Raw genomic sequence first — 56,395 nt, forward strand, 5'->3', positions numbered from 1 at the left:
TGCCGATGCGGCGCTTGATGGTGTTGGCGTCGCCGTAGCCCTCTTCGATCATCTGGGCAAGCAATTTGACGTTGGACTGTAGGTACTCGATCACCGGCTCCTTGTCGAGTCGCACCGTGCAGGCCGCAGCGCTGCGCTCGGCGGAGGCGTCGGAAAGCTCGAACGCCTGCTCGACCTTGAGCTGCGGCAAACCTTCGATTTCAAGCACTTTGCCGGCGAAGATGTTCTTTTTGCCCTTCTTCTCGACGGTCAGCAGCCCCCGCTTGATGGCGACGTACGGAATGGCGTTGACCAGATCGCGCAGGGTGATGCCGGGCTGGAGTTCACCCGTAAAGCGGACGAGCACCGACTCCGGCATGTTGAGCGGCATGGTGCCAGTCACGCCTGCGAAGGCGACGAGGCCGGAGCCTGCCGGGAAGGAACAGCCGATCGGGAAGCGGGTGTGCGAGTCGCCGCCAGTGCCGAGCGTGTCGGGCAGCACCATGCGGTTCAGCCAGGTGTGTATGACGCCGTCGCCCGGCTTGAGTGCCACGCCGCCGCGGCTCATGATAAAATAGGGCAGGCTTCGGTGCAGCTGCACGTCCGAGGGTTTCGGGTAAGCTGCCGTGTGGCAGAAGCTCTGCATGAAAAGATCGGCGCTGAAACTCAGCGCAGCGAGCTCCTTGATTTCGTCGCGGGTCATCGGGCCGGTGGTGTCTTGCGAGCCGACCGTGAGGGTCTCGGCTTCGACGTACATGCCGGGGCGAACGCCAGGGAGGCCGCATGCCTTGCCGACTATCTTCTGCGCCAGGGTGTAGCCCTTGCCGGTATCGGCGGGCTGCTCGGGACGGCTGAAGATCGACTCTTCGCCGAGGCCGAGCGTCTTGCGAGCCTTGCGGGTGAGGTTGCGACCGATGATAAGCGGAATACGGCCGCCAGCGCGAACTTCGTCGGCAAGCGTGTTGGGTTCGAGCGAGAAGGTCGAAATCACTTTGCCGTTCTTTTCGATCACGCCTTTGAACGGATAGAGGTCGATCACGTCGCCCATTTCCATCGAGGTCACATCTGCCTGGATCGGCAGCGCGCCGGAGTCTTCGGCGGTGTTGAAAAAGATCGGGGCGATGATGCCGCCGATCACCACGCCGGCGGTGCGCTTGTTCGGCACGGCGGGAATATCCTCGCCGAGGTGCCACTGCACGGAGTTGATACCCGACTTGCGGCTTGAGCCAGTGCCGACCACGTCGCCGACGTACGCGAGCGGATAGCCCTTCTCCTTGAGCTGGGCGATGGTCGCGATCGGGTCGTCCATCTTCGAGCGGAGCATGCTCAGCGCGTGCATCGGAATATCGCTGCGGGTGAAGGCTTCGCTGGCGGGAGAGAGGTCGTCGGTGTTGGTTTCGCCCGGAACCTTGAAGACCGTGAGGGTCATCTTCTCGGCAAGGGCTGGCTTCGAGGTGAACCATTCTCCATTAGCCCACGATTCGAGCACCTCTTTGGCGTAGCTGTTGGTTTTGGCCAGCTCAACCACCGTGTCAAATGAATCATAGACGAGCAGAGTCTTTTTCAGGGCCAGAGCAGCGGCTTCGGCAACCGCGTTGTCGGCACTGGAGAGCGCATCGATCATTGGCTTGACGTTGTAACCGCCAAGCATCGTACCGAGGATCCTGACCGCCTCGACTGGCGTGATCACCGCGCACGAAGCGTTGCCGCGAATGATGGCATCGAGAAAAGCCGCCTTTTCGAGCGCGGCATCGTCCACGCCGGGGCTGATGTGGTTCACGAACAGATCGAGAAGATACTCCTGCTCCTGCACCGGATTCTGCTTGAGCAGCGCGATCAGCTCGATGGCCTGGGCGGCGGTCAGCGGAAGCGGAGGAATACCGAGTTGAGCGCGCTCCGCAGTATGGGCGCGATACTGGCTGATGAGACTCATATAATGATCTCCAGAGAAATGATTATGAATGATTATTCGATGGTGATTACAGCGAACGGTAACAACCGGAATGGTTTTTGCCTTGAAAAAAGCAAAAAGCTAAAATAAGTCTGCAACAACTGAAATGCAAAATCGTCAGAGCCGCCACACCAGCCCGCACCGTACTTTTTCAGGTATCGTTACCACAGGGACTAAGAATTTGAGAAATAGATGGGATTAGCGAACAAGCAGGGAAAAAATATTGCGCTGATTGAAAACGGAATGTATGGCAAGGCGATGATTTTATAAGGATTCAGGGTAGCCTCAGGAGCCTGTCCCTGTGGGCAATAATTATCAACTGATAAACATACTGTCGCCATAGCTGAGGAAACGGTAGCCGTTGTCGAGGGCTTCGTGGTAGGCTCGCATGAGCAGCTCCTTTTCGGCGAAGGCGGCGGTGAGCATGAGTACCGTAGAGCGGGGGGCGTGGAAGTTGGTGATGAGCGCGTCGATGATTCTGAACTCGTAGCCGGGATAGATGAAGATGTCCGCCTCGCTGCTCACCTCCTGTGTGAAGCCGCTCTCGATGAGCTTCGGCGCGGCGTGTTCGAGCGCGCGGGTTACGGTGGTGCCGGCGGCGACCACACGTCCGCCAGAGGCTTTGGTCTCGCCAATCTTTCGAGCGGCCGTTTGCGGGATGTTGTAGAATTCCCGGTGCATGACGTGCTCTTCGAAGCGCTCCGAACGGATCGGTAGGAAGGTGCCTAGGCCGACGTGCAGCGTCACGTGGGCAATTCCGACACCTTTTGCATTGATTTTATCGAGCAATTCATCGGTGAGATTAAGAGATGCTGTCGGCGCGGCTACCGAACCGGGCAGCTCGGCAAAGACCGTCTGGTAGCGCTCGCGGTCAAGCTCCTCGGCATCGCGCTTGAGATAGGGCGGAATCGGTACGGAGCCGTGCGCGTCGAAAAGATCGGCGAGGTTTCCGGTGGCGCAGGAGAGGCGCGCGATGCCGTCGCTGGGCAGCGCTTCGACTGAGAGTTCGACGCCGTGCGCCAGCAGCCGGTCGCCGATACGGAGGCGTCCCCGGTAGAGCGCGAGGTTCTGCGCTTCCTCATGCTTTTCGAGCAGCATCAGTTCGATGCGGGCGCCGGTTGGCTTGTGGGCGATGAGCCGAGCGCGGATCACGCGGCTGTTGTTCAGTACCAGCAGATCGCCGGGCCGTAGCTCTTCGTGCAGTGAGGCGTAGGCTGAATGGGTGATCGATCCGGTTGCCCGATTGAGCACAATCAGTCTCGTCGAACCGCGTTTTGCGGGAGGATAACAGGCGATGCGCTCTTCGGGAAGGGCGTAATCGAAATCGCTGACCTTCATTGTTACAGGTGTTTCAGTCTGACGCGAACCGCCTCGGCGTGAGCCTGAAGCCCTTCATGGTCGGCGAAGCGGGCGATCTTCTCCCCGGTGCGGGCAAGCTCGCTCTTCGACCAGGCGATGATCGAGGTGTGTTTGACGAAGTCGCGCACCGAGAGCGGCGAGAAGAATCGCGCCGTGCCGTTGGTTGGCAGCGTGTGGTTCGGTCCGGCAAAATAATCGCCGACCGTTTCGCACGACCACTGCCCCATGAAAATCGCTCCGGCATGACGCAGGTCAGGCAGAATCTCCCAGGGATTGTCAACGTGCAGTTCGAGGTGCTCGGGAGCGATCATGTCAGACACCTTGCACGCTTCCTGCATCGAACCGGTTACAACAATCGCGCCGTTATCCGTGAGCGCGCGAGTGATCACCTCGCCACGAAGCATCGTGCCCGCAAGGCGAGCAGCAGTCTCCCGCACGGCGTCGGCCAGCTCGGCGGATGGCGTGATGAGCACCGCTGATGCGTCGGGATCGTGCTCGGCCTGCGCGAACATGTCCATCACGATGAATTCCGGCTCCGCGCCTGCGTCGGCGATAACCACCACTTCTGACGGCCCGGCGATACTGTCGATGGCGACGTGGCCGAACACCTGCTTCTTGGCGAGTGCGACATATTTATTGCCAGGGCCGGTGACGATGTCAACCTTCGGAATGGTCGCCGTGCCGTAGGCGAACGCCGCCACGGCCTGTGCCCCGCCGAGGCGATAGACGCTGGTGATGCCGGCGACTTTCGCGGCAGCGAGGATGTGCGGATTGACCTTGCCCTCAGCGTCGCACGGGGTGGTCATGGAGATTTCATCGACGCCGGCCACCTGCGCAGGCGCGGCATTCATCAGCACCGACGAGGGGTAGGCGGCTTTGCCGCCGGGCACGTAGAGCAGCGCCTTCTCCATCGGCGTGACGCGCTGGCCGAGGATGACGCCACCCTTCTGTTCGTAGAAAAAGCTTTTCTCCGCCTCGTTGCGATGGAACGCCGTGATGTTTGCAAACGCCTCTTCGAGAATGGCGATGAACTCCGGATCAGCCGCCGCGTACGCCGCCTCGATCTCCGCTTCCGGCACCCGCATGTCATAGAGCCGTATCCCCTGGAAGCGCTCGGTATAGTCGAGCACGGCGGCATCGCCCTCCGTTCTGACGCGATACAGAATGTCATCGACCGTCCGCTGGGCATCGGGATCAAACGATACCGTCCGGTTGAGCTGTTCTCTGAGGGCTGCCTCGTCCTGGGGGAAATGGTAGATCGTTAGCACTGCGCTTCTCTGTTTTATAATAATAGTGTGGCTTCGATATGCCGGGTTTTGAACACTTGTCACGTAATGTAAGCATTGGCGCTTTGAAACGAAACTCCGCCCTCAGGAAGAATGCTTGCCAGACAGCTCAAAAAGGGGCATTCCCGCTCACGATTTCATTTGAAATAAAGGTTCCATTAAGTACTTTTAGGCTTCATTCAAAACCTTGGAATCGGGCCTGATTTTGCTACTTCCAAGCCACTATGTACCATACCAAGATACTTACTCACCATGGGCATTTTCAGTGACCTGTTCAGAGACATTGCCATCGATCTCGGAACAGCCAACACCCTCATTTTCATCCGCAACAAGGGCGTCGTGCTTAACGAGCCATCCATCGTCGCCCGCGACCGCAATACTGGCAAAGTCGTCGCCATCGGCCACGACGCCTTGCTGATGCACGAAAAAACGCACCCTGGCATCGTCACCATCAAGCCGCTGGCCAACGGCGTCATCGCCGACTACGAGGCGACCGAAGAGCTGATCCGCGGTCTCATCAATAAAACCAAGAAGCAGTTCTCGCTCGGCATCCGCCGGATGGTGATCGGTATTCCGTCGGGCATTACCGAAGTGGAAAAAAGGGCCGTGCGTGACTCGGCAGAGCATGTTGGCGCCAAAGAGGTCTATCTGGTGGCTGAACCGATGGCCGCCGCAATCGGCATCGGCATCGACGTGAAGGAGCCGATGGGCAACATGATCGTTGACATCGGCGGCGGCACCACGGAAATTGCCGTGATTTCGCTTGGCGGCATCGCCTCCGGCGAATCGCTGCGCGTGGCGGGCACGGACATCACCAGCGCCATCATTCGCCACTTCCGCAAGGCCTACAACCTTGCCATCGGCGAGCGCACCGCCGAAGAGGTCAAGATCAGAATCGCCTCGGCTTATAAGTTGGACAAAGAGCTGACCATGAACGTCCGTGGCCGCAACCTCGTCACCGCCCTGCCGGAGGAGCGTGAAATCAACTCCGCGACTATCCGTGAGGCCATCGCAACACCGATCAGCCAGATCATCACCTCGATCAAGAAGAGCCTCGAAGTCACCAAGCCGGAGCTTTCGGCGGACATTCTCGACCGCGGCCTTTTCCTTGCTGGCGGCGGCGCCTTGATTAAAGGGCTGGACAAGAAGATCAACGAGGAGACCAAGCTGATGGTGCATATCAGCGAAGACCCGCTCACCGCCGTCGCGCGCGGCACCGGAGCAGTGCTCGAAGATCTCGAGAAATACCGCTCGGTGCTGCTTTCGACCAAACGCTACTGAGCTTTGCGCTCGCGAGCCTCGTCGATCAGCCTGCGGTAAAACGCTTCGTATTCTTTGACCTTCAGGGCGGTTTTGAACCGCCCTGCCTGGTTTGCAGCAGCCCCTGAAAAGCGCTGCCAGACTTCGTCGTCCCGTAAAATCGAAAGCGCACTCCGGCTCATTCCCTCGATGTCGCCATGCGGATGGCGGAAGCCGTCCACTCCTTGCCGCACGAATTCCGGAAAACCGCCGGCATCGGTCACCACAACAGGCACGCCGCAGGCCATTGCTTCGAGTGCGGCGAGGCCAAACGATTCGACGTTGCTTGGCATCAGCATCAGGTCGGCGATAGACAGCAGCGGTACGATGTCATCGAGCTTGCCGAGAAAGCGCACCCTGTCTCCGATGCCGTAATTCCGCACCCAGGTCTCCGCCTCGCTGCGATCCGGCCCGTCACCCACCAGCAGCAGGGTGGCCGGAATCTCGCGCCGGATGCTTTCGAACACCGCCAGCACATCCATGATGCGCTTGACCGGCCGGAAGTTCGAGATGTGAATCACTACCTTGCCGCCATCCAGCCCAAGCAAATCCCGCCGTCCGGGCAGGCGCTTGAACACGGCGGTATCGACAAAGTTGTGAATCACCTCGATCTTTTTGCGCGGTGTGAACATGCGAATGGTCTCGTCGCGCAAGTAGCCTGACACCGCCGTTACGCCGTCCGACTTGTTGATGGCGAGTCGCACCGCGTCGCTCATGCTCCGGTCGGCACCAACGATGGTGATGTCGGTACCGTGCAGCGTTGTGACGATGCGGAAACACTCCGCCGCGGGGCACTTCTCTTCGAGCATTTGCCGGGCCAGCATGGCGCTGATGGCGTGGGGAATGGCGTAGTGGGCGTGCACGACGTCGAGCTTTTCATAAAACGCCACCTCGGCAATCTTCGATGCCAGCGCCAGTGAGTGGTACGGCGTTTCGAACAGCGGATAGTTCATCGCCTCGATCTCATGGCAATAGATGTTCCGCGAATAAAGCCCAAGCCTGAACGGAGCCGCCTGGCTGAAAAAATGCACGGTGTGGCCCTTCATTGCCAGCGCTTTCCCCAGCTCGGTAGCCACCGCCCCGCTTCCGCCGTACGTATGATGACAGGAGATTCCGATTTTCATGACCTTGCAAAACAAGTTAGATCAACATGTTATGCTTGAAAAGTACGAAAATCGGCGGAGAGTTGAAGATCAACATCAAGCGGGTACAGAGCTGCTATCATCTCATCTTTCCCGTTCATTAATCAGAAACGCTGCTATGTGCCGGACTGGTTGGTGTTGCAGTTGGGCGGGCCAAAAGTCCTTTTGGCAGAGCGCCACTCGAAAGAAAGACAGGACAAGAGATGAAACGTCTCGATGATGAGCTGTTGGCTACTTACTCTACAAGTACCCCCAAGGTCAACTTTGAAGAAGAGATTATAGGGGCGGGTTAAGCTTAACAGATCAAAGAGAGAGCTGTTCTCGCACAAGATGCAAAAAGCCTTGTAACATTCTCTGCTACAAGGCTTTATAGTGCTGAGGAGCCAGGACTCGAACCTGGAATTGCCTGATCCAGAGTCAGGAGCCTTACCAATTTGGCCACTCCTCAAGAGAGTGGCTTAATATAACAAAAAATGGAAATTCAGCAGATTTTTTTAATCTTTTTGTAAAAAAAATGGTCGAGCCCGAGCCGGGTATGGCTTGCCGTTTGTTGTTGGTTGATTTTCATCCGGTTCTGGTGAGTATTTCGTTGATCATCGAAACCAGGTCGGCAAGTCTGACCGGTTTTTTCAGCATTTTGCAGATGCCGAGCTTGTTCACGCTGCTCGCATTATCGATGTCCTTGCCAAAGCCGGTCATCAGAATAATCGGTATTTCGGGGTTGGGGCGTGCAGTCATTCTCTTTTCAGGCAGATTTCTCTGGCGGTTTTGGCGTGGGCAGGCTTTTTTTTTGAAAACAGAGAATTTTTTGATGGAAATTTCCGGTTTTAGCTTCCAATTGATGGTAGGCGGTAACATGATCGAATGAACGTAATGAAGCCTGTTTCAGGAATTTACAGGGTGGCGCTGAAGCTGCTGATGAACGACAAGAGCAAGTTCACGGCGCTTCTGGTCGGCATCACCTTCGCCGTGTTTCTGATGGTGATGATGATGTCGATGTTCTCCGGCATTCTGGCCCGTTCGTGCGCTCCGGTCTATAACATCGGTGCGAAAATATGGGTGATGGATCCGGCGGTGAACAACACCAACAGCAGCATTCCGATGCCCGATTACATCCTGTCGGCGTCGCGGAGCATTCCGGGCGTGAAGTATGCTGTACCGCTCTATTTCGGCAGCGCGCTGGTCAAGCTCAAGGATGGCACCTACCAGGCGGCGACGGTGGTTGGCCTCGATGATGCCACGCTTTTCGGACGACCCGAGATGCTTGAGGGCAGGATCGAGGATGTTTTCGCCGAGAACGCCTTCGTGGTGGTCAAGGACGCGGAGTACGCCAAGCTCGAAAGCCCGAAAATCGGCACCCAGTTCGAGATCAACGACAACCGGGGCACAGTGGTCGGCCTCGCCAAGGTCGCCTCGTCCGGCCTGTTCGGTATTCCGACGCTCTACACAACCTACAATCGTGCCATCACCTACATTCCCTCGGCGCGCTTTACCATCTCCTATGTGCTGATCGAACCGAAGAGCGAGGCAGACGTGCCCGGCATCCAGAAGGCCATCGCCAAGCTCGGCTACGAAGCGCTTACCCGCGAGCAGTTCGTGCAGAAGGTTTCAAACTTCTACACCTTCAAGACTGGCGTCGGCATAAACATCTTGATGATGACCGGCATCAGCTTCGTGGTCGGCCTCTCCATCTCCGGCCAGACCTTCTACACCTTCATTCTCGAAAACATCGGCAAGTTCGGCGCGATGAAAGCCATCGGCGCGAAGGGTAACGAACTGGTTTCGATGATTCTCGTGCAGGCGGTCGTGACCTCGCTGATCGGTTATGGCCTCGGCGTCGGGGCGGCTTCGACCTTCATGATTGTCGCCAAACTGCGTATGCCTGATTACGCCGCCCAGCTCACCTACCAGACGCTCGGCCTGGCGCTGGTGATGGTGATGATTATCGCGGCGGTATCGAGCTACATCGGCGTGCGCAAGGTGTTGCAGATTCAGCCATTCGATATTTTCAGGGGCTGAGGATGAGCGGATCGGTGATTATCAAAGCCAGCAATCTGGTCAAGTGGTTTGGCGAGGGCGAGGCCAGAACCGTGGCGGTCAAGCAGGCCTCCTTCGAGGCGCAGTACGGCGAAATGCTCTACATCGTCGGCCCGTCGGGCAGCGGCAAGACCACACTCCTCAGCATGATTTCAGGCATTCTGAGGCCGAACGAGGGGAGCGTCGTCGTCGAAAATCAGGACATCTGGACGATGAAAGATGACGATCTGGCCGATCTGCGCCTCAACAAGATCGGCTTCGTCTTTCAGGACTACCACCTCTTTCCGCGCCTGACGACGGTGGAGAATGTGGCCATCCCGCTGATCCTGAAGAAGATGGAGTGGAACGCGGCCATGAAGCTCGCCCGTGACTATCTCGACATCGTCGGGCTGAAAGATCGCGCCGACCTGCAACCGGTCAAACTCAGCGGCGGCGAGCAGCAGCGCGTGGCCATCGCGCGGGCCATAGCGGGTCAGCCGGATATTCTGATCTTCGACGAACCGACCGCCTCGCTCGACGGCGATACCGGGCGGAAGATCGTGGAGTTCGTCAAAACAAACATCCTGAACGAAAAACGGGCCATCATCATCGTGACGCACGACAGCCGTATTTACGAATATGCTGACCGGATCATGAAGATGGAGGATGGCAAAGTCGTCGGGTACGAATCTGGTTACGAAAACAGTCAACGGCATGAGAAATAAACTCCTGATCGGCATCGCGATCTTCGGCATTCTGCTTGGCCTGGGTGCGGCTTTTTTCATGAAGCTTCGTCCGAAGTCGGAGCCGCCCGCCTTTACACCGGCGTCGAATCCCTACCGGAGCGGAATTTACGCCAACGGCATCATCGAGAGCGCACAGAAAAACGGCACGAACGTGAACATCTACCCGGAAGTCTCCGGCACAGTGCTGAAGATTTTTGTTCACGAAGGTCAGCAGGTTAAAGCGGGCGAGCCGCTCTTGGCGCTCGACGACGCGGTGCAGCGCTCGACGACCGAATCGGCGAAGGCAAGCATCGCCGTCGCTGAAGCGACGCTCGCCAACGTGCAAGCGCAGTACGCAAAGCTGAAAGCCTCGTGGAATCTCGATCCTCGTTCGGTGAGCAAGGATGCGCTCGATACTGCCGCCAATGCCGTTCGTGCGGGGAAGGCGAGTCTTGAGCTTGCCCGCAAGCAGTACGATGCAGCCCGAGCGCTGCTTGGCAAATACACCCTCACGGCGCGCGAAGACGGTACGGTTCTGGCGATCAACACCTCGGTTGGGAGCTACATTTCCAGTCAGGGCGGTTACAACTCCTACACAGGAGGCTACGTGCCGGTCATCGTTATGGGGAACGCCGAAAACGCGCTTCAGGTGCGCTGCTACGTTGACGAAATTCTGATCCAGCGACTGCCGAAGCCCGACAGGATGAGCGCCATCATGTCAATCCGCGGTACCACGCTCAAGATTCCTCTGACATTCGAGCGGTTCGAGCCGAATGTCACCCCCAAGATCGAGCTGTCGAGCCAACGCACCGAGCGGGTGGATGTCCGGGTGCTGCCGGTCATCTTCAGCTTCAAGAAGCCAGCAAACCTGACCCTCTATCCCGGTCAGCTGGTCGATATTTACATTGGTGAACAGGCCGCGAAAAACCAGTAACCGGATGAGAACCGTGTCGAAAAAGATCGCTTCACGCGGCGTCGTACTGCTTGCCGTTCCCGCGCTTCTGCTGTCGGGATGCGCGGCAGGACCGGACTTCGTCAAGCCGGAGGCTCCGGCAGTCAAAAGCTACGACCAGCAACCACTTCCGAAGCCGGTCGATGGCGGGCAGCGCTTTGACGAGGGCGTTGGACCTGCTGCATACTGGTGGAAATCGTTCGGTTCCACCCAGATCGACTCCATTGTCGAAGAGGGGCTGGTGGGTAATCCGGGCTTGCAGGCTGCCGAGGCAAGCCTCAAAGCGAGCCGGGAGAATCTCCGCGCCGGGGCTGGGATTTTTTATCCGCAGGCAAGTGCGACCTTTTCGCAGACGCGGGAAACTTCTTCGCCAGCCACGACAGCGGGCTCGGGCGCCATCGTTAACCTCTCGACCCTCTCCGCGTCAGTGAGCTATGCGCTCGACCTCTTCGGCGGGCAGCGGCGCAGCGTCGAGGCGCTCGGAGCGCAGGTGGACGTGCAGCGGGCGCAGACTCTCGGTGTGTACATGACGCTGACTGGCAACATCGTTAACACGAGTATTGCCATTGCCGCCTATCGCGAGGAACTCGACGAGTACGAGCAGCTCATCGCCCTCGAAAAGGATCAGCTTTCGATAGCCACGAAGCAGTACCAGGCGGGTGTAGCACCCTACAGCTCCGTGCTGGCGTTACGGAGCCAGATTGCCTCGCTGGAGGCCTCCGTGCCGCCAGTCAGGCAGAAGTTAAGTCAGGCCGAGCACCTGCTTGCGACGCTTGCAGGAAAGACTCCGGGGGAGTGGGTGAGGCCCGATCTGCGCCTCTCAGGCATTTCCCTGCCAGAGCGTGTGCCGCTCTCGCTGCCATCGGAGCTGGTGCGCCAGCGCCCGGACATCCTCGCCGCCGAAGCGGAGCTGCACGCGGCCAACGCCGAAATCGGCGTTGCCACGGCAGCGCTCTTCCCGAGCTTCACGCTCACTGGCAGTTACGGGCGCACGGCCAGCCAGCCGCATGAGCTTTCCGATCCACTCAACCGATTCTGGTCAATTGGTGGCAACATCGCCGCGCCGATCTTCAACGGCGGCTCGCTCCGGGCCAAACGCCGGGCTGCGATCGCCACGCGAAACCAGGCGCTCGCGTTGTACCGCCAGACCGTGCTTGCCGCCTTCGCCCAGGTTGCCGACCTCATCCGCGCGCTTGAGCACGACGCACAGCAAGCCGAAGCCGAAAAGCAGGCGGTTGAGAGTGCAAAACTTTCGCTCGACCTCGTTCAGGCCAACTACAAGGCGGGCATGGTCAACTACGAGCAGGTGATTCTTGCTGACATTCAGTACCGGCAAGCGAAAATCGGTTACCTGCAAGCCCGCGCTCAGCAACTGCAAGACACCGCCGCCATGTACGTCGCTCTTGGTGGGGGCTGGCCGCATGATGGGGTAGCGAGGGAGAAAGCAGGCTTGTAGGGCTTGAGTGAGAGCCATAAAACAAAAAAGACCTGCAAGTCGAAACTCGCAAGTCATTCTGCTTTATGGTACACCCGAGAGGATTCGAACCCCTAACCTTCTGATCCGTAGTCAGATGCTCTATCCAGTTGAGCTACGGGTGCATAGTGTATAAATCCCGACTTGTGCCGGGATTTATACTTGGTAGCGTGTACGGGATTCGAACCCGTGATCTTCGCCTTGAGAGGGCGATGTCCTGGGCCACTAGACGAACACGCCATATTTTCTTACTCTGAATCAGCTGGTGGGCCCTGTAGGACTTGAACCTACGACCCAGCGATTATGAGTCGCTTGCTCTGACCAACTGAGCTAAGGGCCCTCGCAAGCCTGTTTTTGCTTCAGAGTGGTCTAATATAAGGTATGTGATTAAAATTGCAAACGATATTTGACTCTTTTTTCAGGAAAATTCCTGGTACTTCTCTCTCCTGATGTCGGCTCCGAGTGCTGTGAGTTTCTTCTCGATGGCTTCGTAGCCGCGGTCGAGATGATAGACGCGGAGCACCTCTGTGGTGTCTTTGGCAACCAGTCCGGCAAGCACGAGGCAGGCCGAAGCGCGAAGGTCGGTGGACATCACTTTGGTGCCGGTCAGCTCCTGCGGGCCGTGGACGAGCGCCCAGTTGTCCCTGATTTCGATGTGCGCTCCGAGCCGGTTCAACTCCGGAATGTGGTTGAAGCGTTCGAGGTAGATGCGGTCGATGATGGTGCTGTCGCCGCGGGCCTGCGTCATGAGCGCCATCCACTGCGCCTGCATGTCGGTCGGAAACTCGGGATAGGGACGCGCGGTAATATCGACCGGATTGAGTTCGGCGGGTGCGGTGAGCGTCACCGAATTTCCGTTCGTCGTGACCGTGCAGCCGGACTGGCGGAATGCGTCGAGCACTGAGGCGAGCTGTTCCGGCGCGACGCTCGTAACGGTGACGCTGCCGCCGGTGATCGCGGCGGCGCAGAGGAGCGTGCCCGCTTCGATGCGGTCGAAGATGTTTTCGAACTCAACCGCCTTGAGCTGATCGACTCCGTCAATGACGAGCGTTGTGGTGCCGATACCGTCGATCTTGGCGCCCATTTTCACGAGGAAGTTGCACAGGCATTCGATCTCCGGTTCGAGGGCGGCGTTGTCGAGAATGGTGGTGCCTTTGGCCATGACTGAGGCCATCAAGGCGTTGCCGGTTGCGCCGACTGACGAGATCGGAAAGTCGATGTGCGTGCCGCGCAGGCGTGAGCCGTTGACGCGGGCGTTGATGAAGCCCTTTTCGATGGTGACGGTCGCGCCGAGCTTTTCCATTACCATGATGTGCAGATCGACCGGACGCGGGCCGAAAGCACATCCGCCGGGCAAGGAGACCCTCGTGTGGCCGAACCGGGCGAGCAGCGGGCCAAGCACGTAGATCGAGGCGCGCATCTTCTTGACCAGCTCGTACGGAGCCTCGATGCTCTTCAGCTGACCGGTCGAGACCTTCAGCAGGTTATTTTCGAATGACGTTTCCGCACCGAGATAGTTGAGCAGCTGGATGAAGGTCCGGACATCCTTGAGATCCGGGGTGCGATCAATGGCGAAGGTGCCATCAGGTGTCAACAGTGTTGCTGCGATGATTGGCAGCGCGGAATTTTTCGATCCTGAGGCGGGGATGGTGCCGCAAATCTGTTTTCCGCCCCGGATGACAAGCTTGTCCATTCGATTCAAGGGTTACATGCAAAAAGGCCTATTTAATTATTTCAGGCTCAGAAAAACAAATTTTATTTTAAAGCCACTTTTTATCTGAACCTGCAAACTGGCTCGTCCATTGTGCCGGTTTTTTGATTGCAACCGTGAGTGCCAACCGATCCGATACTATGCGAATGTTTTCCGGCAGCCGTTCCATACCAGTCTTCGTCATAAAGATTTTCTGCACCTGTTTTCTTTTTGTCCTCTCCGTTACCCTTTTGCCCGCGGCAGGCAGCGCTGCGAGTCCTGAAATGATCCGCATTACCCGCGAGCGCAACCGGGTCGAAAGCACGCTCAAAGATCTCAAAAAGCAGCTCTCGGAGTATCAGTCAAAGCTCAACAGCACCAAAAAGAACGAGCGCCGTTCGCTAGCTGAGCTGAACAACATCCGCAAGCAGATCAAGGTTTATGAACGTCTCATTGTCGAAAACCAGTCGCTTCTGAACAATCTCGACAATCAAATCGAGCAGCTTCAGAGCCAGCTTCAGGAAAATCGAAAGACCTATCAGCATGTGTCATCTGACTTCCGGCAAGTGGTTATCGCGGCCTACAAGCATGGCGGAGACCGCGATGCCGAGCTGATGCTCTCTTCGGGGTCGGTCAATAGTGCGATTGTGAGAGCCAGATATTTGGGATTTCTTTCAGGGGCGGTCAGGTAGGTGAACGATTTGCGGTCGAGCGCACAGCAGATGGAGAGCAGCCGGGCGCAGCTTCAGCGGGTCTACCACGAGAAGGAGCTGGCAATGAAGAGCCAGCAGGAGCAGCTTCAGAGCTACTCCGCGAAAAAAAAAGAGAAAGAGGTGGTGCTCAGCGAGATTCAGAAAGACAAGCAAACCTATGCTGCCCGCATCACCGAAGTGCGCAGAAAGCAGCAGATCATGCAGAAAAAGATCGAGTCGCTGATCATGGCCCAGCAGGCGCTGATCCAGAAGGAGCAGGAGCGCGCAAGGCTGGAAGCTCTGCGGCGCCAGCAGCGTCTTGCCGAGGCCAGAAAGCGCAGGGAGGCCGAGCGGCGGCGCAAGGAGGCTGAACGGCAGCGGGTTCTTGCCGAGCGGCGTGGAGAGGCTCCGGCAACAAAAGAACCGCCGCCGGAAAAGACGCTGCCGCCGGAGAAAGAGCCGCTGCCGGTTGTGCCCGACCAGACCGAGTCGGAAATCGACCGTGTTTCGGTTGATTTCGACCAGGGCGAATCACTGCCGTGGCCTGTCAACAATGGCGTCGTGGTGCGTCGCTTCGGTTCTTCGCTTGACAAGGAGCTGAACATCGTGACGGTTAGCAACGGTATCGACATTTCCGTACCGGTTGGTACGCCGGTCAAGTCGGTCTCTGGAGGCAAGGTGGTGCAGGTCGCCTACCTGCCTACCTTCGGGAATGTGGTCATCGTCCGCCATCCGAAATCGTATCTTACCGTGTATGCCAATCTTGGCCGCGTGTCGGTAGCCAAGGGTGAGATCATCCGCTCGCGCCAGTTGCTCGGTTTTTCAGCGGCCATGCCCGAAGGCGGTTCGACGGTGCATTTCGAGGTCTGGAAGGGTAAGGTCAAGCAGAATCCCCAGAAATGGCTCAGATAAAAAGGAACGCATCATGGGTTTGAAATGGATCTTCACGGCGCTCTTTTCCGTCCTGTTCCGCCCGGAGGTTTTCTGGAGCGATGCCCGCGAGCGCTTTCGGGAAGTCAATGCGATGAAGGATTACGCCGCTCCGGTCATTGCAATTGTCCAGTTCGTCAAGCTTCCGTTTATCGGCACGCCGCGAATGGCCATGCTGCTGGCGATCATCAGTTTCACGATCGATGTTGCCGTGCTCTACCTGCTGACCGGGGTGATGGACTCGGTGGCTGAAGCTGAGCGCTCCGCACCTGTGCAGCATGAGATCATGACGGCGCTGAGCTTTTCGCTGACTCCGATCTGGCTTGCTGAGCCGTTTGGCTTTGCTGGAACGTGGCGCTGGCTGTTCATTGCGGCGGCGCTTGCCTATACCGTGTTCATTTCACGCACCGGGTTACAGGCAATGCTCGGCAGCGACGAATCGGGCGTGGAGGCGTTTTCAGGAAAATCGGCTTTTCTGGTAGGCGCGATGGCGATGATCTCATCCCTGCTCCAGAACGGTCTTATCCGTTTTTTTATCTCTATCTGACTGAAAATCCATGAAACCGCAAAACCTCCATTTCGATTACGGCTTGGTTGAAGCCATCCTGGTTCCTTTCATCCGCAACGAAATCAGGAAGTTCGGCTTCGGCTCGGTAGTGCTTGGCCTGTCGGGTGGCATCGATTCGGCGGTGGTGTGCGAGCTCGCCGTCCGGGCACTTGGCGTGGAGAATGTGCTGGCGCTGATGATGCCCTACAAGACGAGCAGTCAGGAAAGTCTCGATCACGCCGAATTGATGGTTGATCGGCTCGGCATACGATACGAGATCATGCCGGTGACAGAGGTGGTTGACGCCTTCTTCGCCACGCGTCCCGACGCCAGCCGTCTGCGGCGGGGCAACGTGATGGCGCGGTCGCGAATGCTCTGTCTCTACGACGTCTCGGCGCGGGATGGCTGCCTGGTGCTCGGCACGAGCAACAAGACCGAGCTGATGCTCGGCTATGGCACCATGTTTGGTGACATGGCCTCTGCGGTCAACCCTATTGGCGACCTTTACAAGACGCAGATTTTCGGCCTCGCAAGGCACCTCGGCATTCCCGCGCCGCTCATCGACAAACCGCCATCCGCCGATCTCTGGGAAGGGCAAAGCGACGAAGCCGATCTTGGTTTTAGCTACGAGGAGGTTGACCAGCTTTTGTATATGATGCTCGAAGAGCGTATGGATCGTGATGCCATTCTCGCCGAAGGCATCGACTCAGCCTTCTACCAGCGAGTGCGCAGCATGGTGGTGCGGAACCAGTACAAGCGTATGATGCCCGTCATTGCCAAACTCTCCAGCCGCACGCCAGGCATCGATTTCCGGTACGCGCGTGACTGGCAGGAGGTGCGGTAGGGGAGCGTTTGCATGGGCCGGTGATGCCTGTGGAGCTTTGGGAAACATTCCCTGATCTTTTTTCCCAAAAGTCCCGAAAATCCCACTTCTCAAAACGACCGGAGCACGGTGTCCGCCAGATAATGCTTGTCGTCCTTCTGCGGGAAATCTGTTGTGTAATGCAGGCCCCGTGATTCGCGGCGCTTGATTGCTCCCTGAATGATGAGGCTTGCAACCTTGATGATATTGCGCAGTTCGATGATCTGTGGCGTGATCTTCGTTTTTTTGTAGTAAGCCTCGGTCTCCTCCTTCAGGAAATCGATGCGCCGTCGGGCGCGGTCGAGGCGCAGGTCGCTCCTCACGATGCCGACGTAGTCGTTCATGATCACCTGCGCCTCTTTTTTGTTGTGCGCCACCAGGATCCACTCCTCCGGGCTGGTTGTGCCGGAGTCGTCCCAGTCGGGGAATTCGTGCTTGAAATGAATCGATTTCAGTTCCGCCCGGATATCTTCGCTGGAGCGCCAGGCGAAAACCAGCGCTTCGAGCAACGAGTTGCTCGCCAGCCGGTTTGCGCCGTGTACGCCAGTGCAGCTTGTCTCGCCGCAGGCATAGAGGTGGTTGATGGTGCTGCGCCCCCAGCTGTCCGTTCTGATGCCGCCGCATGAGTAGTGCGCCGCTGGAACCACTGGAATCATCTCCTTTGTCATGTCGATGCCGAAACCGAGGCAGGTCTCGTAAATGTGCGGGAAGTGCTCCCTGACCTTCTCCGCCTTGATGTGCGTCACGTCGAGAAAGACGCACTCGTCGCCGTTCTTTTTCATCTCCGAGTCGATCGCTCGCGCCACGATGTCGCGCGGGGCGAGATTTTCGCGCCGGTCGTAGCGGTGCATGAACGCCTCGCCCTCCTTGTTGCGCAAAATGCCGCCGAAGCCGCGCACCGCCTCCGAGATCAGGAACGATTTCGCTTTCGGGTGGAAGAGTGAGGTCGGGTGGAACTGGATGAACTCCATGTTGGCGATCTCGGCTCCGGCGCGGTAGGCCATTGCGATGCCGTCGCCCGTGGCGATCTCGGGATTGGTCGTATGCAGATAGACGTGGCCCAGCCCGCCCGAGGCGACCATCGTTACCTTCGCCAGAATCTTTTTTGGCTTGTGGTTGAGCGTGTCGAGTACGTACGCGCCGTAGCAGGTGATGTCGTTGGTCTTGATGCCGAGGTGGTGCTCGGTGATGAGTTCGAGCGCGTAGTGGTGCTCCAGCAGCGTGATGTTGGGGTGCGCGTTGGCCCGCGCGAGGAGCGCCCTCTCCACCTCGCGGCCCGTCAAATCTTTGGCGTGCACGATGCGGTTGCGCGAATGGCCACCTTCCTTGCCGAGGTTGAGCGTATGGTCGGGGTTGGTCGTGAACTCCACGCCAAGCTCGATGAGTCGGCGGATGTGCGCTGGGCCTTCGTGCACCAGGATGCTCACTATTGCCTCGTTGCACAGTCCCGCGCCCGCATCGAGCGTGTCAGCGATGTGCAGCTCCGGGGTGTCGTCACCCGCGATGGCCGCCGCGATGCCGCCCTGTGCCCAGTTGGTATTGGAGGTGGAGCTCTCTTTTTTGGTGATGATCGTGACCGTGGCGTGGTCGGCCATATTGATGGCGAAATACAACCCTCCGATGCCGCTGCCGATAACCAGCACGTCGGTTTTCACTTCCTGTGTCATATAAGTCTGTGTGGCGTGTTTGATGAGTTGCGGGTAGAGTAGCCCAGAGACAGCCCGCTGTTTTCCCGAAACAAAAACGGCGAGGCGTAATATACACAGTCAGAAATCAACTTCCGGCAGTGGCGAGGGCGCAAGCCTTGTTTCTGTTGCGTTTTGCCAGAAAAAAAAGAACCGGGAATCGGTCACGCGACTGATTCCCGGTATCGATACGAATGTCTCGCCGTTCCGTCGTCCTTATGGCAGCAGCACTGCGCAGGAGATCACGGTCGTCCACATGCCGGTTTCGCCCTCGGCAGACTCGGTGATGTTGAAGGAGTTGACGATCTTGCCGCTCATCTTGTAGATGCCCTCGCGCTCGTCCCAGTCCTTGTTGGGATCAAATTCGATGCCGAGCGTGGTGGCTAGCATCGTCGCGGCCAGATCTTCGGCGTATTCGCCCGACTGCTCGGCAGTTTCGCCATACGGATGATGCTCGGAGAGATAGCCGTATTGGCTTTCGTCAGCCGGAAGCGCCACGCCAACCGAAGCGGAGATGAGGCGGTTGTTCTCGTTGGTCGAGTTACGCGCCATGACCGCGAAGGTGATCTGTCCCGGCTTGAGGTGCTTCAGTCCCTCTTCGACGCTGATGCGTTCGCATTTTGGAGGAAAGATACTTGAAACCGTCACCAGATTGCACTTTTCGATCTTGGCGTCGCGCAGGGCAAGCTCGAACGAAGAGAGATACTCTTTGTGTCTTCCGACACCTTTGGTGAAGAATACTTTTGTTGGGACGAATGACAAGGTGGTAGCTCCGGATAGAGGTTAGAGAAAGGCGTCAGTTGGTGCAATTATAGGAAAAAGCAAACGCATTCAAAACGATTTTTTTGCGCGCGCCACCTTGAAAAATTTTCGTTTGCCTGCGCGGATGATGACGGGGTTTTCGGTCAGCTCGATAACGGCATTGATATCAGAAATTTTCTCGTTGCCAGCCTGCACCGCGCCCTGCTGAATCATGCGCCGTGCTTCGTTTTTGGACGGGAATGCCGCAAGCGCCATGAGCAGCTCGACCACCGGCATCGTAGCCTCCTCGAACTCCACGGTCGGCAGGTCTGTGGGCGCCTGTTTGTTGACGATCACCCGGTCAAAGTGCTCCTGTGCCTTGGCCGCCTCCTCCGCCGAATAATATTGCGCGACCAGTTCGCGGGCGAGTTCTCGCTTGGTTTCGCGTGGATCGGCGGCGATTCGTTCGGCGATAGGCTTGTCGTTGCCGCTGTGGTGCGGTACCAGCAGGTTCCAGTAGGTCTCGATCAGGGAGTCGGGAATTGAGAGCGTTCGACCGTACATATCCTCCGGCGTGTCGTTGAAGCAGATGGCGTTGCCGAGTGACTTGGACATCTTCTCGCTGCCGTCGGTGCCCACCAGCAGCGGCATGGTGATGCACACCTGCGGCTCGATGCCGTACTCGCGCTGGAGGTCGCGCCCAACGAGCAGGTTGAACTTCTGGTCGGTGCCGCCAAGCTCCACATCATTTTTGAGGTGCACCGAGTCCATGCCCTGTGCGAGCGGATAGAGAAATTCGTGGATCGAGATCGGGGTCTGCGAGCGGTAGCGCTTTTCGAAATCATCGCGCTCCAGCATCCGCGCCACCGTGTAGTGGCTCGACAAGCGGATGACGTCGGCAAAGTGCATCTGGCTCAGCCAGTCGGCGTTGTAGCAGATGGTGGTCTTTTCCGGATCGAGGATTTTCGACGCCTGCTCGAAGTAGCTTTTGCCGTTCTCGCGGGCCTCTTCGGCGGTGAGCTGCGGGCGGGTCTTGCTCTTGCCTGACGGGTCGCCGATCATGGCTGTGAAGTCGCCGATGATGAGGATCGCTTCGTGTCCCAAATCCTGAAATTCACGCAGCTTGCGGAGCACCACCGAGTGGCCGAGGTGCAGGTCGGGGCGCGACGGGTCAGCACCGAGCTTGATTTTCAGCGGCGTGCCGTTTTTGAGAGATTTGGTGAGTTTGCGTTCGAGTTCGTCGGTGCTGATGACCTCGACGGTGTTGTTGACGATGATATCGAGCTGTTCCTTGACGGATGGAAATATCATGGCAAATTGAAATGTCGTCTGGTTAATACTGTTTCCTGAGTTGCTGCAGCTGACGCTTGGCGTCTCGATTCTTGATTGTCTCGCGCTTGTCGTAGAGCTTTTTGCCTCGCGCGAGGCCGAGTTCGATCTTGAGTACACCGCGCTTGTTGAAGTAAGCTTTGAGCGGAATAAGAGTCAGTCCCTTTTCGCTGATTTTCGATTGCAGTCGCATGATTTCCGCCTTGTGCAAAAGCAGGCGGCGGCTGCGTTTGGGTTCGAGCGTGTCGAGCGTGTTGTGTTCGTAGGGCGTGATCTGCATGTTTTCGAGCCACACCTGGCCGTGGTGGATCATGGCGTAGCTCTCGCTCAGGCTCGCCTTGCCGAGTCGCACCGATTTCACCTCGCTGCCCAGCAGCTCGATGCCCGCCTCGATCGTGTCGAGAATTTCGTACTCGAACCGGGCCTTGCGGTTGCTGATCGCCGTGACGTATTCCGGCTTGCCTTGTTTTTTGGACACCGCGTTCTCTCTCAGGTTTCGGATTCGTAGTATTCTGCCGGAATCATGTTTCCGACATTGAGCACAAGATAAGGGTCGAACGCTTTTTTTACACGCACCATTTCCCTGATGCCTTTGCGGCCGTACATTTGTACCAGATATTCGCTCTTGAGTTTGCCGATGCCGTGCTCTGCCGACAGTGTGCCGCCCATCGCGAGCACTTTCGAGACGAGCTGGCGGTAGAGCGTTTTGGCGCGCACGAACTCTTCGTGATTGTGCGGCAGAATGTTCAGGTGCAGGTGGGCGTTGCCGATGTGGCCGAAGATGATGTAGGTGAATCCCTCGCGGTCGCAGGCGTCGCGGTAGAGCCGGAACAGCTCGGCGAAGCGCTCGTCGGGCAGTGCCATGTCGGTGCTCACCTTGCTCTCCGACTGGCGGCTGAGCCACTCGTTGACCAGTACCGGCAGCTGGTGGCGGAAGTCGCGGAGCTTCTGCAACCCCTCGCTGTCGAGTGCCGCCCAGCTCTTCTCGACTGGCGAGCCGCACTGTTCCATCAGTTCCAGCCACGCTTCGAGGCAGGCCTCCTCGCGCTCGACGGTTGTCTCCTCCTCGAAATAGACCGCGCCCGCCATTTCCTTTGCAATGTCGGGATAGCTTTGCCGGAGAAACTCCAGCGCCCGACGGTCGAAGAGTTCGAGCGCGCGCGGGCTGACGCCGCCGCTTCCGGCGCGGGCCTCGCCGACGAAGCCGAGCAGTTCCTCCTCGCTTCTGAACCAGGCGAGGCAGGCAATCACCCGCTCCGGCGCGGGGCGCAAGAGCAGCGTGGCTTCGACGATGACGCCGAGCGTGCCCTCAGAGCCGATGAAGAGATCGACCAGATCCATGCCCGGCTTCGACCAGTAGCCCGCGTTGTGCTTCGAGGTCTTCGGCATCGTGTAATCCGGAAGCCGGAACGTCACGCGCCCGGCAAGCGGCAGGTCAAGTGTGAAGTTTCCCGCTGCGTCGGCGAGGTGCTGGCCGCGCGTGATCTCCAGCAAATCGCCCTGCGGCAGCGCGATTTGCAGTGCCTGCACGTGATTGCGCGTCGGGCCGTATTTGAGCGAGCGCGAGCCTGTGGAGTTGTTCGAGATGGTGCTGCCGATGAAGCAGGTTTTCTCGGTCGGATCGGGCGGATAGAACCAGCCTGCCGCCGCCGCTTTCGCCTGCACATCCTGCAACAGCGCACCGCCCTGCACGCGCAGCAGCGCTCGTCCGTCGATTGTCGGCTCGACTTCGCCGATGCGGTCGAGCTTCTGCATCGCAATTACGTAGTCGCCGAACGGGATCCGCGCGCCGGTGGTGCCGGTGCCGTTGCCCGCGATGGTGTAGCGGCGTCCGTCGGCGCAAGCTTCGCGCAACAGCGAGGCCACCTCCTCCGGCGTTTCCGGGAAAAAGACGCCCGGCGTCCAGCCGTTTTTCAGGTTGCTCGTGTCTTCGAGAAAGCCCGCAATGGCTGCTGGTTCATTTTTGAAGTTCATCAGTCTCCACCCTCCAGATCGCTCTGCGGCGCAGTGCTGGTAGAGTCGATTGCTGTTTTCGCGGCGGGGCGTTTCGTGTTTAGCGAATCGTTCAGCTTTTTGATTTTGGCGACAGCGGTGCTGTCGGCGCCCTGGGTTTTCGGCTTGTTCTTTTCGACGAGGTAGTAGTTTATCATCTCTCGGGCGATCGGCGCGGAGATGCTGCCGCCGAAACCGGCGTTTTCGACCAGCACCGCGATGGCGATTTTCGGGTGATCGACCGGCGCGAAGCAGATGAACCAGGCGTGATCCTTGCCGTGCGGGTTCTGCGCGGTGCCGGTTTTGCCGGCGACCGTCACGCCCGGCACCTGCGCCAGCGTGCCGGTTCCTTGCTGAACCACGCCCTGCATCGCCTCCTTGATGATTCCGAAGGTCTCTTTCGAGATTGGCAGGGTGCGCGAGGCGTGATCGATCGGCACATAGATGCCGGTGCGCGTGTCGCGGTAGCCCCTGACAATGTGCGGTTGGTGCCAGGTGCCGTTGTTGGCGATGGTCGCTGCGTAGTTGGCCAGTTGCAGGGGAGTGACGCCGAGTTCACCCTGGCCAATGCCAAGGCTTACCAGATAGCCTTTTGTCCAGCGCCCCTCGCCGTAGCGGCGGTTGTAGTACTCAGTTGTCGGCAACAGGCCGCGCCGTTCGCCCGGCAGGTCGATGCCCTCGCGCTGGCCGAATCCGAACATTTTGCCGTATTTGTCCCACGTGTCGAGGCCCACCTTGAGCATGAGCTGGTAGAAGTAGATGTTACAGGACTCGATGATCGCCTTTTTCATATTGACGATGCCGTGGCCGCGCCCGCCGTGGTCGTGGAAGATGCGTCCGCCGTAGTTCCAGCTGCCGGTGGAGATGATGGTGTCTTCGGGTTTGATGACCCCCTCTTCAAGTCCGGCGATGGCCAGCACCAGTTTGTAGGTGGAACCCGGCGGATAGACGGCCTGGATGGCGCGGTTGAAAAGGGGCTTTTCAGGTGAAAGGGCGATTTCAGCCCACTCTTTTTTTCTGGTTTTGCCGTTGAGGATGTCGAGGTCGAAATCGGGTTCGCTGCACAGCGCCAGTACGCCGCCGTCTGAGGGGTCGATGGCCACCACCGCGCCGGGGTGACCGGTCGCCCGGAGCAGGTTTTCGGCAAGCCGTTGCAGGTGGGCGTCGATGGTGAGATAGAGATCGTTGCCTTTGACAGACGGGATGTCGTTCTTGCCCTCATTGTATTTTCCCATGAGCATTCCGAGCGGATTGACCAGCTCGTAGCGCACGCCCTTCTCGCCCCGAAGCTCCTCCTCGTAGATGCGTTCGAGACCGGAAAAACCGATCTTGTCGTCCGGCGTGTACCCCTTTTCAGCCAGCGTGTCGAGCTGCTCCTTGCTGACATTGCGCAGGTAACCGAACAGGTGGGTTCCCCGGAACAAATCGCTGTATTTTCGCTTGTTCTCGATCTCGATGATCACGCCGGGCAATCGCCAGAGGTTCTCGCTGATGCGTGCCACGACGAACTCGTTCAGGTCGCGGTAGATGGTCGAAACGGCAAACGGACTGTAATCTTTCGCTTCGGCGACCTTCTCGTTCAGCTCATCTACCGGAATTTCAAGCAGGTAGGCCAGGTACGGAATGCTCGATGCTCGCAGCTCGTTGGGGATGATCTTGAGGGTGTAGAGTGCCTGGTTTTCGAGGACGGTTATGCCATTCCGGTCGATGAAATGGCCCCTCGGCGCCTGCTCCCAGATTCTGCGGATGCTCCCCGATCTCGAACTGATGTCGTCATGCTGGACAATCTGGAGCCAGGCGAGACGAGCTGTGAAAAACAGGAAGACGGCTGCGATGAGGAGTATGGTCAGCTTGATTCCGCGCAAAAAATCGTCCATAGCTCAATCCTTCAGCAGTTTCTTCAGGGCGAAGTGATAGACGAGCACGGCCAGCATCATGCTCATGAGGGTGCCGAGGATGACCGTCTCCGGTACCCTGACATAGAGGGGGAGCGAGAGCGGGTCAGAAAGAAGCGACTGAAGCAGGTTCCCGGCTATGAGCGCGGTTGCGGACGCAGCATAGAACATACGCTTTTTCTTGACCGAGGTCGCATGGCTCTTCTGGGGTACATGGAAGAAACCTGCCACAAATCCCTGCACGGTGCCCAGAAGGGCCGACAAGCCTAGGTCGCCCGAGAGAATCCCGGCGATGAGGCCGGCCCCGAAACCGAAGTTCGTGCCGGTTCTCTGGCCGGTGGACATGGAGATGAAGGCGATGAAGATGGCCAGAATGTCAGGGGATGCGTGCAGAATGAGCAGCTTCGAAACGAGAAAGCGCTGCACGAAAGCCAGAATGACCAGGGCGATGGTATAGAGAAGATACTTGTTCAAATCAGGGCGGATTGTCGTTTGTAACCGGTGATTGCCATGTTATCGATGCCTTGTTCACTCTCCTTTTCCCGGACTGTCCGGTGACTGCATCAGCTCGATTTTTTCCATCGACGGTTTTGCCAGCGAGACAAGCACCCAGGAAAGTGATGAAAAATCGACTGCAAGGCGCACGTCGACGTTGTAGAAGAGCTTGTCTTTCGATATGCGGATAATCTGGCCGACCGGAATGCCCCGGATGGCAAAGGTGCTGTAACCGGAGGTTGCCACCCCTTCGCCTACGAGCAGTTTGCTGCTGACGGGCACATGCTCCATTTTGGCGAGGCGTTCATTACCGTTTTGCCAGGCGAGCAGGCCGTTGGTGCGGGTGCTGTCGGAAACCACGCTGACCATGAAGTTGCGGTTGATCACAGGCATCACTTTCGCGTAATTCTGTGACACGTCGATCACCCGACCGACAAGCCCGTCAGGTGTCAGGACGGCCATGTCCCGGGCGACGCCCTGGCGCGAACCGGCGTCGATGATGAGCATGTTGTCGGTTGCGCTGAACCGGCGGTCAACCACCCGTGCGACCTTGAAGTGGCCAGCCCATTGCGGTGCATTCGCCTCTATGGCTTTCAGTTCGGCGGCATCGCGGAGCGCCGCCTGCTGGCGCAGGAGCCGGGCGAACAGCCGCGCATTTTGCAGGAACAGGTGCTGGTTGTCGCGCTCCTGTGTAAAAATGGCCGTGGCGTCGGTAAACTGTTTTCCAATGGCTGCGTTAATGGCCAGCCCGCGCTCGCGAATCGCATCGAGCGTCTCCTTGCGCTGAAGCTGCATGAGCATGATGGAGAGAGTGCAATACAGCAGAAAATAGAGATATGCGGTATGCTTGGCGATAAAACGGAAAAAACTCGACACGTCCGTTGTCTTCCTTGTTAACACATTGGCGCACTCCCTGCCACCTGTTTTTCCGGGGGGAAACCGAAACAGGGGTTGTCAGGGCGATCTTGTTTGCTTTAGTCTCGATTCGATAGCCTCGGTCCGGAGCATTGGCCGGAACATAAAGGTTACGAATCGAAAATATAACAGATATGCAATCTTTTCTTCGATGAATTTTTCCGGCGCTCATTTGTCTCAAACCCGCCGGGCAGGAATCCGTTTTTTGCTTTTTAGGCTGAAATGACGATTTTGAGCTTCATGACCGCCGGTTGCGGAAAAACGCGCGAAACCCGGCGGTGATTACCGTTTGACCCGATCCGGTCTTCCGGCCTACGGGAATCCTCGCCAAGATATTGCAACAGCGCATGTTATTTGACAAACGCAAAAATGTCACGGATAAATTTATCGTTGTCGGAGACCGGGTACTGATCAAGCCGAAATCCCTCGATGAGACAACCAAATCAGGTATCTACCTTCCTCCGGGCGTTCAGGAAAAAGCTAAAATCCAGAGCGGCTACGTGCTCAAAACAGGGCCCGGCTATCCGGTCGGCCCGCCAAATGATACCGACGAACCCTGGAAAGAGCGGGCCGAAAGCCCCCAGTATATTCCGCTTCAGGCCAAAACCGGCGATCTGGCTATCTTCGTCCAGAGCAGTGCCTGGGAGATCGAGTACGAAGAGGAGCGCTATCTGATCGTGCCCAATTCAGCCATTCTTTTGCTGATCAGGGAAGACGATGACCTGGAAGACTCTCTGAGTTGAATCGTCGGAGGGAGTCGGATTTGTTTCCGGCTTTCACTCCGGCCTACGCTCCTCTTCAACCGTCGAGGAGTTTTTTTATTTCATTATTTTGACAGATCGATATGACCATAGCGACCGATATGCACAAAGAGGCGGCGGGCCTTTCGACCGAAGCGCTGCTCCGGCGGGTGCAGGCTCTCAAGAAGGAGATGAACGCGATTATCCTTGCCCACTACTACACCCTGCCGGAAATCCAGCAGGCGGCGGACATCGTGGGCGACAGCCTCGCCCTGGCGCGGGCGGCGGAGAAGACGTCGGCGGACGTGATCGTTTTCGCCGGGGTGTACTTCATGGCCGAGACCGCCAAGATTCTCAATCCTGGCAAGATGGTGCTCATGCCCGATCCGGGCGCGGGCTGCCCGCTGGCCGACAGTTGCCCGGAGGAGGAGTTCCGCGCCTTCCGCCAGGCGCATCCCGACGCCATTGCCATTACCTACGTCAACTCGTCGGCGGCGATCAAGAAGCTTTCGGACATCATCTGCACCTCGTCGAACGCCGAGCATATCGTGCGGCAGATTCCGCCGGAGCAGCAGATCATCTTCGGTCCTGACCGCAACCTCGGCGCATGGGTGATGAAGCGCACCGGGCGCGACATGCTGCTCTGGCAGGGCTTCTGCTATGTGCACGACGCCTACTCCGAGGTTTACATGATCCAAGCCAAGGCGATGTATCCGGATGCGGAATTGATCGCTCATCCCGAGTGCCGCGAGGAGGTGCTGCGTCAGGCTTCGTTCGTTGGCTCGACCTCGGCCCTGCTCGATTACACCGAAAAGAGTCCGCGCAAAAGCTTCATCGTGGCAACCGAGCCGGGCATTCTTTACGAAATGGAGAAACGCTCGCCGGGCAAGGTTTTCATTCCTGCGCCCAAAGACCCGGCCAATCCGCGCAGCGTCTGCAAGCAGATGAAGCAGAACACGCTTGACAAGCTCTATCTCTGCATGGTGAACCGCTCGCCCGAGATCACCGTTGACGAGAGCCTGCGCGAAGGGGCGCTGAAGTCGATCAAAAGAATGCTCGAAATGTCCGCCTGACCTGCCGTCGCCGGGCGCCACTCCGCTCACCGGAAGTCGCGGCCCGGCAAAATCTCTGACCGTTCAGCCCTCCGCTGTTGCCGCTCATCCCCGTTTCTGCGTATCTTGTTTGCGCAAGAGCTGTTTCGCTTTCCAACCCTTTCAGCAGGAACCATCATGCGCTCGCCGCTCCTTCGTATCGTCGCCATCTCGGCGCTCTTCTGCGCCCAGCCGTTCCAGCCCGAAGCCAACGCCTGGCACGACAAAACCCATCTCACCATCGCCGAGGCCGCCGGGTTCGACCTCTGGTACAGCGCCGCCGCGCCCGATGTGGCCAAGTCGAAAGAGATGTTCAGTCCGGTCGAAAGCCCGAATCACTACTACAATAACAACGCCAACAAGCGGGTCACTCCTGAAATGGTCATGGCGCAGGTTGAACGCTACAACCGGCCCAACGACGACGAAGGGCATCTGTACGGCGCGATCATCGGTTCGGTCAGGGAGTATCAGTCGATGAAAAAGAGCGGCAAATATGCGAAGTATCCGCTGGTCTACTGCGCCCACTATTGCGGCGACCTCTCGATGCCACTGCACAACACCCGCTACGACGACTTCAACAAAGAGCGCCACAGCATCAACGACGGTATCATCGAGAACAGTGTGCGCCACAACATCGGCTACATCCAGCGCATGATGCGGCCTCCCGTCATCGACAGCGAGGCCGACCTGGCGCGCGAGATCGCCGCCGTCGCCGAATCGGCCCGCAAGCTCGGCATGAAGATGCGGAAGGAAAATCGCGACATGACCGTCGATGAAGCTTACACGCAGGTGACGCGGAGCGCCTCGCTCTTCAACGCCATTCTCGCCTGGCTCGAAAGAACGCAGAAGACGGCGGGCGAAAGAACCGTGACCGTAACGAACTGATTTTCAATAAGTTGCATGGCTGAAAAGAAACATCTCGACAGGCTGAAAGCTGGAGTCGCAAGCTGGAACCACTGGCGCAAAGCGCAGCCGGAAGTCCGGCCCGACCTCAGCCAGGCCGATTTCAGCGCCGCCGACCTGAAAGGCATCGATCTTTCGGAGGCCGACCTCGTCGGCGCGACTTTCGCGAAAGCGACGCTCTCCGGCGCGGATTTGCGCGGGGCCGATCTTCGCGGAGCCGACCTGTCGGGCGCGCGGCTCGACGGCGTCAATCTGAGCCGCAGCACCATCGATCTCTCCACGCGCTACGATGGCGTGACCGGATGCCAGATCGGCGTCAACGGCCTCTACTCGCCATCGACCGACTCGGCGGCCCTGATGCGCCTCGATCCGCCCGGCAACTCCATGCAGGGCGCCAACGCCGAGGCGGTCGTCGAAAGTTTGCGCCAAGCGCGCAAGCTGCACACCTTTTCGGTGATTCTTGCCGGAATCGCGATGCTTTTCATCGTCATCAAGCCCAAAACCATCACCCTGCCATATCTGGCCGGATCGTTCAAGTTTGATGACTTCAGCTATGCTTTTCTGGCCACCATTCTCTCGGCGGCGCTCCTGAGCCAGGTGGTTTCATTCATCGACTCGGCGCTGCAAGGCGCGCGCTACCTCAACGACCGCCGCGCGGCGATGCTGGTCGGCCACTTTCCGTGGCTGCTCTCCAAATACGAAAGCGACCCGGCGAACAAGCGTCAGTCAAGGGTCCTGCGCTTTTTTATGATTTTTCATCCGCTGATCTACCTCTACTTTTTCGTCCAGTGGAGTGCGCTCGCCATCGGCGACTGGGATTCGGTCATCCGGCACTACCAGCAGATGCCGATTATTTTTGGCGAATACCTCCTGCCGGTCGTCTATGTCATTCTGATCCGCATCTGCCTGCACCTCTTCCGTCTCTCCGAAGGTTTCCAGAAGCCGATCCTTTTCGACGCCGAAACCGAACGCAGCCGCCGCACCGACATGGAACGCCTTACCGAAGCCATCGAGCGCCAGTCCGCCCTTACCGCCGAGCTGGTGGATGTACTGAAAAAGAGGGAGGGGAAGAGTTGAGCGTTGAGCGCGAGAAAATGAAGAACGGCTTTACCGTCTCTAAACTGTTGTGCAGCATGAGCAGATTTGCAGTTGTTCCGATACGCCGCGTGAGTGTTTTGTTCATCTTTTCGATCATCCTGCTGTTTGCGGATGGCGGAAATGCCATGTCCCGCATGCAGCCTCCGGACGGCGTGGTGGCCGGTGTGGTTAACGCCTTCGGTTCGAGAGATGCTGTCCGGTTGAACCGCTTTGTCCATCCAAAACAAGGCGTGGTCGTCATCTACCGCCAAGGCGTTTTCAATGTATTCAAAGCCGTTTCGCGGATCGATTTCAGAAAGCCGGTTCCCGAATACTTCCCTTATCCAAAAATCAGGGGCGGTGCGCCTCTCAGGTACGCGGCGTTGCCGGTGTATGATTGCGGGCGCGAGGCCTGGTCGAAAACCGGCCTGTTTTGCGACCCAAAACACCGGGATGTTTTGTTGAGCACCATGGCGATTAACCTGAAGCGGAGCGGACTGAAGGAGATTTCGCAGGAAACGATCGACCGCTTTCGAGCGCTCGAAGCGAAAAGCGTTCGCGTTGTGCTGGTTGACGTGAATGGAAACGATCTGGTGTTTTACTTGACGAGAATCGGCGAGCGCTGGTATTTGACCATCCTCGACCGTGTCTCCAGCGATTGCAGTGCTTGATTATGGAAAGATGATTTGTGCGGCTGGGTTTTTGAAAAGAAGCGTTCCCGGAGAAATCGATAAAAATTACTGGAGCACCATTCTTTTCTGTCATGCTGAGCGAAGCGAAGCATCCAGCTCTGCAACGGCGTTGCTTCGGGTAGTTTTAATGCCGGAATCACGTTTTTTGCTTCGTTAAAGCGTATCTTTTTATGCGTCGTTTGTACTTATAACATTTCACAGGTTTACCCCAACCCATCTTGCCACTATCATCACTTGCGGCCATCAATGAAGTGCATCTTCAGCCTCTTCGAAGGCTGCTAGAAGCCGATCCTTTTCGACGCTGAAACCGAGCGCAACCGCCAGCCGCACCGATCGATATGGAACGCCTCACCGAAGCCTTTGAAAGCCAGGTCATGCTTATCGCCGAGCTGGTCGAGCTGCTGAGAAAGCGGGAGGAGAAGAGGGGAGAGTGAGGAATGATGAGTTATGAATGATGAATTGGGGAAGAGCGAGAGAGCTCACATTGTAGAATCAACATGTTTTGTCAGCCTGTCAGTGAGCGAACAGGCGAATGGTTCCGATACTCGACATTGACAAAATGGTAGCAATAGGCTTCGTGGTTTGCGTTAAATCAATAAAACCAGTTACAAGGAGAATCATATGTCAAAAACCGCATTGCTTCCCACGGTAACAGCTGTGCGCATGGTTTGGGCCATGTCGGGCAAGTTTTCCAATGATGCTCCTTCGCAAACCATGGCTACCTACGTCGAAGATGTGCTGAAGGGTATTGAAGAGCAGGCACCGCAAATTAGCTCTGACGAACGCAGTTATGTGACGAGCGCCGTCGCCACGATGAAAGCCAGTCTGCGCAGCATCGATGTTATTTCCAAGGGGCGTGACCTTAATTTTAAGGAAAACGAGAAGCTGCGTAGCGCTTATCTTGAATCGGTAAAAGAAAGTCTGGATTTTGGAAATAAAGCCCAGGACTTTCTTAAGTCACTGCCTGCGATGACCATTGCGGGCGCGGGAGGGGTGACGGTGGCGCAATATTTTTTTAAAGCATCCACTTTCGAGCTTTGGGGATTCGGTCTTATACTCACAGGCATTGGGTATTTTTTCAATCAGTATATAGTGCTCTGGGTGCGCCGGAAAAAGCAGATGCTTTATGTGACCCAGGATTATGAGCGAGGACTGTACTACGAACAGTACCTTGACCGTGTACGCCTGGTTCTGCTTGCTCTTTTTCTTGATCTTGAGCGGATTCACAAGCGGGTATTCAGAGAGAACTATGAGGCGGACACCACATCGGTTGCAGTTCAATCGATTATCGACGACATTTTGTCCGGGGTTCGCTCAACTTTTTGCCCGTACGCTTACAAACATATGGCTGAGAAAAAAGTGACCCCTGAGTTGTGGACTCTGTGCGAAAGCGGTATTCGCAAGGCAGTGGAGAACTGCCCACTGTGGGAAGGGGGACAGCAGAGTGAAAACCGTATCGACAGTTTGTAATTATGGCCAAAACCGTTCTTGTTACCGGCGCGTCCGGGTTTATCGGGTCGCATCTGGTGGGGCGGTGCTTGGCGGATGGCTGTCGCGTGAAGGCGCTGGTGCGGAAGGGGAATGCATGCATCGATTCGCTGCGGGCTTCCGGTGTGGAGGTCATCGAGGGGGATGTGCGTGATGCCACCGCGGTCGATGCCGCCGTGCGTGAGAGTGACCTCGTGCTGCATGCTGCTGCGCTGACCTCCGACTGGGGGAAGATGCAGGAGTTCATCGACATCAACGTTGGCGGTACGCGCAACGTGTGCGAAGCGTCGCTTCGGCATGGTGTCGGACGGCTGGTGCATGTCAGTTCGTTCGAGTGTTTTGATCACCACTTGCTTGGCCGCATCGACGAGCAGACCCCCTACAAGGCGCGGAAGCAGTCCTATCCCGATACGAAAATCGGCGGCACAAACGAGGTGTGGGCGGCCATAAAGCGGGGGCTTTCAGCAAGCATTCTCTACCCGGTGTGGGTCTATGGCCCCGGTGACCGGACGCTGTTTCCGCTGCTGGCCGACAGCATCCTCCGGCGGCAACTCTTTTTCTGGGCGCGCAACGCGCCGATGAGCATGATTTATATCGACAACCTCGTCGATCTGACGATGCTGGCCGCCTCCCGTCCGGAAGCGGTGGGCGAGGCGTTCATGGCCTGCGACGGCGAGGCGATCACTTTCGAGGAGGTGTGCCGGCGCGTTGCCGTGGCGATTGGCTCGCCGGTGCCATCGCTTCACCTGCCGTTTGGCATGGTTCGGTCCGTTGCCGGGGTGATGGAGTTTGTCTGGCGGATCGCCGGAAGTAAGAAGCGTCCGCTCCTCACCCGGCAGGCGGTTGATGTGCTCGCCTCGCGGGCGCTGGCCGACGTGTCGAAAGCCCGCACGATGCTTGGCTGGCAAAGCCACGTGCCGCAGGAGGAGGGAATCCGTCGCACGCTGGAGTGGCTGGTGACGGTCGATCCGGCGCGGTGGAAGGTGAAATAATGTTTCGCCTCCGCCAGAAAAAAAGTTGTTTCCGGGGCTTCGCCCGTAAAGCGTTTTGGTGTCCGCATCGCGCGGGTTTACCCTCGTTAAGTCACCCGTCTGGCAGCCGGAAAATTACCCTCCGGCGTTGTCTGCCTTCCAAAAAATCGTTACCATTGATGAGTTCTTTCAGCATTACGGTGCCGGATGAAAGATGCCGGATAATAGGGAAGTGCGTGTGAATCGCACACTGTGCCCGCAACTGTAAGATGGTATGTCGCGCGACGACAGGAGCAGCTCTGCTTTTGTGGCCGTTGCGGATCGGGTGTATCCACTCCGCCAACCTCTGATAACCACGGGGAATGCGGGGGAAGGCTGCCCGGAGGAAAACGTCGAAGTAATTTCGCAGCCATCGAAGTCAGGAGACCTGCCGTAGTGGTTGGCGCCGAATGGCTCCGGGAACAGAGCTTGGCGACCCGTTCAACGATCGAAACCTGGTTATTCCTCGATCTTTTTTCGTCAGTTCGCCCAAGCTGTTTCCTCAGTATGGCGGGGTGGTTTATATTGCGTTGAGCAATCTCACCGTCACGATACGCAACGGCATCCTCTGTGTGCTGACGTCAGGTAAGTCTTGGAATAAAAAGGATTTATCTATCAACAACCAATTATCGATTCTGGAGACTCCACATGAAAATCGCCCGCCTGTTCACTTCCCCTGGTGAAAACGTCTATGACCGTTTCGACTACACGCTCAGAACCTCCGTGCTGCGCAATACGGACGGTTCGAAGGTCTTCGAAATGAATAATGTCGAAGTGCCGGTATCATGGTCGCAGGTTGCCGCCGACATTCTGGCGCAGAAATATTTCCGCAAGACCGGTGTGCCACAGCGTGATGCCGAGGGCAATCTTGTCATCGGCGCGGACGGCCTTCCGGTGACTGGCAGCGAGAACTCCATCAAGCAGGTTGCGCACCGCATGGTGGGCTGCTGGCAGGATTGGGGAAAGCGGTACAACTACTTTGACAGCGATGAGGACGCACAGGCATTTTATGACGAGGTAGTCTACATGCTGCTGGCGCAGATGGCCGCGCCGAACTCGCCGCAGTGGTTCAACACCGGTCTCCAGTTTGCCTACGGCATCAATGGCCCGGCGCAGGGACACTTCTACGTCGATCCGGAGACGGGCGAAATCCGCGAGTCGGAAGACGCCTACAGCCGCCCGCAGGCGCACGCCTGTTTCATCCAGTCGGTCAAGGACGATCTGGTCAACGAGGGCGGCATTTTCGACCTGGCCGTGCGCGAGGCTCGCGTCTTTAAGTTCGGCAGTGGTTCCGGCACCAACTACTCCAACCTTCGCGGCTCGGGCGAAAAGCTCAGCGGCGGTGGTAGTTCGTCGGGTTTGATGAGCTTTCTGAAAATCTTCGATTCGGCGGCTGGCGCCATCAAATCGGGCGGCACCACGCGCCGCGCAGCCAAGATGGTCATCGTCGACATCGATCATCCGGATGTTGAAAAGTTCATCGAGTGGAAGGCCAAGGAGGAGGACAAGGTGGCCTCGATGGTGGCTGGTTCCAAAATCTGTTCGCGCTTCCTGAAAGCGATCGTCGATGAGGCGCTCAAGGGCGGCACCGACCGTCAGGAGAACGAGATGCTCAACACCCTCATCAAGAACGCCCTGCATCGCGGCGTACCGATGAGCTACATTTTGCGCGTGCTGGCGCTGGTCGAGCAGGGTTACACGACCCTCGATTTCGAAGAGTACGACACGCATTACGAGTCCGAGGCCTACCAGACCGTCGGCGGTCAGAACTCCAACAATAGCGTCCGCGTGACCAACGAGTTCATGAAGGCAGTGCAGAACGACGAAATGTGGGTGCTTCGCGAGCGCACCACCGGCAAGGAGGCCCGTGCCGTGCGCGCCCGTGACCTTTGGGAGAAGATCGTGATGAGCGCCTGGAAGTGCGCCGACCCCGGCCTTCAGTTCGACTCGACCATCAACGAGTGGCACACCTGTCCGAAGAGTGGCCGTATCAATGCCAGCAACCCGTGCTCGGAGTACATGTTCCTCGACGATACGGCCTGCAACCTCGCCAGTCTGAACCTCGCTCATTTCCTCGACGAAGAGACCGGCAAGATCAAAATCACCGAACTCCAGCATGCTTCGGCACTCTGGACAGTGGTGCTTGAAATTTCGGTACTGATGGCTCACTTCCCGTCTAAAGACATCGCCCGCCTGAGCTACGAGTTCCGCACGCTTGGCCTCGGTTTCGCCAACCTCGGGCGCGTCCTGATGGTGCTCGGCATTCCCTACGACTCGCCGCGCGCCCTCGCCATCGCGGGCGGCATCGCGGCGATCATGACGGGTCAGGCATACGTCACCTCCGCCGACATGGCCAAGGAACTCGGCGCGTTCGCCCGCTACCGCGAGAACAGCGACGACATGCTGCGCGTCATTCGCAACCACAGTCGCGCCGCGCGCAACAGCTCGGAGGAGGAGTACGAAGGGCTGGTCGTCAAACCTCGCGGCATAGACTCCGAGTACTGCCCGAAGGAGCTGTTCGAGGCCGCCGGAAAGGTGTGGGACGAGGCGCTAAAGAAGGGCAAGAAGTACGGTTTCCGCAACGCGCAGGTGAGTGTGATCGCTCCGACCGGCACCATCGGCCTCGTTATGGATTGCGATACCACGGGCATCGAGCCGGAGTTTGCCATCGTCAAGTTCAAGAAGCTCGCGGGCGGCGGCTACTTCAAGATCGTCAACCAGTCGGTGCACAAGGCGCTTGCCCGCCTCGGCTACTCCGACAAGCAGATCGAGGAGATCGAGAAGTATTGCAAAGGCCACGGCACCCTGCGCGGATGCCCCGGCATCAACCATCAGTGGCTCAAAAGCCGCGGCTTTACTGACGAAAAGATCGAAGCGGTCGAAAAGCAGCTTGAAAGCGTTTTCGATATCCGTTTCGCCTTCAACAAGTGGATCATCGGCGAGGAGTTCTGCCACTCCCTCGGCTTCACCGAAGAGCAGCTCAACGAACCTTCGTTCGACATGCTGAGCGAGCTTGGCGCGACGGAGGAGGACATCGAGGCGGCTAACGACTACGTCTGCGGCACCATGATGATCGAGGGCGCGCCGCACCTCAAACCGGAGCACCTGCCGGTTTTCGACTGCGCCAGCACCTGCGGCCGCAAAGGCAAGCGCTACATCAACCACATGGCGCACGTGCGCATGATGTCCGCCGTGCAGCCTTTTATCTCGGGGGCGATCTCCAAAACGGTCAACATGCCCAGCAGCGCTACCACCGCTGAAATTGGTGACGTCTATGAGGCCGCATGGCAGTCGATGGTCAAGGCGATTACCATCTATCGCGACGGCTCCAAGCTCTCGCAGCCGCTCAACATCTCCAATGCCTCGCCGCAGGATGAAGTCATCATGCTCGGTACCGAGGAGGATCTTGACGAGACCAAGGGGCCGAAAGAGGTGCAGGAGCGCATTGTCGAGCGCGTCTATCACCGCTCCGAGCGCCGGATGCTGCCGAAGCGCCGCAAAGGCTACATTCGCGAGGCGTACGTCGGCGGCCACAAGGTGTTCCTCAGAACCGGCGAGTACGAAGATGGTTCGCTGGGCGAGGTGTTCATCGACATGTACAAGGAGGGCGCGTCGTTCAAGGGGCTGCTCAACTGCTTCGCCGTGCTCGCTTCCAAGGCGCTCCAGTACGGTATGCCGCTCGAAGAGCTGGTGGATAGCTTCACCTTCACCCGCTTCGAGCCTGCGGGCGCGGTGCAGGGCCACGAAGTCATCAAGAATTCGACTTCGATTCTCGACTACGTTTTCCGCTCCATCGGCTACGATTATCTCGGGCGCAAGGATTTCGTGCACGTCAAAGCGGTCGATGAGGTGCCGGAGGTGCCTGCCAACGGTAACGGCAATGGAAGCGGCAACGGCCACGCGCCGAAGTCAAAGGCCACGGAGCTGGAACTCGCCGCCCACGCCACCAAACCGCACCACGACGAAAAAAGCGTCCTGAAAAGTCAGGCCGCCCAGGCTAAAATGCAAGGCTACACAGGCGAACAGTGCGAGAATTGCGGATCGGTGAGAGTGAAGCAGAACGGCACTTGCAAAGTGTGCGAGGATTGCGGAATGACGACTGGTTGTTCGTGAGAATGATTTGATTGATTCTGAAAGCGCCGGGTGCCAGCCCGGCGCTTTTTTGTGGGTGGATTTGAGTTTGATATACGGTTTGAGTGCAAGATTGATCCCGATTCATTTGCTTTGTGCTCGGACTGAGGTAGAACACAATAGCAATTTGGATTATTCCTTAGTTATATCTGTTGTGCTGTTAAACTAAAAAATATCCCGTTTTATGTTTGGAGGAAAAACAACGTGGGAATATGGTATGGAATTCGAGATGTGTATGCGTCGCATATTTGGTGATGAGGCGAATCATATCGCTGGGGGTTGTCTTATGGGCAGTTATCGAAAAAATGGGTACAGAAGTTTTTAAAACAACTAATTCGCGATGTGCAGGATCTCGATACGACGCAAGAACATCGTGAGCATGTATCAGAAAATCTTCAAAGTCTTCTTAACAGCAATTGGACTGGTGAAGATGCGTCTTGGCGTGTTGTTTTCAATATTCTTACAATACTCGCAGAACTGATGGGCTATAGCGAGTTTAGTGGGAAACGTGTTTTTATACCGGCATATTGGCAATCTTTAAATACTCATCTTGATATAGGAAATGCAAACGGCAAGTGTGATGAACTTCAAAAAGAGTTTAAGTCAGCCGCCGGGCATCGCGCCGATGTGATTAGGTATTTAAAGGATAAAGGCTTGACTGATTTTGAGGTGGCTATGACCTTGAAAACATCCGAATATGAGGTAAAGAAGCTCAAGAAGGGTATCTGAAAAGTCTCTGGACAGTATATAGTTAAATCGCTCGCCTTTAAGTTGATAATGATATTTTGAAATCTCAGATGAAGATGGATTATCAGAAAATTAAAAAGAGGTTAGGTTACTCTTTTGCATTTGTGTTTGGATTTTTTTTCGGCATAAGCACATGTGTTAATTTTACTATTGATGCAAAGTGGACAGATTTTGTTTCTTTGGCTTTTACTGCCGCAGGTGTTGCATTAGGATATATAACTTTTTTTCGCTGGTGGCGTAATAAGAAAAAAGACGACTCATATCGTGTTTCAAAAGATTACTTGAATGCTTTAAATGAAGTGCAAGAGGTAATAAGAGAAATCGACTTTCAGTATTTTTATTTATGCCCTGCTCCTGGCTTGCTGGTTGAGGGAGATGAGGTTTCTTTCAAGCGTATCAAGCAGGTTGATCAATTAAGTCATCAGCTTTATCTGTGTCGTGTAAATTTGGTTAATGCAAAAAGTGAATTGAATTTTTGGGACGTAAATTTGAGCGCGGCGTTTGAAAAAGAACATGAAGAGTTGTTAAAGTGTCTTGCAAATCTTAAGGTCGTAATGACGGGGTTGAGTAGTCAGCTTTTTCATTATTATAAAAATCATTCTAATGAGTATATGACTGAGATTGATAGACATAAAAAAATGTTTAATGGTTATTTAAAATCTATTCGAGATATTTTAAATAAGCGCAGATCATTAAAATTCGATGGAATTTTTACTTTTAAATGATGGATTAAGACTCTGGGACGTTGATCCGTTGCTGAAAATACAAAAGCTTTTAATGTAGGACAGAATCCCGGTTTTGTTCTTTTTGCAGGAGTTTTTCGTAGAGAGATTCGGGAGCGATATCCGCTCCGTTGGGCCAAGCGATGGTTCCACCTTCGATAAAAGCTTTTCTGAAAAAGCCCGGCTCCTTGAGAGGAGCGAACACAGGCCCTTTCTCCGGGTACTCTGAAAAATCGATCTCTCCACGCAAACCATCATCGAAAGTGACATGGTAAGTGGCTCCGCCGACGTACGTTATCCCGATCTTCCCTGAATTTTGTTCTTTTCCTTATTATGCGCTGAAGAACCATCCGGAGAAATCCCATGCACCTGAGCATTCCATTGAAACAAATGAGCGTCGAAGAGAAGCTGCAAGCGATTGAAGAAATCTGGGCAGACCTCGCCAGTACGCCGGCGAACATTCCCTCACCAGCCTGGCACGCAGACGTCTTGCAGGTTCGGGAAGAGCGCATCGCCGAGGGGCGAGCACAGTTTCTCGATATTGAAGAAGCAAAAAAAGCCGTCCGGGAAAGACTCGGATGAGAGTCCAACTCCTTGACGAAGCGACCGTTGACCTGGCGGACGGGTATCGTTTTTATGAACGTCAAGCCGAGGGGCTGGGCGAGTATTTCCTCGATTCTCTGTGGTCAGATATTTAGTCACTACGCCTTTCCGGCGGCGTTCATGCCATCTTCTTCGGCTACCATCGTCTCCTTTCCCGTCGCTTTCCCTACGCTGTGTACTACCGCGTCGATGGCGGAATTGCTCGTGTCCGGGCTATTCTCGATTGCCGCCGTGATCCAGAATGGATAACAAAACGGCTGGGATAATCGAAGGTTCTCCTCCTAACAAGAGCATACCTGAGCCGATTTGCGTTTTCAGTTGGAAATGCGCTGCAATTCCTTGATTCTCACCCCGGATATTCTGAACTTTGAATAGGCTAAGGAACAGCTGCCCGACTTGGCTGGCAAGGCTTTGCGTTCCTGTTTTTTTGAAGTGTTGGGGGCTTGTAGTTCATGATGTTGCTCAAATAACTTGAAAGGAGGTCTCGCATCTCCAGGTTCATTTCAATTCTGATCTCCGCCGTGCTGGCGCTGTTTCTACTCACGGTTCGCGCGTAGGCGAAAGCGGCTTCGGTGAGGCTGGAGCCGGAGGTTGTCCTTGGCGCGTTCACTGGACTCGTCGAAAAGCATCTCGAAGGTATTTTGTGCACGGAAAAAGCGATTGCTGTTTCAAAAGAGAAGAGGTGATGCCAGCCAAATGGGACGAGGTCAGGCCGCTGCTCGATCGCTTCAGCCGCGATTTGCCAACCAATGCGACGGTATGGTTCATGATGCCCGACGGCAGCTACTACGCCACCGCGAAGGGCGGTTTCACCGATCAGAATCTCAAGGATTGTACCTGTTTCCCAAAACTCATCGGCGGCAAGGAGGTGCTTGGCGAGCTGGTCATCAGCCGTTCGACGGGGCAGCGCTCGATTGTCGTGGCCGCGCCGGTCGTTGCCGATGGCAAGGTGGTTGCGGCGGTTGGCGTTTCGGTCGATGCGGTCAAGCTTATCGAAGTTGTCGAATCCCGTATGACACTGCCGGAAAACGCCTACATCTACGCGCTTGATGCCAAGACCAAAGTCACGCTGCACCGCTATCAGGCCCGGACGTTCAAAACGGTTTTCGAAATCGGCAATGAGAGCCTCGGCGACACTTTCAAAAAGGTGATGCACAGGGAGCAGGGCGTTTTCAACTATTCGCTTGAAGGCAAGAAGATGAACTCGATTTTCCGCAAGTCCCCGGTTCACGGCTGGTACTTCTTCATTGCCCAGCAGTGCAAGTAAGATGAACAGAGACCACGAATTCATGGCGCTGGCCCTCGAACAGGCCCGGAAGAGCTACGATGAGGGCGGCGTACCCGTCGGGGCGGTGATGGTCGAAAATGGTAAGGTGCTTGCCGCCGGGCACAACCAGCGCGTGCAGCAGGGCGACCCGATTGCCCACGGCGAGATGGACTGTATCCGCAAGGCGGGCCGCTGTGCCCGGTACGACACCGTGACGCTCTACACGACGCTCTCTCCTTGCATGATGTGCGCAGGCGCAATCGTCCAGTTCGGCATCGGGCGGGTCGTCGTGGGCGAAGACCGGAATTTCAAGGGCAACGCTGGATTTCTGCGCGAGCACGGTGTCGAAGTCTCGCTTCTCGACGACGAAGGGTGCCGAAGCCTCATGGACGCCTTCATCGCCGAACGCCCCGACCTGTGGGACGAAGACATCGCAGGGAACGGGTGAGAACGCCTCCAGCATTTGGTTAAAGACAGCAATCATTTTATGAATTCAACGAACATGAATTTTGTTATCCGCCTGAAAGATGTGGTCGATGCGATAGACCAGCCTGATGAAGAGCGACGGGCGTTTCTGAATATCAGGACGGGTCGGATTGTGACCTTTAGCCGCGATGCGCTGGATGCGGTGGAGTTGGGTAGCGCTGTCCGGGCGCGCGAGGAGGCGCTTGTGCGGGAAGCCGGGGAGGCGCTGCTTTCCGGCGATTACCGCGAACTGCCGGATCAGTTCGACATCAATGACTGTTCAATTATGCGACGCTTCTGCCAGACGGTTGAAAATGACGAATTGCGTCGCGGCTTGCTGAGAAGCATTCAGGGGCGCGGAGCCTCCATGCGCATCAGGAGCACGGTGGATGCGTTTGGCGTTGTTGAAGCGTGGAGCGCTTTTCGCAACGAGGCGCTGCAAGCCATCGCTATCGACTGGCTGGGGAACCTTGGGATTGCGTACAGCGGAGAGTGAGTGCGAAGGGCAGATACGCAGGTCTGCCCCTACAGAGAGTATCGGTTCCGCGCAACACCCCGTCGATTACGACGCCACAGCTGCCTGCTTCGGAACCGGATGCCAGCAGGTGCCCGAAGGCGCGGGTTCGATGGTGCATTCGACGAGGTTCATGTCTTTGATCATGAGCGTGCGCGATGGGTGGTGACGCACCAGATCGTAGTCGTGGGTGCCAATGATGACGCTGATCCCTTTGGCGTTGATCTTTTTCAGGTATTCGAGGATTTCAATCGAGGTTTCGGGATCGAGGTTGCCCGTCGGTTCGTCGGCGATGATGGCTACCGGATCGCCGACCAGCGCGCGGGCGATCACCACGCGCTGCTGCTCGCCGCCGGAGAGGTTCTGCGGCATCTCCTTGGCGGCCTGTTCGAGACCGACCTCCTTCAGGGCGGTCATCACCTTCTCCTTGATGAGCGAATGCTTGGTGCCCGTCACCTTGAGCACGAAGGCAAGGTTGTCATACACGTTGCGGTCTTCGAGGAGCCGGAAGTCCTGAAAGACGATTCCAAGCTTGCGCCTGAGCACGGCGATTTTGCCTTTCCTGATTTTCCTTGAGCTGAAGCCGTTGACAATCACTTCCCCTTTCACCGGTTTGATCTCCATGTAGAGCGATTTGAGCAGCGTGGTTTTGCCGCTGCCGCTCCGTCCGACGATATACACCAGTTCGCCGGGCTGGATGGTGAAGTTCAGGTTTCTGAAAATGGGCTTTTTTCTGATGTCGAGGTCTGCGTTGACGAAAGCGATCATGGGTTACCCTGTGGTTTGCGTTCTGTTCGTTGCGATGGTTGCGGCGAGTTTGGCGGCTTCGAGAAAGCTGCGTTCGGAGGCTGTACCCTTGCCCGCCTTGTCGAAGCCGGTGCCGTGGTCGGGCGAGGTGCGCACGATGGGCAGGCCGAGCGTGACGTTGATGCCCGTGTCGAAGGCGAGCACCTTGAAGGGAAGCAGCCCCTGGTCGTGGTACATGGCAACGATGAGGTCGTAATTCCGGTAGCGTTTCGCGCCGAAAAAGCCGTCCGCCGGAAACGGCCCGTCGATCTGCATCGACGCCGCCAGCCGCTCGATTGCCGGACGGATGACTGTTGTCTCTTCATTGCCCATGACGCCGCCGTCCGAGGCGTGCGGGTTGAGGCCGAGCACGGCGATTTTTGGCGATTCGAGCCGGAAGTCGCGCTGCATCGATCCGGCGAGCGTGGTGAAAAAGCCGTCCATATCCATCGTTCGCACCAGCTCCGGCACCATCGAGAGCGGTTCGTGGATCGTCGCCAGTGCGACCTTGAGGCCGGAGACGGGATCGACGAAGAGCATGATTTGCGACGAGACGCCGAAAAATCCGGCGAGGAAATCGGTGTGGCCGGTGTTTCGGTACCCGGCGAGCGCAATTGCCTCTTTGTGCAGCGGCGCGGTGACGAGCGCGTCGCAGATGCCGTCACGGCACAACGTGGCGGCGGTTTCGAGCGAGCGCATGGCGATCTCGCCCGCGCTTTTCGAGAGCGAGCCGGGCTGAATGAAGTCCGGCTCGGCGACGCTCAGGACGTGCAGCACGCCCGGCTCCGCCGCGATTTTCGCGATGGCCTCCGGCCCCTCGATTCGCCGCAACTCGACTGGCAAGCCGAGCAGGTCACGGTAGAATTCGAGCGCTTTCAACGATCCGGCAACCATGTAGGTGTCCTCTCCCGAAGGCAGCGCGAGCACGCTTTTCAGGATGATTTCAGGGCCGATGCCGTGAATGTCGCCGGTCGAAAAAACGATGTGCATTTGTCAGAGCCTTTTGTACGCGGTCGCGATTTTTTCGTCCTTCTTGACGCCGAGCAAGGCAAGCCAAAAGAGTACCGGTTCGGGAAGCAGCATAAAGAGACCGCTGCCGGGTGCAAAGCTCACCGATGAGGCTTTCGTTTCGAGATACTGCTTCAGGAAGTGCCCACCCGCGAGACCGGCTAGCAGGTCGGCGGCAAAGAGTACGAAGCAGAGCGTGATGAGCGTCTGCTGGAGTTTGCGGTTCTTGTACAGGAAGATGGTTGCCAGCGCCACGATGCCGGTGAGCGGCGAGAGGATGCCGCCGCCGATGCTTCCGGCGGTGACGATCAATCCTGCGCCCTGCACATCCATGAAGTCGCCGAAAAGAATGACGTGGTCGGTCGTGAAGGTCCAGAACGGGAAGGCCATGCTGCCGAAAGCGAGCAGCGCGGCGATGAAGAGGTAGAGACTTTGGATTCTGCTTAACATGGTTCGCGGTGTTTTGTCAAGTGGTCAGATATGTACGGAATATACGGAAATCACGATTTCGTCCGGCAATGCTGTGCTATATCCCTGGCGATAATCGCGGTGGCTCCGAGCCGGGCGTTGACGAAGCTGCTGGATTTTGCTCCGGTATGCTTCAGATGCCCGGCATCCTCGACCAAAGCGCTCAGGGCTTTGCGGAGTTCCGGTTCATCGGTGATGACCGTGGCCGCTCCGGCTTCGATCAGTCCGGTGGCTTCGGGCGAATTGCCGTATCGCGGGCCGAAGAGCACCGGAATGCCGTGGACTGCGGGTTCGATGGTGTTGTGCACGTTCACGCCGAAGCCCCCGCCAACGTAGGCGATAGCGGCGATGGTGTAGAGTTCGGCGAGGTAGCCGGTCTGGTTAACCACCAGCACCTGCTGTGCGGGGTCGAATTGCTCATCCATCTCCGAAATGGTCACCGCTTTGATGCCCTGTTGCCGCAGGTTGTTTAGCAGGCGCTCGATGTTCGGTCGATCCACCTTGTGCGGCACCAGCACCAGGCTGAGCTTCTGGCGGAGCGAAAGCCACGCGGGGATCAGAATCGCCTCGTCCGGCTCCCAGGTGCTTCCGCCGACAAGCACCATCCTGTCGCGGAACAGCGGCTTGAGCTTCGCCGCCCGCTCGTCGCTTTTTTTCTGCCGTTCGACGACCTGGTCAAATCGCGGATCGCCGGCGGTGAAGACGTTCTTGCAGGCGAACTGGTTCAGGAACATTTCGCGATCTTTGCTGTCGATGGTGTAGATGGCGTCGAACAGCGAAAAGAGGTCCCGGTAAAGTCCCCTGAGCCAGGGCTTGAGATAGGGCGAACCCGGCGGGAGCGCGGCAGCGGCGAGTATCATTCGCGCTCCGCTTTTTCTGATGGCTTCGAGGTGGTTTGGCCAGAAGTCGTAACGCATCAGCATGAAGATGTCCGCGCCGATCATATCGACCAGTCTCCGGGCGTTCTCCGGCGTGTCGAGCGGCAGGTAGAAGACCGCCGCCGCGTCGGGGTAGTGCTTGCGCGCTTCGTAACCGGAGTCGGAAAAAAACGAAACCGCGACGTCCATGTCCGGAATCTGCGCTCGGAGTTCGGCGATGATCGTGCGGGCCTGCTCGAATTCGCCGACCGACGAGGCGTGAATCCACAAACGGCACGATGGTTCCGGCAGCGCATGCAGGCGCGCTTCAAGCTCCTCGAACAGGTTTTCTCGCGCATCCAGAAAGCTCTTCAGTCTCGGCTTGCGCGACGACAAAAGCCGCAGCAGATTCGGCTGAAGCGGGGAGAGCAACCGGTATGCGGCGAGGGCGAGTGAGGCCATGGTTCGTTGAATTGGTCAAGGCTTTGCTCAAGGTAAGAAAAAAGGTCACCTCGAAAAACTTGCTCCCCGTTCGCTCACGACACTTTTTCGAGGTGCCTAAAATGCGACAAGGCGTTGGGTTGCGTATATTGCTTGTGTAAAGGTCTGTCAAACGATCCATTGCGGAGATTCCTGAACATGCCGCATCGCCAGCTTGATCATACCGCCGACCTCTGTTTCGAGGTGACTGCGGGTAGTTATCCGGAACTGTTGGGCGAGGCTTTGTGCGCCATGACGGAGTGGATCGGGCCGGAGTGGAAAAATAGTGCGGTTGAACGCCCGTTCCGGATCGAAGCGCCTGACCGGGTAGCACTGCTGGTCGATCTGCTCAACGAAGCGCTCGCCCTGTCGCAGATTTACCGCGAAGCTTACGGCGCGCTTTCGATCCGCTCGAGCGGCGAGGAGTTCATCGAAGGCGCGTTTCTCGGCAGGGCGATTTCCGGCGCGCGGAATGAAATCAAGGCCGTAACCTGGCATGGCGCGAAGGTCGAGCAGCGGGCTGACGGTTCGTGGTTGGCAATCCTGTTGATGGATATCTGATGGAGGGCAGGCGAGTATTCGCCGGGTTGCCCGTGGGCCGGGAGCTTGCCGAGGCAGTCGGGGAGTTCCGGCAGGGGCACTCCGGGTTGAGAGTGCGCTGGGTGAAGCCGGAGAATCTGCATCTGACGATGGTGCCGCCGTGGCAGTGCCTCAATGTCGATGCGGTCTGCCGGGCGCTGAGCGGGGAAGCCGCGCGGCAAGCGCCGTTCGAGGTCTCGTTCGAACGCGTCTCGTTTGGTCCCGATCCGCGTCGTCCACGCCTCATCTGGGCGACGGGCAAAGCGCCTGCCGGGATGCCGGAGTTTGCCCGCAGTCTGCGTGCTCCAGTCGGAGCACCGGGCGAACCGCGCAAATCATTCCTCCTGCACCTGACCATAGCTCGCTTCAACTCGCACGATTTCAAGGCGATGGGAGCGCACACACTTCGCGAAACAGTGTTGTGGTACGGTACACTCGACACGATCTGCCTTTACGAATCAATTCTCAAACCTGGTGGCGCGCACTACCGCGAACTCTGCCGTTTTGGGCTTGGCGGAAAATCTGTGGTTGGGTCGATGCCGCCGCCGGTATCGGCTTAAAAAATTAATTCGTCTTTGGCCGGATAAAATCGTACTATACAATTCGATTTTTGTTGTGGTGATAATGCCAAGAAAGAGTTGGAAATCCGGATGGCCAGTAGGGCCGCGTTTTTCCGCTGATTGTGATGGATCGATGGCAGACTCAGGGTCTGCTGCATGATTGATGTGAGACTACCCCCTCTTCATTTCTCTTCTTTCCAGCATTGCAACCACTCCTGAGATTGTCTCAGAAGTACAATCTGAACGTGTTTTTGAGGTTGCATTTGCTTGCGTCCATAGTCATTCCGGGTCTGGCGTTGCCGGACCAAGAGTCTGAATAAATCCCTTGACGTATTTTAGATCAGTCGCTTGTTGTGACTTGTCGAGAATGCTGGATTTTCTCCCGATTGGTCGGGATCAGCATTGACCATCGAATGTATCTCGAATTGCCTGTTGTGACTTTCTTTTGATGGCAGCCACTTTTTTATCAATGACCCGGAAGGAGACAATGAACGAACCAACCATGAGCGAACAGCAAGACAATTCCGTGAATTTCCGCAGCCTTGAACTGGCTGAACCCCTGCTTCGGGCCCTCGAAGCGGTCGGTTATGAAAATCCAACCCCCATTCAGGCCAGCACCATTCCGCTGCTTCTTGAAGGTCGTGATGTGCTCGGTCAGGCCCAGACCGGCACCGGCAAAACGGCGGCGTTTGCCTTGCCAGTCCTCTCGAATATCGATCTTTCTGCCACCGATCCGCAGGCGCTTGTGCTCGCTCCGACCCGTGAGCTGGCGATCCAGGTGGCCGAGGCGTTTCACACTTACGCCGAGTTCATGCCGGGCTTTCACGTGCTGCCGATCTATGGCGGTCAGGATTACGGCGTGCAGATCCGCAACCTCAAGCGCGGCGTGCATGTGGTGGTTGGCACTCCGGGCCGCGTGATGGATCACATGCGTAAGGGCACGCTGAACCTCGACAACCTGAAGTGCCTCGTGCTTGACGAGGCCGACGAGATGCTGCGCATGGGCTTTATCGACGATGTCGAGTGGATTCTCGACCAGACGCCTGAAAGCCGTCAGGTGGCGCTCTTTTCGGCCACCATGCCTCAGCCGATTGTACGCATCGCCCGCAAGTATCTCAAGGCTCCGGCCGAAATCACGATTCAGACAAAGACCACCACGGTTGAAACCATCCGCCAGCGCTACTGGATGGTCGGCGGCCACCACAAGCTCGATGCCCTGACCCGAATCCTTGAAGTGGAGCCGTTTGACGGCATCATCATTTTCGTACGTACCAAAACCGAGACCGTGGCACTTGCCGAAAAGCTTCAGGCTCGCGGTTACGCCGCTGCCGCGCTGAATGGCGACATGGTGCAGTCGGCCCGCGAACGCACCATCGAGCAGCTCAAGGACGGCACGCTGAACATCGTTATCGCCACCGACGTTGCCGCTCGCGGCCTCGATGTTGAGCGTATCAGCCACGTTATCAACTATGACATTCCGACCGACACCGAGTCTTACGTGCACCGCATCGGCAGGACCGGACGCGCCGGACGCAGTGGCGAGGCGATCCTGTTTGTCTCTCCGAGAGAGCGCGGGATGCTCTTCGCTATCGAGCGAGCCACGCGCAAGCGCATCGAGCTGATGGAGCTGCCCTCGACCGAGATCGTCAACGACAAGCGCATCGCGAAGTTCAAACAGCGCATCACCGACACAGTTGGAGCCGAAGACCTCGAATTCTACATCGGCCTGATCGGGCAGTACTGCCAGGAGCACGACGTTTCCGAACTCGAAGCCGCCGCTGCGCTGGCCAAGCTGTTGCAGGGCGACGAGCCATTCCTGCTTTCCGCGAAACCTGAGCGCGAACGACCGGTTCGCCGCGAAGAGCGGGAGCCGCGCTACGACCGAGAACATGGACGCGATTCGTTCCGTGACGATTTTCGTAAAGAGCGCGAGCCGCGCAGGCAGAGCAAGGGTGGTTTGTACTCGGACGAGAAGCGGGAAACCTATCGGCTCGAGGTTGGTAAAGTTCACGATGTCAAACCGGGCAACATCGCTGGAGCGATCATCAACGAGATCGGTCTCGATCCCGAAGCGGTTGGCAAGATCGTCATCAACGACCAGTACAGCACGGTTGAACTGCCTGCCGGAATGCCGAACGACGTGTTCCAGGAGCTGAAAAAGGTCCGGGTGTGCGGACGCCAGCTCAGGGTCTCGAAAATGGATGAGCATCAGGGTGGCTACGGCGACCGGCACGACCGTGGATTTGGCGGTGATCGCAGTGGCAATCGCAGCTTTGGAAAAGATCGTAGTGGTGACCGTGGATTCGGCGGCGACAAGAAGAAGAGCTTCGGCAAGCCCTCGGGCGGAGGCAAGCGCAAAAAAGATGATGGTGCGTTCTTCACCGGTTTTACCGGCACCAAAAAGAAGCGCATGAAGGACTGAGCGTTTTCTTCAGCTCACGATTTGAAAGAGCCTGACGCGATGAGTCCTGCCGCGTCGGGCTCTTTTGCTTTTCACCCCACAGCGCATACATTTTAATCATAAGTACTTTTCGCATCCAGTCTGCCGGTGATCCGGTTCACGAAAACAGGGAGTTGCGATATGGAGATCGAGTTTTACGGGGCGACGCGGCGGGTGACGGGTTCCTGCCATATCCTCAGGGCTGCCGGTTACACGGTGCTGCTCGATTGCGGGCTGGTGCAGGGGAGCCGCGAGGTCGAGGCGCTGAACCGCGAGCCGTTTCCGTTCGAGCCGTCCGAAATCGATGCCGTGGTGCTCAGCCACGGCCATATCGATCACTCGGGTCGCCTACCACTGCTCGTCAATCGTGGCTTTCGTGGGCCGATCTACACCCATCACGGCACCATCGAGCTGTGCGAGATTCTGCTTCGGGACTCGGCGACGCTGTCCGAAAACGATGCCCGTTTCATGCGAAAGCACGGTCAGCGCGACGACGAGCCGCTCTACACGGTCGATGACGCCCAGCGCTGCGTCAGGCAGATGGAGGGCGTCAGGTACGGCGAGCGGCGCGAGGTTCTGCCCGGCATCGCCGTGACGCTGCTCGATGCGGGGCACATCCTCGCCTCAGCGTTCGTCAAGCTTGAAATCACGGAGGGCGACGCCACCCGTACACTCGTTTTCAGCGGTGACCTCGGGCAGTACGATTCGCCGATTCTGAACAATCCCGACGCCATCGCCTACGCGGACGTAGTGCTCGTCGAGAGCACCTACGGCGACCGATTGCACCGCAATTTTGACAGCACCGTGAAGGAGATCGGCGAGATCATCGAAACCTCGCGGCGCGACTGCGGCAACATTCTGATTCCCGCCTTTTCGATTGGCCGCAGCCAAGAGCTGCTCTACCTTTTCGGCGAGCACTACCGCGAGTGGGAGCTGGAGCAATGGCAGGTGTTCCTCGATAGCCCGATGGCCATCGAAGCAAGCCGTATCTACTGGCTGCACGAGGAGTTATGGGACGCCGAGGCCCGCCTGTTCCGCCGTCACATGCGCGGTATGCCGCCCGTCGGCAACCTGCACCTGACCCGCAGGGTGGAGGAGTCGATGAAGATCAACGAACTCCGCGAGGGCGCGATCATCATCGCCGGAAGCGGCATGTGCAACGGCGGGCGCATCGTGCACCACCTGAAGCGCAACATCGAGCGGCCCGAGTGCCACATCATCATCACCGGCTTCCAGGCGGAAGGGACGCTTGGTCGGGAGATCGTGGAAGGACGCAAGGAGGTTCGGCTACACGGGCGGAGCTACCGGGTTCGCGCACAACTGCACACCATCGGCGGCCTGTCGGCGCATGGCGACCGCAGCGATCTGTTGCGCTGGTTGAAGAGCCGGGAGGGTTCTCCGCAGGTGATGATTGTGCATGGCGAGGAGGGCGTGAAGGAGTCGTTCAAAGGCTTTCTGCGCGATGAACTTTCGGTCGAAGCGCTCATCCCGAAACCCGGCGACCGGCTCGACCTCGTATCGAACGAACTCTATCGGGTTGAATCTGAATAATGTTCAAAATGCTCATGACGATTACGACCATTAAAGAACTCATTCCTGTCTTGCAAACAGCCATCGGCCCGGTTATTCTCATCTCAGGTATTGGCCTGCTTCTTCTTACCATGACCAACCGCTTGTCGAGAGTCATCGACCGTTCGCGGGAGCTGCTTGACGAGGCCGACAAGCTTTTCGGCGTTGACCGCGCCCGCATCGACCGCGAGATCGACGTGCTCTGGCGACGCGCTCGTTATGTGCGGAGCGCGATCATGCTTGCCGTGGCAAGCTGCCTGGGCGCGGCCACGCTCATTATTTTGCTGTTCCTGACCAGCCTGTTGCAGATCGATGTGCCGCTGCTGGCCTCGATAGTCTTCATCGTCAGCATGGTCAGCCTGATCGGTTCGCTTATCTTTTTCCTTTTTGACGTCAACCTCACGCTTTCAGCGTTGCACATCGAGTTCGAGGGGCACAGGAAGAAGAGTTGAGCATTATAAATGATGAATGGAAGAGGGGGAATATCTCGCTCTTCCATTCATTTTTTTCGTCCACACCGTCACTTGCCCCTCTTTTTGTACGTTCCAATCAGCACGGTTTCGCCGAGAATATGGCCTTGCATGGCAGCTTCCACGTCGGCTTTGAGTGGGGAGAGCAGGTCGTCAATGACGGTGTCGAGCGCGTAGAGCTTGAAGAAGTAGCGGTGTGTGCCGATGGGCGGGCAGGGGCCGCCGTAGCCGCCACGGTTCCAGCTGTTGAATCCTTCCTGCATTTCGGTCTCGGCGGGGTGGTTTCCGGCTCCTTCGGCGAATCCTGTTTTTCCCGGTGGAATGTTGTAGAGCACCCAGTGTACCCAGGTGAATTTCGGGGCTGCCGGGTCTGGTGCGTCGGGATCGTCCACGATGAGCACGAGGCTTTTCGTGCCTTTGGGGATGTTTTTCCAGGTTAGCGGCGGCGAGATGTTTTTGCCTTCGCAGGTGTAGAGCGCCGGGATCGCGCCCATGTTCCGGAATGCCGTTGAGGTCAGTTCAAAAGTCATGGCTTCTCCTTTCTGGCCAGCCCGGAGCATGACGGGCATGAGCATCAGCAGTGCAACAAGCGCAGCCAGAGGGTTTTGGATTGATCGTGACATCATGATAACGAGTGGTTGAGGTGCTTCAGGGATGTTTCGCTGGAACGCTTACCTGCGGCTATTGGTTCTCTGTTTTCCCCGGTGAAAACGATGAATGAAACCAACGGAGGCGAGATGGAGAGGTCGGCAATCAGGCAGATTTCCGGTTGGCTTTGGGAGATTCCGCGTTCGTACCGCAGCGACATGCGGGTGCCCGCGCGTTTTTACGCATCCGAAGCGATGCTGGAGCAGATTCTCGCCGATCGTTCGCTGGAGCAGCTCGTCAACGTCGCCACGCTGCCGGGTATTGTCGGTTTTGCGCTGGCGATGCCTGACATTCACGAGGGTTACGGCTTTCCGATTGGCGGCGTGGCGGCGTTTGACCCCGATGCGGGCATCATTTCGCCCGGCGGTATCGGCTACGACATCAACTGCGGCGTGCGTCTCTTGGCAACCAGCCAGCCTTTCGAGAGTGTTCGCGAGAAGATTCCCGATCTCGTCAAAGAGATCTACCGGCAGGTTCCCTCCGGCGTCGGGCATGGAAACCGGATCACCTTTTCATCGAAACAGCTTGAGCAGATTCTTCGTGATGGTGCGCCCCGCATGGTGGCGTTTGGTTACGGAGAACCGGAAGACCTTGGCCATATCGAGTCCGGAGGCGTGATCGATGTGGCCGATCCGTCGAAGGTTTCACAGTACGCGAAGCAGCGGGGTGGCGATCAGCTCGGCACGCTCGGCACGGGCAACCATTTCGTGGAGATCGATCGGATCGATGCCATTTTCGATCAGGAGGCCGCCGTGCGCATGGGCTTGTTCGAGGGGCAGATCGTCATTCAGCTCCACACCGGTTCGCGCGGTCTCGGCCACCAGATCGCCACCGATTACATCCGTGTCATGAACCGCGCCATGCCGAAATACGGCATCGAGGTGCCCGATCGGGAGCTTGCCTGTGCGCCGTTCTGCTCGCCGGAGGGGCAGGAGTACTTCAGCGCCATGTCGGCGGGCGCGAACTTCGCGTGGGCGAACCGCCAGCTCATCACCTGGGAGATTCGGCAGGCGTGGCGCGCGGTCGTCGGCGACGATCCGTTGCGCGTGGTTTATGACGTGGCGCACAACATCGCCAAGGTCGAGACGCACGAAATCGACGGCCATCGCCGCCAGCTCCTCGTGCACCGCAAGGGCGCGACCCGCGCGTTTGTCGGCCAGCCGGTGATCATTCCCGGCAGCATGGGCACGGCCTCGTTCGTGTTGGAAGGCGGGCTGGCCTCGATGCACGAAAGCTTCGGTTCGTCATGCCATGGTGCAGGCCGCCGCATGTCGCGGACGAAAGCCAAGCACATGGTGCAGGGCAGCCAGCTCAGGCAGGAACTCGAAGCGATCGGCGTCTCCGTGCAGGCCGGTTCGATGCAGGGTCTCGCCGAGGAGGCTTCCGCCGCCTATAAGGATATCGGCGAAGTGGTCAGCACTGTCGTCTCGGCAGGCATCGCCCGAAAAGTGGTGAGGCTCGTACCGGTAGGGGTGATGAAAGGGTGAAGAGAATTAAGAAAGAGGGGGCACTGCTTGCCCTTCCTTTTCTCCGAATTTATTATCCCCGCGGGTGGAATGTTTTGTGCACTTCCTTGATGAACGAGCGGTCGATGTGGGTGTAGATCTGGGTGGCGATGATGGAGCTGTGGCCGAGCATCTCCTGCACAACGCGCAGGTCTGCGCCGCCTTCGAGCAGGTGGGTGGCGAAGGAGTGGCGGAAGGTGTGCGGGCTGATCGGTTTTTCAATACCTGCGATGACTGCGTGCTCACGCACGATGTTCCACGCAGCCATGCGCGAGAGCGGGCCGCCTCGCGAGTTCAGGAAAATAGTGTCGTGCGAGGTTGCGCTCATCATGCCGGGGCGCAGCTCGTCGAGGTAGCGTTTCATCCACGAGATGGCCGTCTGGCCGACGGGTACAAGCCGCTCTTTCGATCCTTTGCCGAAGACCCGCACGAAGCCGTCATCCATGTGCAGATTCAGTCGGCTGAGCCCCAGCAGTTCGCTGACGCGGACTCCCGTGGCGTAGAGAAATTCGAGCATCGCCTTGTCGCGCAGCATGAAAGTGCTAGTCGGATGCCGCTTGAGCGGGGCGTCGAGCAGCGTAGCCATCTCCTCGATGGTCAGCACTGAGGGGAGGTAGCGGGCGAGTTTCGGCTGGTGGATGTTCTCGGCGGGGTTCATCGTCGCGAGCCGCTCAGTCAGCAGGAATTTGTGGAAGGAGCGGATAGCAGAGATGTTCCGGGCGATCGAACTCGCTTCGAGGCCGATCTCATGCAGCTCCTGAATGAATTTCCGGATGTCGCCCGGCGCGGCCTCTTCAGGTTTGACGCCGCACTCGTGCAGCCAGGCAAGGTAGCGGCCAAGGTCGTTCAGGTACGAGGCGCGCGTGTTGCCCGAAAAATTGCGTTCGAGGGTCAGGTAGTTCAGGAAGGTTTCGAGCGTTTTCCGCCACGGCTCCTCGCGTTCTGGCATCTTTACCCCTCCGTTTTGCGGAACCGTGCGGCGAAGCCGCCGTCGAAGCCCTCGTGCGAACCGGGCAGCGTCAGTCGCGACGCTTCGGCGATGAACTCCGGGTGGCGTTTCAGGAACGCTTCGGTCTGAAGCTCGTTCTCCTCTGGCTCGACCGAGCAGGTGGCGTAGAGCAGCACGCCGCCGGGCCGGAGCAGCGAGGCGGCGCGGTCAAGCATCGCAGCTTGCAGCGCGGCAAGCTCCCGCAGCTTTTCGGGCGTCGTCCGCCAGCGAAGTTCGGCGCGGCGGCCCAAGACGCCGGTGCCGGTGCACGGCGCGTCGAGCAGGATGGTGTCCATCGCGCATCCCGGATCGAAAGTGAGCGCGTCGCCTTCGCGCGGTTCGATGATGGTGATGCCGAGTGCCGATGCGTTCGAGGCGATTCGCGCGACTTTTGCGGGGGTACGGTCGAGCGCGATGATGCGCCCGCGATTCTCCATCAGTTCGGCCATGAAGGTCGATTTGCCCCCCGGCGCGGCGCACATGTCGAACACCGTGCTGCCCGGCTCTGGTGCGGCCATGAGGCAGGCCTGCCCTTGCGCCGGATTCTGCACGCTGACGAGTCCCTCCTTGAGCAGCGGTTCGAGCAGGGCGAACTGCTTGGAGAAGAAGAATCGATCGAGTCCATCTGCGTCCGCAACTCGTTTTGCGTCCGAAAGTTCGGGCCTCGCCAGCAGCGTTTCGGGATTGGCCTTGAGCCGGTTGATTCGGTAGCCGGTAGCAGGCGGCAGATTGCCGTGCGCGAGCATCGCGAGCGTCGCGTCGGGGCCGTAGCGCATGAGCCAGCGGGCGGCGAGCCACTCCGGGAAGGAGTAGAGAATCGAGAGGCGTTTCGACTCCGGCATCTCAGCCGTCCATGCGTCAAGATCGATGGTCGCTTTCGAGATGTTGCGCAACAGACCGTTGACCAGCCTGGCCAGATGGTCGCCCTTGAATTTGCGGGCGAGCTTGACCGATTCGTTGACCGCCGCCGATTTTGGCACACGGTCGAGGCGCAGAAGCTGATAGACGCCGAGGCGCAGGATGTGCTTGAGTACGGTGGCGGCTTTGGCGTAGTCGTGCCGGTAGAATCGCGCGATGATGAAATCGCACTGAAGCCGGTACTTCAGCGTTCCAGCCACCAGCTCTTTTGCCAGCGCACGGTCATTCTTGCCGAGGCCGGCGTGTTCGTGCATCCGGTTGAGCAGCTCTTCGGATTTGCGCATACCGTCGAGTTCGAGCAAAACACGAAGGGCGAGTTCACGTGCGGTCATGGATAAGGAGGATGACGACTGTTTTTACTGAAAGCAGGTAGCAGCGTCTTGTAAAATAGTATCATCTGTCGTAGATTCCTGAAACTTGAACGTTCTTTTTCAGATTTCGAGCTATCATCCAGAAAGGCGGAGGGACTGGCCCTGCGAAGCCTTGGCAACCTTCATTCCACATGAGCGGTGCCAAATCCATCCCGGAGGAAATCCGGGAAAGATGATGTATGCATTCCTGCTGATTTCATACCTCACTTGATGCTTCCCGCACATACCTCCTGACCCCGACCGCGCACTACGGATCGAGCGCTTCAACCTTGTACCATTTGCCATGAGTGAGGATAACACCTTCCGGTTCGAGACCTTGCAGGTTCACGCCGGGCAGGAGCCTGATCCGGTGACCGGATCGCGCGCCGTGCCCATTTACCAGACCACCTCCTACGTGTTCGAGAACGCCGAGCACGGCGCTGACCTGTTCGCGCTTCGCAAGGCGGGCAATATCTACACGCGCCTGATGAACCCGACCACCGACGTGCTCGAAAAGCGCATGGCGGCGCTCGAAGGGGGCAAGGCGGCCCTCGGCGTGGCGAGCGGCCACTCGGCGCAGTTCATCGCTATTGCCACCATCTGCCAGGCTGGAGACAACATTGTGTCATCGAGCTATCTCTACGGCGGCACCTACAACCAGTTCAAGGTCGCCTTCAAGCGCCTCGGCATCGAGGTGAGGTTCGTGGATGGCAACGATCAGGAGGCGTTCCGCAAGGCTATCGACGAGAACACGAAAGCGCTCTACATGGAGTCGATCGGCAATCCGGCGTTCCATGTGCCCGATTTCGACGCTATCGCGAAGATTGCCCGTGAGAACGGCATTCCGCTGATCGTCGATAACACCTTTGGCTGCGCGGGCTATCTCTGCCGTCCCATTGATCACGGCGCGTCGATCGTGGTCGAGTCGGCCACCAAGTGGATCGGCGGGCACGGCACCTCGATGGGCGGCATCATCGTCGATGCCGGAACGTTCGACTGGGGCAACGGCAAGTTTCCGCTCTTTACCGAGCCATCGGAAGGCTATCACGGCCTGAAATTCTACGAAGCGGTCGGCGAGCTGGCCTTTATCATCCGGGCGCGGGTCGAGGGACTGCGGGATTTCGGCCCGGCGATCAGCCCGTTCAACTCCTTCATGCTGTTGCAGGGACTTGAAACGCTCTCGCTTCGCGTGCAGCGCCACCTCGACAACACGCTTGAACTGGCCCGCTGGCTCGAAAGGCACGATGCGGTTGCGTGGGTGAACTATCCAGGCCTCGAAAGCCATCCGACACACGCCCTGGCAAAAAAATATCTCACGCATGGCTTCGGCTGCGTGCTGACTTTCGGCGTGAAGGGTGGTTAT

The 56,395-nt window shown here is 57.6% G+C and carries 53 protein-coding genes, 4 tRNA genes, 1 pseudogene and 2 riboswitches (2 of these 60 only partly in view); of the genes and pseudogenes, 32 read left to right on the forward strand and 26 right to left on the reverse strand.

From position 1 onward, the window contains the following. The 3 genes from acnB to hisD form a co-directional block, all read right to left on the reverse strand. Positions 1–1,912, reverse strand: partial view of a bifunctional aconitate hydratase 2/2-methylisocitrate dehydratase gene (gene acnB / locus AYT24_RS02550; RefSeq protein ID WP_010932230.1) — the 5' portion only. It extends 653 nt beyond the left edge of the window; 1,912 of the gene's 2,565 nt are visible here — the first part of the coding sequence; its start codon is at positions 1,910–1,912; its stop codon lies off the left edge, out of view. Positions 1,913–2,245: 333 nt separating this feature from the next. Next, positions 2,246–3,268, reverse strand: coding sequence for a tRNA preQ1(34) S-adenosylmethionine ribosyltransferase-isomerase QueA (gene queA / locus AYT24_RS02555; protein ID WP_010932232.1), 1,023 nt, complete (start codon positions 3,266–3,268; stop codon positions 2,246–2,248). 2 nt (positions 3,269–3,270) lie between these two features. Next, complete coding sequence (gene hisD / locus AYT24_RS02560; protein WP_010932233.1) at positions 3,271–4,557, reverse strand: histidinol dehydrogenase; 1,287 nt, start codon at positions 4,555–4,557, stop codon at positions 3,271–3,273. 270 nt (positions 4,558–4,827) lie between these two features. On the opposite strand from hisD, the gene AYT24_RS02565 reads away from it, so the two are divergent. Further along, the gene (locus tag AYT24_RS02565; RefSeq protein WP_010932234.1) at positions 4,828–5,856 is read left to right on the forward strand and encodes a rod shape-determining protein; all 1,029 of its coding nucleotides are present in this window, start codon (positions 4,828–4,830) and stop codon (positions 5,854–5,856) included. Here the strand turns inward: AYT24_RS02565 and bshA are convergent. The 3 genes from bshA to AYT24_RS02580 all read right to left on the reverse strand — a co-directional run bounded on the left by bshA (position 5,850) and on the right by AYT24_RS02580 (position 7,754). Further along, a complete protein-coding gene (gene bshA, locus AYT24_RS02570; RefSeq protein ID WP_164926877.1) occupies positions 5,850–6,998 on the reverse strand; it encodes an N-acetyl-alpha-D-glucosaminyl L-malate synthase BshA in 1,149 nt (382 codons plus the stop codon). The genes AYT24_RS02565 and bshA overlap by 7 nt on opposite strands. Positions 6,999–7,391: 393 nt before the next feature. Next, positions 7,392–7,464, reverse strand: a tRNA-Gln gene (locus AYT24_RS02575). Between the two features lie 116 nt (positions 7,465–7,580). Continuing rightward, positions 7,581–7,754 (reverse strand): hypothetical protein, encoded by a 174-nt coding sequence (locus AYT24_RS02580; RefSeq protein ID WP_164926878.1) that lies wholly within the window; start codon positions 7,752–7,754, stop codon positions 7,581–7,583. A 126-nt stretch (positions 7,755–7,880) separates the two neighbouring features. Between AYT24_RS02580 and AYT24_RS02585 the strand changes: the two genes are divergently transcribed. From AYT24_RS02585 to AYT24_RS02600, 4 genes are read left to right on the forward strand one after another with little or no spacing between them, the layout of a single operon-like run. Beyond that, positions 7,881–9,035, forward strand: coding sequence for an ABC transporter permease (locus AYT24_RS02585; protein ID WP_010932238.1), 1,155 nt, complete (start codon positions 7,881–7,883; stop codon positions 9,033–9,035). Then, positions 9,032–9,757, forward strand: coding sequence for an ABC transporter ATP-binding protein (locus tag AYT24_RS02590; RefSeq protein ID WP_164927216.1), 726 nt, complete (start codon positions 9,032–9,034; stop codon positions 9,755–9,757). Before AYT24_RS02585 ends, AYT24_RS02590 begins: the two co-directional genes overlap by 4 nt. Then, on the forward strand, positions 9,747–10,691 hold the full coding sequence (locus tag AYT24_RS02595) for an efflux RND transporter periplasmic adaptor subunit (protein ID WP_010932240.1): 945 nt from the start codon (positions 9,747–9,749) through the stop codon (positions 10,689–10,691). The genes AYT24_RS02590 and AYT24_RS02595 overlap by 11 nt, the downstream gene beginning before the upstream one ends. Before the next feature lie 4 nt (positions 10,692–10,695). Further along, positions 10,696–12,165, forward strand: coding sequence for an AdeC/AdeK/OprM family multidrug efflux complex outer membrane factor (locus AYT24_RS02600; protein WP_164926880.1), 1,470 nt, complete (start codon positions 10,696–10,698; stop codon positions 12,163–12,165). A 66-nt stretch (positions 12,166–12,231) separates the two neighbouring features. On the opposite strand, the gene AYT24_RS02605 is transcribed toward AYT24_RS02600, so the two are convergent. The 4 genes from AYT24_RS02605 to murA form a co-directional block, all read right to left on the reverse strand. After that, positions 12,232–12,308 (reverse strand) — tRNA-Arg (locus AYT24_RS02605). Positions 12,309–12,346: 38 nt separating this feature from the next. Further along, positions 12,347–12,423 (reverse strand) — tRNA-Glu (locus AYT24_RS02610). Positions 12,424–12,446: 23 nt separating this feature from the next. Beyond that, a tRNA-Ile gene (locus AYT24_RS02615) sits at positions 12,447–12,523 on the reverse strand. Positions 12,524–12,601: 78 nt separating this feature from the next. Beyond that, the gene (gene murA / locus AYT24_RS02620) at positions 12,602–13,876 is read right to left on the reverse strand and encodes a UDP-N-acetylglucosamine 1-carboxyvinyltransferase (RefSeq protein WP_010932242.1); all 1,275 of its coding nucleotides are present in this window, start codon (positions 13,874–13,876) and stop codon (positions 12,602–12,604) included. A gap of 158 nt (positions 13,877–14,034) precedes the next feature. On the opposite strand from murA, the gene AYT24_RS02625 reads away from it, so the two are divergent. The 4 genes from AYT24_RS02625 to AYT24_RS02640 are packed head-to-tail and all read left to right on the forward strand — an operon-like array spanning position 14,035 to position 16,886. Then, the gene (locus tag AYT24_RS02625) at positions 14,035–14,565 is read left to right on the forward strand and encodes a flagellar FliJ family protein (RefSeq protein WP_164926881.1); all 531 of its coding nucleotides are present in this window, start codon (positions 14,035–14,037) and stop codon (positions 14,563–14,565) included. A 30-nt stretch (positions 14,566–14,595) separates the two neighbouring features. Further along, complete coding sequence (locus AYT24_RS02630; protein ID WP_164926882.1) at positions 14,596–15,477, forward strand: murein hydrolase activator EnvC family protein; 882 nt, start codon at positions 14,596–14,598, stop codon at positions 15,475–15,477. Positions 15,478–15,490: 13 nt separating this feature from the next. Beyond that, the gene (locus tag AYT24_RS02635; protein WP_010932246.1) at positions 15,491–16,042 is read left to right on the forward strand and encodes a hypothetical protein; all 552 of its coding nucleotides are present in this window, start codon (positions 15,491–15,493) and stop codon (positions 16,040–16,042) included. 10 nt (positions 16,043–16,052) lie between these two features. Beyond that, positions 16,053–16,886 carry an NAD+ synthase gene (locus tag AYT24_RS02640; RefSeq protein ID WP_010932247.1) on the forward strand — a complete coding sequence of 278 codons (834 nt, stop codon included), beginning with the start codon at positions 16,053–16,055 and terminating at the stop codon, positions 16,884–16,886. A gap of 89 nt (positions 16,887–16,975) precedes the next feature. Here the strand turns inward: AYT24_RS02640 and nadB are convergent, their stop codons facing one another. From nadB to mreC, 8 genes are all read right to left on the reverse strand, one after another. Continuing rightward, on the reverse strand, positions 16,976–18,571 hold the full coding sequence (gene nadB / locus AYT24_RS02645; RefSeq protein ID WP_010932248.1) for an L-aspartate oxidase: 1,596 nt from the start codon (positions 18,569–18,571) through the stop codon (positions 16,976–16,978). Positions 18,572–18,805: 234 nt separating this feature from the next. After that, positions 18,806–19,351 carry a pyruvoyl-dependent arginine decarboxylase gene (locus AYT24_RS02650; RefSeq protein WP_010932249.1) on the reverse strand — a complete coding sequence of 182 codons (546 nt, stop codon included), beginning with the start codon at positions 19,349–19,351 and terminating at the stop codon, positions 18,806–18,808. A gap of 69 nt (positions 19,352–19,420) precedes the next feature. Next, complete coding sequence (gene tyrS / locus AYT24_RS02655; RefSeq protein WP_010932250.1) at positions 19,421–20,641, reverse strand: tyrosine--tRNA ligase; 1,221 nt, start codon at positions 20,639–20,641, stop codon at positions 19,421–19,423. Between the two features lie 22 nt (positions 20,642–20,663). Further along, positions 20,664–21,137 (reverse strand): SsrA-binding protein, encoded by a 474-nt coding sequence (gene smpB, locus AYT24_RS02660; protein WP_010932251.1) that lies wholly within the window; start codon positions 21,135–21,137, stop codon positions 20,664–20,666. Between the two features lie 11 nt (positions 21,138–21,148). Then, a complete protein-coding gene (locus AYT24_RS02665) occupies positions 21,149–22,633 on the reverse strand; it encodes an FAD-binding oxidoreductase (RefSeq protein ID WP_010932252.1) in 1,485 nt (494 codons plus the stop codon). After that, positions 22,633–24,528, reverse strand: coding sequence for a penicillin-binding protein 2 (gene mrdA / locus AYT24_RS02670; RefSeq protein WP_010932253.1), 1,896 nt, complete (start codon positions 24,526–24,528; stop codon positions 22,633–22,635). The genes AYT24_RS02665 and mrdA overlap by 1 nt, the downstream gene beginning before the upstream one ends. A gap of 3 nt (positions 24,529–24,531) precedes the next feature. Next, entirely contained in the window at positions 24,532–25,020 is a 489-nt protein-coding gene (mreD, locus tag AYT24_RS02675) for a rod shape-determining protein MreD (RefSeq protein WP_010932254.1), read from the reverse strand. Between the two features lie 54 nt (positions 25,021–25,074). Next, positions 25,075–25,917, reverse strand: coding sequence for a rod shape-determining protein MreC (gene mreC, locus AYT24_RS02680; protein WP_164926883.1), 843 nt, complete (start codon positions 25,915–25,917; stop codon positions 25,075–25,077). Positions 25,918–26,303: 386 nt separating this feature from the next. Between mreC and AYT24_RS02685 the strand changes: the two genes are divergently transcribed. The 11 genes from AYT24_RS02685 (at position 26,304) to AYT24_RS02735 (ending at position 38,560) form a co-directional block, all read left to right on the forward strand. Continuing rightward, positions 26,304–26,699 (forward strand): co-chaperone GroES, encoded by a 396-nt coding sequence (locus AYT24_RS02685; protein WP_010932256.1) that lies wholly within the window; start codon positions 26,304–26,306, stop codon positions 26,697–26,699. Positions 26,700–26,800: 101 nt separating this feature from the next. After that, positions 26,801–27,769: a quinolinate synthase NadA gene (nadA, locus tag AYT24_RS02690; protein WP_010932257.1), complete on the forward strand. Its 969-nt coding sequence runs from the start codon at positions 26,801–26,803 to the stop codon at positions 27,767–27,769. A gap of 156 nt (positions 27,770–27,925) precedes the next feature. Beyond that, positions 27,926–28,672, forward strand: coding sequence for a hypothetical protein (locus AYT24_RS02695; protein ID WP_164926884.1), 747 nt, complete (start codon positions 27,926–27,928; stop codon positions 28,670–28,672). Between the two features lie 15 nt (positions 28,673–28,687). Next, positions 28,688–29,767, forward strand: coding sequence for a pentapeptide repeat-containing protein (locus tag AYT24_RS02700; protein WP_010932259.1), 1,080 nt, complete (start codon positions 28,688–28,690; stop codon positions 29,765–29,767). A gap of 56 nt (positions 29,768–29,823) precedes the next feature. Next, a complete protein-coding gene (locus AYT24_RS02705; protein WP_164926885.1) occupies positions 29,824–30,438 on the forward strand; it encodes a hypothetical protein in 615 nt (204 codons plus the stop codon). A gap of 642 nt (positions 30,439–31,080) precedes the next feature. Further along, positions 31,081–31,929 (forward strand): hypothetical protein, encoded by an 849-nt coding sequence (locus AYT24_RS02710; protein ID WP_010932262.1) that lies wholly within the window; start codon positions 31,081–31,083, stop codon positions 31,927–31,929. Between the two features lie 2 nt (positions 31,930–31,931). Then, a complete protein-coding gene (locus tag AYT24_RS02715) occupies positions 31,932–32,939 on the forward strand; it encodes an SDR family NAD(P)-dependent oxidoreductase (RefSeq protein WP_010932263.1) in 1,008 nt (335 codons plus the stop codon). 160 nt (positions 32,940–33,099) lie between these two features. Further along, a riboswitch (cobalamin riboswitch) is annotated at positions 33,100–33,368 on the forward strand. Continuing rightward, positions 33,368–33,640, forward strand: coding sequence for a hypothetical protein (locus tag AYT24_RS02720; protein WP_010932264.1), 273 nt, complete (start codon positions 33,368–33,370; stop codon positions 33,638–33,640). Its footprint overlaps the riboswitch before it by 1 nt. Continuing rightward, complete coding sequence (locus tag AYT24_RS02725; RefSeq protein ID WP_164926886.1) at positions 33,606–37,070, forward strand: vitamin B12-dependent ribonucleotide reductase; 3,465 nt, start codon at positions 33,606–33,608, stop codon at positions 37,068–37,070. Before AYT24_RS02720 ends, AYT24_RS02725 begins: the two co-directional genes overlap by 35 nt. A 360-nt stretch (positions 37,071–37,430) precedes the next feature. Next, the gene (locus tag AYT24_RS02730; protein ID WP_164926887.1) at positions 37,431–37,817 is read left to right on the forward strand and encodes a hypothetical protein; all 387 of its coding nucleotides are present in this window, start codon (positions 37,431–37,433) and stop codon (positions 37,815–37,817) included. A gap of 74 nt (positions 37,818–37,891) precedes the next feature. Next, positions 37,892–38,560: a hypothetical protein gene (locus AYT24_RS02735; RefSeq protein WP_164926888.1), complete on the forward strand. Its 669-nt coding sequence runs from the start codon at positions 37,892–37,894 to the stop codon at positions 38,558–38,560. A gap of 49 nt (positions 38,561–38,609) precedes the next feature. Here the strand turns inward: AYT24_RS02735 and AYT24_RS02740 are convergent, their stop codons facing one another. Further along, positions 38,610–38,861: a DUF2442 domain-containing protein gene (locus tag AYT24_RS02740; RefSeq protein WP_164927217.1), complete on the reverse strand. Its 252-nt coding sequence runs from the start codon at positions 38,859–38,861 to the stop codon at positions 38,610–38,612. Between the two features lie 59 nt (positions 38,862–38,920). Between AYT24_RS02740 and AYT24_RS02745 the strand changes: the two genes are divergently transcribed. From AYT24_RS02745 to AYT24_RS02760, 5 genes and pseudogenes are all read left to right on the forward strand, one after another. Further along, positions 38,921–39,139 (forward strand): addiction module protein, encoded by a 219-nt coding sequence (locus AYT24_RS02745; protein ID WP_010932270.1) that lies wholly within the window; start codon positions 38,921–38,923, stop codon positions 39,137–39,139. Beyond that, positions 39,136–39,426, forward strand: a pseudogene (locus tag AYT24_RS10715) (type II toxin-antitoxin system RelE/ParE family toxin). Before AYT24_RS02745 ends, AYT24_RS10715 begins: the two are co-directional and overlap by 4 nt. Positions 39,427–39,845: 419 nt before the next feature. Then, complete coding sequence (locus AYT24_RS02750; protein ID WP_164926889.1) at positions 39,846–40,427, forward strand: PDC sensor domain-containing protein; 582 nt, start codon at positions 39,846–39,848, stop codon at positions 40,425–40,427. 1 nt (position 40,428) lies between these two features. Then, positions 40,429–40,875, forward strand: a complete 447-nt coding sequence (locus AYT24_RS02755; protein WP_010932275.1) for a nucleoside deaminase — start codon at positions 40,429–40,431, stop codon at positions 40,873–40,875. Between the two features lie 54 nt (positions 40,876–40,929). After that, positions 40,930–41,388, forward strand: coding sequence for a UPF0158 family protein (locus AYT24_RS02760; protein WP_226986848.1), 459 nt, complete (start codon positions 40,930–40,932; stop codon positions 41,386–41,388). A gap of 66 nt (positions 41,389–41,454) precedes the next feature. On the opposite strand, the gene AYT24_RS02765 is transcribed toward AYT24_RS02760, so the two are convergent. Genes AYT24_RS02765 through AYT24_RS02780 form a run of 4 tightly spaced genes read right to left on the reverse strand, consistent with a single transcriptional unit; the run spans position 41,455 to position 44,987 of the window. Beyond that, positions 41,455–42,174, reverse strand: a complete 720-nt coding sequence (locus tag AYT24_RS02765) for a cell division ATP-binding protein FtsE (protein WP_010932277.1) — start codon at positions 42,172–42,174, stop codon at positions 41,455–41,457. 3 nt (positions 42,175–42,177) lie between these two features. Further along, positions 42,178–43,182, reverse strand: coding sequence for a 4-hydroxythreonine-4-phosphate dehydrogenase PdxA (gene pdxA, locus AYT24_RS02770; protein ID WP_010932278.1), 1,005 nt, complete (start codon positions 43,180–43,182; stop codon positions 42,178–42,180). A 3-nt stretch (positions 43,183–43,185) separates the two neighbouring features. Next, complete coding sequence (locus AYT24_RS02775) at positions 43,186–43,650, reverse strand: DUF4293 domain-containing protein (RefSeq protein WP_010932279.1); 465 nt, start codon at positions 43,648–43,650, stop codon at positions 43,186–43,188. Between the two features lie 50 nt (positions 43,651–43,700). After that, on the reverse strand, positions 43,701–44,987 hold the full coding sequence (locus AYT24_RS02780) for a 3-deoxy-D-manno-octulosonic acid transferase (RefSeq protein ID WP_010932280.1): 1,287 nt from the start codon (positions 44,985–44,987) through the stop codon (positions 43,701–43,703). Between the two features lie 159 nt (positions 44,988–45,146). Here AYT24_RS02780 and AYT24_RS02785 point away from each other — a divergent pair, with 159 nt between their 5' ends. The 5 genes from AYT24_RS02785 to AYT24_RS02805 all read left to right on the forward strand — a co-directional run bounded on the left by AYT24_RS02785 (position 45,147) and on the right by AYT24_RS02805 (position 50,605). Then, the gene (locus AYT24_RS02785) at positions 45,147–45,566 is read left to right on the forward strand and encodes an archease (RefSeq protein ID WP_226986849.1); all 420 of its coding nucleotides are present in this window, start codon (positions 45,147–45,149) and stop codon (positions 45,564–45,566) included. Further along, the gene (thpR, locus tag AYT24_RS02790; RefSeq protein WP_226986850.1) at positions 45,536–46,144 is read left to right on the forward strand and encodes an RNA 2',3'-cyclic phosphodiesterase; all 609 of its coding nucleotides are present in this window, start codon (positions 45,536–45,538) and stop codon (positions 46,142–46,144) included. The genes AYT24_RS02785 and thpR overlap by 31 nt, the downstream gene beginning before the upstream one ends. 502 nt (positions 46,145–46,646) lie before the next feature. Further along, positions 46,647–48,566, forward strand: a complete 1,920-nt coding sequence (locus AYT24_RS02795) for a DEAD/DEAH box helicase (RefSeq protein ID WP_164926891.1) — start codon at positions 46,647–46,649, stop codon at positions 48,564–48,566. 159 nt (positions 48,567–48,725) lie between these two features. Continuing rightward, positions 48,726–50,135, forward strand: a complete 1,410-nt coding sequence (locus AYT24_RS02800; protein ID WP_010932285.1) for an MBL fold metallo-hydrolase RNA specificity domain-containing protein — start codon at positions 48,726–48,728, stop codon at positions 50,133–50,135. Positions 50,136–50,149: 14 nt separating this feature from the next. Then, positions 50,150–50,605 carry a DUF2721 domain-containing protein gene (locus AYT24_RS02805; RefSeq protein ID WP_164926892.1) on the forward strand — a complete coding sequence of 152 codons (456 nt, stop codon included), beginning with the start codon at positions 50,150–50,152 and terminating at the stop codon, positions 50,603–50,605. Positions 50,606–50,673: 68 nt separating this feature from the next. Here AYT24_RS02805 and AYT24_RS02810 read toward each other — a convergent pair whose 3' ends face one another. After that, on the reverse strand, positions 50,674–51,153 hold the full coding sequence (locus tag AYT24_RS02810; RefSeq protein WP_164927219.1) for a YbhB/YbcL family Raf kinase inhibitor-like protein: 480 nt from the start codon (positions 51,151–51,153) through the stop codon (positions 50,674–50,676). A gap of 207 nt (positions 51,154–51,360) precedes the next feature. On the opposite strand from AYT24_RS02810, the gene AYT24_RS02815 reads away from it, so the two are divergent. Continuing rightward, positions 51,361–52,758 (forward strand): RtcB family protein, encoded by a 1,398-nt coding sequence (locus AYT24_RS02815; protein WP_010932288.1) that lies wholly within the window; start codon positions 51,361–51,363, stop codon positions 52,756–52,758. Positions 52,759–52,810: 52 nt separating this feature from the next. Here AYT24_RS02815 and xerD read toward each other — a convergent pair whose 3' ends face one another. Together xerD and rsmB are read right to left on the reverse strand one after the other, a co-directional pair. After that, a complete protein-coding gene (gene xerD / locus AYT24_RS02820; RefSeq protein WP_010932289.1) occupies positions 52,811–53,725 on the reverse strand; it encodes a site-specific tyrosine recombinase XerD in 915 nt (304 codons plus the stop codon). Between the two features lie 2 nt (positions 53,726–53,727). Then, positions 53,728–55,014 carry a 16S rRNA (cytosine(967)-C(5))-methyltransferase RsmB gene (gene rsmB / locus AYT24_RS02825; protein ID WP_010932290.1) on the reverse strand — a complete coding sequence of 429 codons (1,287 nt, stop codon included), beginning with the start codon at positions 55,012–55,014 and terminating at the stop codon, positions 53,728–53,730. A 111-nt stretch (positions 55,015–55,125) separates the two neighbouring features. Then, positions 55,126–55,232, forward strand: a riboswitch (SAM riboswitch). A gap of 104 nt (positions 55,233–55,336) precedes the next feature. On the opposite strand from rsmB, the gene AYT24_RS02830 reads away from it, so the two are divergent. Further along, a protein-coding gene (locus AYT24_RS02830; RefSeq protein WP_010932291.1) for an O-acetylhomoserine aminocarboxypropyltransferase/cysteine synthase family protein crosses the window boundary here: on the forward strand, positions 55,337–56,395 show its 5' portion. The gene runs 231 nt beyond the window's last position; 1,059 of the gene's 1,290 nt are visible here — the first part of the coding sequence; the start codon lies at positions 55,337–55,339; the stop codon falls past the right edge of the window.

This window comes from Chlorobaculum tepidum TLS, assembly GCF_000006985.1.
GTDB lineage: Bacteria > Bacteroidota > Chlorobiia > Chlorobiales > Chlorobiaceae > Chlorobaculum > Chlorobaculum tepidum.

Bases quoted from the DNA above. Each gene is read 5' to 3' on its own strand.
- AYT24_RS02810 (WP_164927219.1), bottom strand. From the start codon at position 51,153: ATGACTTTTGAACTGACCTCAACGGCATTCCGGAACATGGGCGCGATC.
- mrdA (WP_010932253.1), bottom strand. From the start codon at position 24,528: ATGGACGATTTTTTGCGCGGAATCAAGCTGACCATACTCCTCATCGCA.
- AYT24_RS02630 (WP_164926882.1), top strand. From the start codon at position 14,596: ATGGAGAGCAGCCGGGCGCAGCTTCAGCGGGTCTACCACGAGAAGGAG.
- tyrS (WP_010932250.1), bottom strand. From the start codon at position 20,641: ATGATATTTCCATCCGTCAAGGAACAGCTCGATATCATCGTCAACAAC.
- AYT24_RS02715 (WP_010932263.1), top strand. From the start codon at position 31,932: ATGGCCAAAACCGTTCTTGTTACCGGCGCGTCCGGGTTTATCGGGTCG.
- nadA (WP_010932257.1), top strand. From the start codon at position 26,801: ATGACCATAGCGACCGATATGCACAAAGAGGCGGCGGGCCTTTCGACC.
- AYT24_RS02595 (WP_010932240.1), top strand. From the start codon at position 9,747: ATGAGAAATAAACTCCTGATCGGCATCGCGATCTTCGGCATTCTGCTT.
- AYT24_RS02780 (WP_010932280.1), bottom strand. From the start codon at position 44,987: ATGGCCTCACTCGCCCTCGCCGCATACCGGTTGCTCTCCCCGCTTCAG.
- AYT24_RS02720 (WP_010932264.1), top strand. From the start codon at position 33,368: ATGGCTCCGGGAACAGAGCTTGGCGACCCGTTCAACGATCGAAACCTG.
- nadB (WP_010932248.1), bottom strand. From the start codon at position 18,571: ATGACACAGGAAGTGAAAACCGACGTGCTGGTTATCGGCAGCGGCATC.
- rsmB (WP_010932290.1), bottom strand. From the start codon at position 55,014: ATGACCGCACGTGAACTCGCCCTTCGTGTTTTGCTCGAACTCGACGGT.
- pdxA (WP_010932278.1), bottom strand. From the start codon at position 43,182: ATGCACATCGTTTTTTCGACCGGCGACATTCACGGCATCGGCCCTGAA.
- AYT24_RS02750 (WP_164926889.1), top strand. From the start codon at position 39,846: ATGCCAGCCAAATGGGACGAGGTCAGGCCGCTGCTCGATCGCTTCAGC.
- AYT24_RS02735 (WP_164926888.1), top strand. From the start codon at position 37,892: ATGGATTATCAGAAAATTAAAAAGAGGTTAGGTTACTCTTTTGCATTT.
- AYT24_RS02685 (WP_010932256.1), top strand. From the start codon at position 26,304: ATGTTATTTGACAAACGCAAAAATGTCACGGATAAATTTATCGTTGTC.
- xerD (WP_010932289.1), bottom strand. From the start codon at position 53,725: ATGCCAGAACGCGAGGAGCCGTGGCGGAAAACGCTCGAAACCTTCCTG.
- AYT24_RS02800 (WP_010932285.1), top strand. From the start codon at position 48,726: ATGGAGATCGAGTTTTACGGGGCGACGCGGCGGGTGACGGGTTCCTGC.
- AYT24_RS02725 (WP_164926886.1), top strand. From the start codon at position 33,606: ATGAAAATCGCCCGCCTGTTCACTTCCCCTGGTGAAAACGTCTATGAC.
- queA (WP_010932232.1), bottom strand. From the start codon at position 3,268: ATGAAGGTCAGCGATTTCGATTACGCCCTTCCCGAAGAGCGCATCGCC.
- AYT24_RS02775 (WP_010932279.1), bottom strand. From the start codon at position 43,650: ATGTTAAGCAGAATCCAAAGTCTCTACCTCTTCATCGCCGCGCTGCTC.
- AYT24_RS02700 (WP_010932259.1), top strand. From the start codon at position 28,688: ATGGCTGAAAAGAAACATCTCGACAGGCTGAAAGCTGGAGTCGCAAGC.
- bshA (WP_164926877.1), bottom strand. From the start codon at position 6,998: ATGAAAATCGGAATCTCCTGTCATCATACGTACGGCGGAAGCGGGGCG.
- AYT24_RS02580 (WP_164926878.1), bottom strand. From the start codon at position 7,754: ATGACTGCACGCCCCAACCCCGAAATACCGATTATTCTGATGACCGGC.
- AYT24_RS02635 (WP_010932246.1), top strand. From the start codon at position 15,491: ATGGGTTTGAAATGGATCTTCACGGCGCTCTTTTCCGTCCTGTTCCGC.
- AYT24_RS02760 (WP_226986848.1), top strand. From the start codon at position 40,930: ATGAATTTTGTTATCCGCCTGAAAGATGTGGTCGATGCGATAGACCAG.
- AYT24_RS02665 (WP_010932252.1), bottom strand. From the start codon at position 22,633: ATGAACTTCAAAAATGAACCAGCAGCCATTGCGGGCTTTCTCGAAGAC.
- AYT24_RS02755 (WP_010932275.1), top strand. From the start codon at position 40,429: ATGAACAGAGACCACGAATTCATGGCGCTGGCCCTCGAACAGGCCCGG.
- AYT24_RS02815 (WP_010932288.1), top strand. From the start codon at position 51,361: ATGGAGAGGTCGGCAATCAGGCAGATTTCCGGTTGGCTTTGGGAGATT.
- AYT24_RS02600 (WP_164926880.1), top strand. From the start codon at position 10,696: ATGAGAACCGTGTCGAAAAAGATCGCTTCACGCGGCGTCGTACTGCTT.
- AYT24_RS02805 (WP_164926892.1), top strand. From the start codon at position 50,150: ATGACGATTACGACCATTAAAGAACTCATTCCTGTCTTGCAAACAGCC.
- AYT24_RS02625 (WP_164926881.1), top strand. From the start codon at position 14,035: ATGCGAATGTTTTCCGGCAGCCGTTCCATACCAGTCTTCGTCATAAAG.
- AYT24_RS02765 (WP_010932277.1), bottom strand. From the start codon at position 42,174: ATGATCGCTTTCGTCAACGCAGACCTCGACATCAGAAAAAAGCCCATT.
- murA (WP_010932242.1), bottom strand. From the start codon at position 13,876: ATGGACAAGCTTGTCATCCGGGGCGGAAAACAGATTTGCGGCACCATC.
- AYT24_RS02795 (WP_164926891.1), top strand. From the start codon at position 46,647: ATGAGCGAACAGCAAGACAATTCCGTGAATTTCCGCAGCCTTGAACTG.
- AYT24_RS02640 (WP_010932247.1), top strand. From the start codon at position 16,053: ATGAAACCGCAAAACCTCCATTTCGATTACGGCTTGGTTGAAGCCATC.
- AYT24_RS02585 (WP_010932238.1), top strand. From the start codon at position 7,881: ATGAACGTAATGAAGCCTGTTTCAGGAATTTACAGGGTGGCGCTGAAG.
- AYT24_RS02745 (WP_010932270.1), top strand. From the start codon at position 38,921: ATGCACCTGAGCATTCCATTGAAACAAATGAGCGTCGAAGAGAAGCTG.
- AYT24_RS02565 (WP_010932234.1), top strand. From the start codon at position 4,828: ATGGGCATTTTCAGTGACCTGTTCAGAGACATTGCCATCGATCTCGGA.
- AYT24_RS02710 (WP_010932262.1), top strand. From the start codon at position 31,081: ATGTCAAAAACCGCATTGCTTCCCACGGTAACAGCTGTGCGCATGGTT.
- AYT24_RS02705 (WP_164926885.1), top strand. From the start codon at position 29,824: ATGAGCAGATTTGCAGTTGTTCCGATACGCCGCGTGAGTGTTTTGTTC.
- AYT24_RS02695 (WP_164926884.1), top strand. From the start codon at position 27,926: ATGCGCTCGCCGCTCCTTCGTATCGTCGCCATCTCGGCGCTCTTCTGC.